The organism is Desulfatitalea tepidiphila, from assembly GCF_001293685.1.
GTDB classification, from domain to species: Bacteria; Desulfobacterota; Desulfobacteria; order Desulfobacterales; family Desulfosarcinaceae; genus Desulfatitalea; species Desulfatitalea tepidiphila.
In genome coordinates this window covers 57014-113891 of sequence record NZ_BCAG01000006.1, presented here as the reverse complement: position 1 = coordinate 113891, position 56878 = coordinate 57014, and the positions used below count along the sequence as shown (strand labels likewise).

The window sequence follows — 56878 nt, the reverse complement described above, 5'->3', positions numbered from 1 at the left end:
GCCGGTGAAGGGATCGAACTGACCCGTCTGCGGCGCGAAAAGGCGCGGTTGGAGACACAAGTGACCCGACGTTTGGCCGAACTGGGCAATAAGGTTTTTGAAAGCATCTCCGCGAGCCAGAATGACGAACTGGCCAAGCAACTGGGCGTCAAGGAGATGGTCTTTGACATCGCCCAGGACGAGGCTCGAATGGTGGATGTGGACATGCGCCTCAAAAAAGAGATGAAGGATCGGGAATAGAACAAAGGCTGACCTTAAAAAAGCGGAACCGGAGCTGAGGTGGTGCGGGGAACCGATCACTGGGTGTGACCAGCCGGACATCTGAGTGTCCTTCGCGTTGCTCCGGTTTAAACTATGATAAGCACAGTCCTGCCAAAATCAAGGCGTCGAAGGCATTACGACTGCGGCGATCCTGCGACATCGCGGCCTGAGGATGCCGTCGTATACCTCATACATCCTCATGGGACCACGGGTAAAGCGGATCAAGATGGATGCCCCGGATGCAGGAAAACCCGGCCACCTATCCGACCGTCCGTACCCCATCCCTTGACGCCACCGTAAAACGTCCGATATCTGCGTTGTGCTCATCCCGTCGTTATTGCGGCGTACGACAAGGACGCCTCAGGACACGGAATTTCGCACGCCTTGATCTTGAACTTCTTACGGCGCCGTCCGACAGCGACTTTTTACATAACCATCATCCCTTGGCTCAACAAAAAAACGATAGGCATTTGATTGCCGGTTTCATCTCGGTTATAAACAACTGATCCATGAACCCGGCGTTAGCAAAGCTCCAGGACTCACATGCCTACGGAATCCGTATGATCAACCTTTCAGAGTTTGTCCGGGCAAATAAAAAAGTGGCCATTTGGGCGGCTTTTTTCGCTCTCCTGTTTTTAGTGCGCGAGGTTTTCGGACTCGTCTTCCTGACCTTTATCCTGGCCTATATTTTCAACAATGCCGTGGTCAAGCTGGAGAGACATTTTCGCCTGAAACGATACTATTGGACCGTGGCGGTCTATCTTTTGTTCGTATCTGTGGTGACCAGTCTGATGATCATGGTGATGCCGAGGATCATTACCGAGGCAAAGGATTTTTTCAACAAATTACCGGAATTGATGAGCGCGATACGGCTTTATCTGGACGAGTTGGCTCACAAACAGCCTCAAATGACGCCTTTTTTGGTAAGCGTCAAGGAGGCCATTACCCTGAAAAATTTGTTGGGACTGAGCAATGAGGGCCTTGTGGGTCTGGTGATTGGCTTTTTCAACCGCATCTCTCATTTTCTCACCTATTTCCTGCTTGCCACGCTGTTCAGTTTTCTGATCGTTCTTGACTTGCCCAACCTTAAATCGCGCGTTCTGGCATTGCGGCAAAGCCGGTTCAAGGAGGTTTACGATGAAACCGCCGACAGTGTCGCTCAGTTCGCCATGGTGGTCGGTTATACGTTCCAAGCCCAGATACTCATCGCCATCATAAACACCATTTTCACCGCTTTAGGCCTCTGGCTCTTGGGGATACAACCCATTGCCCTTCTTTCGAGCATCGTTTTCTTTGCAGGTTTGATTCCCGTCTGGGGCACCTTCATTTCATCCGTTCCAATCCTGCTGCTGGCCTTCAATGACGGAGGCATGGTGCTTGCGGGCCAAACCGTCATCATGATCGCCTTCATACATGCGGTCGAGGCCTATATCCTGAACCCCAATATCGTTTCTGCCGTGCTGAAGATCAATCCCCTTTTGACCCTGATCATTTTGTATTTAGGTCATACCTTGTTCGGACTCTGGGGGGTCTTGTTGGGCGTCCCAGTGGCAGTTTATGTCTATCGCTACATCATCATGAAACCGGCGGACGATACGCCCGGGATGACCGCACAGGTCGAAAAAGGCAAGGAGACGGACAGACCCCAACAGCAATGACCATGGCTACCCGATTGTTGACGGGTGTGGATCGTGATCGGACAGCAACCACTTCTCCCCTCCCAAAGGGACCGATTCGATTCGCGAATCGTCCGACGGCCGGGATCACTTTCATAGAGAGCAGTGTTTTGAGGTGACTGATGACGCTAATCAAAATTGATGAAACCAGATGCAAAAAAGACGGGTTTTGCGTGCAGGCGTGTCCAGCCAACATTATCAAGCAGACAGATGAGGACCGTATTCCCTTCATGATCGAGCAGGGCCGCCAGATATGCCTTCGGTGCGGTCATTGCGTGGCGGTCTGCCCCCACGATGCCCTCGACCACCAAGAGGTGCCCATCGAAAACAGCCCCAAAATTCAAAAGAACCTGGCGATCGACGGGGAGCAGGCATTGCAGTTTCTCAGAACCCGGAGATCCATCCGGCGGTTCAAGAATAAGCCGGTGGCCAAGGAGACGATTCAAGCGCTTATCGATGCGGCCCGGTACGCTCCCACCGGCGGCAATTCACAGTTGGTGACCTGGACGGTTCACGCGGATCCGGCCCATTTGACACATATAGCCGACTTGACCATCGGATGGATGAAAGCCGCGCTGGCATCGGATGCAGGCAAACATCTGCCACCCTATTTTCCGAGGTTCGTCGATGCCTACGAGGCTGGAATCAACTCCATCACCCACCATGCACCGTGCCTGGTCATCGCTTCTGCGCCGGGATATTACGACAATGGCATGGTGGATCTGTCCATCGCCCTGTCCTACTTCGAACTCACGGCCGTTGCCAGCGGACTTGGCACCTGTTGGATGGGATTGATCGCCCGGGCCCTCAGACAGGATTCGCAACCGCTTCGACAGTCGGTCGGCCTGCCCGACGGCCATACCTATTTTTATCCAATGGTGCTGGGGTATCCGAAATTCAAATACCGCCGGCTTCCGGAGCGGAAACCGGCAACGATAATCTGGAAGTGAAGTAAAACAAGTTATACTGTATCACAGCGCATGTACCTGCTTTATCGGATATCTTGACCGCTTGGCGTGTGGCATCGGCACCTGTTCCACCCGGACCGAATTTGCTGGCTGGTATTCAGTTCGAACCCTGATTTGACCCATTCACAGAAAAGGAGAGCTCAATGGGCGGTTTTAAGGAATATGGCCAATATGATGCGATGGGCTTGGCGGAACTGGTGAAAAGGGGCGATGTCACCGCGAGTGAACTTTGTGAGGCGGCGATTGAACGTATCGAGGAGGTGAATCCGAAACTGAACGCCGTGGTGACACCTATGTTCGATGCCGGGCGCAGCGCGGCAGCCCGGCCCTTACCCGACGGGCCTTTCGTTGGCGTTCCATTTTTGTTGAAGGACCTGCTGGCCGCCTATGCAGGCGTCCCGATGACCGGCGGCTCCAAGGCCTACAGAAATTTCGTGCCCGATTACGACGCTGAAATGGTGAAGCGGTTTAAAAAAGCGGGTCTGGTCATCCTGGGCAAGACCAACACGCCTGAATTGGGCCTGATGGGTGTCACGGAGCCGGAGGTATTCGGAGCCTGCCGCAATCCCTGGCACACCGATTACACGCCCGGCGGTTCGAGCGGGGGATCCGCAGCGGCCGTGGCGGCAGGCATGGTGCCCATGGCGGCCGGCGGCGATGGCGGCGGCAGCATTCGGATACCGGCTTCCTACTGCGGCCTTTTCGGCCTGAAACCCTCACGCGGCCGGAACCCCAGCGGCCCACGCAACGGGTGGTCGTGGCAGGGAGCTGTACAAGAACACGTCATCACCCGGTCCGTGCGCGACAGCGCCGCCGCCCTGGACGCCACCCAAGGTCCGGATACGGGCGCTCCCTACGAAATCAGTCCGCCTTCGGGATCCTATCTCGAAGCGATTGGAACCCCTCCGGGGAAGCTGACCATCGGCTTCAGCGTGACCTCACCCATCGGGGCATACGTTCATCCCGAATGCGTCAAGGCCGTTGTCGAAACGGCCAAATTGCTCGAAGAATTGGGGCATCGCGTCGAAGAAAAACAGACGGGCGTGGACGGCAAAGCGGTTGCCAAAGGCTACCTGACCATGAATTTCGGTGAAGTGGCCGCCGACCTGGAAGAGATGCGGGCAGTGCTGGGAAGAAAAGTCACGGTCTCGGACGTCGAGCCGACGACTTACACGCTGGGGCTTCTGGGGCGGGCCGTTTCGGCAGGAGAATTCGTTGCGGCCATGCGGGCGTGGGACCGCTCTGCAAGACAGATGGGAGCGTTCTTCCAGGCTTATGACTTGTACATGACACCCACCACAGCGAATCTTCCGGCCAAGATCGGTGCATTACAACCGTCGCCGGTCGAAAAAGCTTTGATGAAAGTGGTCAATACGTTGGAGATTGGACGGCTGCTTAAAGCCACGGGAATCGTCGACCAGTTGGCCGGCAAGAGCCTCGAACGCACGCCTTTCACCCAGGTGGCCAACCTTTGCGGCCTGCCGGCCATGACCGTCCCCCTGCACTGGACCCCGGACGGCCTTCCCTGCGGCACGCACTTCATCGCCCCGTTCGGCCGTGAAGAGAGACTGTTCCAACTGGCGGCGCAACTGGAAGCGGCGCGGCCATGGGCCGGCAGAAAACCGCGAATATGGGCGGATTAAAAAATCAGAAGATGCAGATCAGAATATGACCTTATCTTTTTTCAACTTGTCGATTTCATCCGATGACATCCCCAGATAGTCCCTGAAGATTTCTTCGGTGTGCTCCCCTATCCTGGGACCGCACGAACGGATGGCCGCCGGCGTCTCGGAGAATTGCCAAGGCGGTGCAATGACCCAGTTTTTACCGATGACGGGATGATCGACCTGCCGAAAGACCTTTCTCTCTTTCAGGTGAGGATCGTTGAAAAGCGCCTCGCTGGACATGGACGGCGTGGCGGCGACACCGGCATGTTGCAGCATGCCCATCACGTCATAGGGATCCTTGTCCCCGGTCCAGGCGGACATGATGGCGTCCAGTTCGGCCTCGTTCGTCTTGCGACGGGCATTGTCGGCAAACCGGGGATCGTCGATGAGGTCGCTTCGGCCCATCGCGCGGCACAGGTTTTCCCACTCCGCCTGGGTGGCCACCGCAATGCTGATCCATTTATCTTCGCCCTTACAGCGGTAGCAGTTATGCGGCGCCATGACGGCGTTTTGGTTCCCCTGGCGCATGGGAACCCGCCCGTTCATCACATAGTCCAGGAAGATATCGCCGGCATAGGTGGCGATGGCCTCCTGGGAGGCCAGATCGATATACTGTCCCTCTCCGGTCTGCTGATGATAATAGAGCGCGGCCAGGATGGCGAAGGCCGATGTGCACGCGCTTCTCAAATCGATGGAGCCGAGAAAGTTGCTCGGCGGCCAATCAGGATAGCCGGTCACATGGGGTAATCCGGCCAGGGCGGCAAAGGTCGGTGCATAGCCGATATACTCCCTGTCCGGTCCTGTCTGGCCGCACGCCGAAGAAGAGATGTAGATAATGTCCGGCTTGATCGCTCGGGCCTCCTCATACCCCAGGCCGAGACGCGGCACCACACCCGGCCGCATATTTTCCATGACCACATCGCTGACCTGGATGAGGTTTCTGGCGATCTCCACCGCTTCGGGCATTTTCAGGTTCAGGCAGACGCTGCGCTTGTTCAGATTCAAATTGTTGAAGACTTCCGATTCATCGAGGGTTTGAAATGCCTTGCCCGTCGTAAAAGAGATGATCCTGGAATGGTCCGGTCGCTGCCGGCTTTCCACCTTGATCACTTCGGCGCCCAGAAAGCCGAGCAGACAGGTGGCGTAAGGACCGGCCCAGGCCGATGTGAATTCAACGACCCGGATACCCGTCAAGGGGCCGCTATTGTCCATGAGTTCCCCTTTTTGTCTTGTTGTCATAGGATTCCCGCATCTTTAAAAATTTTCAGATCTTCGGTGGTGTAGCCGAGTTTTTCCTGAAAGATCATCTCGTTATGCTCTCCCAGGCGTGGGGCCGGTCTTGCGACCGCCCATGGCGTTTTGGAGAACCGGTAGGGAGAAGATGGGAATTTCTCCAGTTTTCCCATCACCGGATGGTCGATTTCCACGAAAAACCCCCTGGCATTGAAATGGGGCGAGCACACCACGTCTTCGGCCGTGTTGACCTGTGCCACCGGCACGCTGAACGCCTGGCCTTTTCTGAAGATCTCCTCCTTGGGTTTGTCCTTCATCCACTCCAGGATATAGGCGTTGATTTTCTCCGCATGGTTGCCGCGCTCAAATCGGTTTTGACACCAGGGCTCCTTGGACCATGGGGGATCGCCGATCAGTTTCATGAAGTTTTGCCACTGGTGCTCTTCGGGCGTCACGATGGAGACGAATCCATCCTTGCACGGAAATATTCCGTTGCCGCTCATTCGCAGAGATTCCCCCTTGCGACTCATATTGATGCCGCTGTTGGGAAACGTCACGCTTTCCACACGCTGCATGGCGATCAGGGCTTCCATTTTCGACATGCCGATGTATTGCCCTTTGCCGGACGCTCCCCGCCAGAACAGGGCGGCCATGACCGCAAGGGAAGCCGTCAGCCCGGCATCGAAGTTGCCGCTGTTGCCCCCGATTTGCACCGGCGGACGATCCAGGTCCGGCGCCACCAGCGGCAGCAGATAACCTTGCCCGCTCATGTGCGAGATGTTCAGCTGGTAGGCTTTATAGTCCTTGCAGGGGCCTGTTTGCCCAAATGGCGTAATGGCCATCATGATGAGACCGGGATTGGTTTTTTTCAATGTTTCATACCCAAGCCCCATCGCTTCCATCTCGCCGGGTCGGTGATCTTCGATCAGGATGTCCGCCTGGCGGACCAGCCGCTCAAAGATCTCTTTACCTTTGGGCTTCGACGGATCGAGGGTGATGCCGAACTTGTTGGTGTTGATATACAAAAAGAGCCCTGATTTTTCGGGGTCCGGGTCATCGTTCTGGAAAGGCGGCCTTCTTCTCGCTTCGTCTCCGGTCACCGGCGGCTCTATCTTGATCACTTCCGCCCCGAGGTCGGCCATCAATTTGCTGCAATAGGCACCGCTGATAGTGGTGCAGAATTCGATGATCTTAACGCCGTTCAGCGCGCTGGGTGCCATAGCTGTTTTTCTCCGATAGAATGTGGTGATAACGTGGGAATGTTCAAATTGAGAATCCGCCCAGCTTGGTCTCCAGATACTCCTCGATGCCCTCGATGCCGCCCTCGCGGCCCAGCCCGCTCTCTTTCATGCCGCCGAAAGGCGCCGCGGCGGAGGTCGGATTGATGTCGTTGATGCCGACGATGCCGAAATGCAGGCCTTCGAACAGGGTAAAAGCGGTTTTCAAATCACGGGTGTAGACATACGAAGCCAGCCCGTAGCGGGTGTCGTTGGCCATGGCCAGCAGGTCGTCCTCGTCGTTGTAGGAAATGATGGGGGCCACCGGACCGAAGGTCTCCTCCCGATAGATGGTCATATCGGGGGTCACGCCGCTGAGAATGGTCGGCGCATAAAAGAATCCCCGCTCCAGACCGTTTTCCGTCAACCGTCGGCCGCCGGCGATCAGTCCGGCGCCCCTGGCGATCGCATCCTGGACTTGTCGATCGACCTTCTCCAGGGCCGCATCGTTGACCAGCGGACCGATGCGCACGCTCTTATCAAAGCCCGAGCCGGCTTTCATGGCAGAGACGCGCTGGGTCAACTCACCGATAAAGGGATCGATGATATCGGCATGCACGTAAATGCGATTGGGGCTGATGCACGCCTGACCGGTGTTGAGATACTTGACCAGCGCCAGTCCCTTGGCCGCATGCACCGGGTCCGCATCGCGGCACACGATAAAGGGAGCGTGGCCGCCGAGCTCCAGAGAGACCCGTTTCATCTGGGCCGCCGCTTCCCGGGCCAGCATTTTGCCCACCTCGGTCGATCCGGTAAAGGTCAGCTTGCGGATTCTGGGATCTTTCAGGAACGTGTCGCCGATGGGACTCGGCGCCTGTGCCGTCACCAGGTTGACGACGCCGGAGGGCATGCCGGCGGCCTCGAAAATCTCGAAGACCGCCTTGGCGCACAAGGGCGTGGCTTCGGCGGGTTTGAGAACGATGGTGCACCCTGCCGCCAGCGCCGGTGCGACCTTGCGGGTGATCATGGAAATGGGATAATTCCACGGGGTGATGGCGCCGACTACCCCGACCGGCTGACGCAGCACCATGAAACGCTGGTCCGCCCTGGACGAGGGAATCGTCTGGCCGTAGATCCGCTTGGCCTCCTCCGCATACCACAGCAGAAAGTCGGCCCCATATTTGACCTCGTTACGCGCGGCCTGGAGCGGCTTTCCCTGCTCCTCGGTCATCACTGCCGCCAGATGGTCCAACTTCTCCATCATCAGGGCATGGGCCCGGTACAGGAACTGAGAGCGTTGGTAAGCGGTCTGAGCCGCCCAGTGGGGAAAGGCGTCGGCCGCAGCTTCGATAGCCTTGGCCGCGTCATTGGCGTCCCCCGCCGGCACCTGTGCGATGATGTCGCCAGATGCGGGGTTGACCGATGGAAACGTACGACCACTTTCTGCGTTGACCCATTTTCCATTGACGAACATCGTAAGTCCTCCATTGTTGATGCATTCGTTCGATGTCTGCCACTCTGGACGTGCCGGGCTCGCACCCTCATGCAGATCAGTTCGAAGATCGCACTGCCAAGCCCGCCGGCATCCATTGCGAAGAAGGTAGCTTAGCATAAGGCGGCGCATTGTCAAAGTTCGATCAGGTCCGGCACGGCCCCCGGGAGTGAGTCGTCGTGAGCCATCTGCCGGTAGGCCTCCTCCCTGGCCATGAACCGGTTATCGTTACAATCGTCGCAACGGTTTTTCATGGAGAAAAGATGTCCAGAGTCCGGGGCCACCCAGGCGGGTCTGTTCGGCCGGATGGATCTACCCGCGCATGGCAGCCGCCAGGTGGGTGGCGTTCCCCAGAAAAAGTTCGGCTGCTTCCGATTCGGTTTCCGACAGCGTGGGATGTGGATGGAGGGTCAGGGCAAGGTCTTCCGCCAGCGTGCCCATCTCGATGGCCAGCACGGCTTCGGCGATCAGGCTTTCGGCGTGGCGGCCGTCATAATCCAGAATGGACAGGAAGGTCACTTTCTCGGGTGGTGTGATCTCCGTTCGCGGCAGGAGCGGCTCCTTTGTCTCGGGCATGACGTTACAATAGTGTTGACCACAGACGATGGCAAGTTGCAGGGATCGGGATCAACGACTCTATCTGAATGCCATTCATTATACCCGGGCCAGGCCTAACGAATGGCGTAATGAATTGGGGGTGCTTTTCTGCAGCGGTATCACACGTTGACGATCTTCCCCGGATTGAGGATGTTGTTCGGGTCGATCGCCTTTTTTATGGCCCGCATCATGTTGATCTGCGTCGGACTCATCACCAGGTCGAGAAAATCCCTTCGTTTGTGTCCGATGCCATGTTCCCCGCTGATTGTTCCCCCGAGACGTGCCACAGCCCGGTAGATGTCAGCGAGAAGATGCGGCAGCATCGAATCCCAATGGGAATCGGATTGCTGCGGGCTCTTTACCGGCGTGGCGTGCAGATTGCCATCCGCCGCATGGCCATAGACCGGTATATGGACATGATACCTTTCTCCAATATGTTCCAGTTCGGTTAAGATATCGGGGAGCGCCGCTATGGGAAGTGAGATATCTTCTACGCTCTCTCGTGGAAAGCGGCGCCTTAGTGCCCATATGACGCGTTTGCGGATCTTCCAGAACGATTCCAGTTGAGATTCGCTGTCGGCCGGATACAAACCCACGACATGCTTTCCCCTGCACAGGGTTTCGATAATTTCCGCCTCACGCGCTACTTCGTTCGGGTGTCTGCCGTCCACCTCGAACAGCAACGCAGCCCGCGTGCGTTCATATGGAAAGTCGTGCTTCAACTCACGGGCGGCGAGCGAAAAGCAAACGCCATCCATGAACTCGACGGCGGAAGGTATCAGGCGCCCTTTGAGCATCACCTGGGAAATCATTTCAACGGCGCTTTTCACATTGTCGATCAGCACCAGTAATCCTTTTCGGTGGGTGGGTCTAGGCAGCAGTCGAATGAAAATTTTGGTAAATATGCCTAATGTGCCTTCGGAACCGACCATCAGTTGGATCAGATCGTAGCCGGTGACGTCCTTGACCCGTTTGCCGCCTGCCTGGAAGATTTCCCCGATCGGCGTGACAATTTCCAAGCCGTGAATGTAGCGTCCAGTCACGCCATATTTCACGGCGCGGCCTCCCCCGGCGTTTTCGGAAACGTTCCCGGCGATGAAACAGATCTCCTCGCTCATCGGATAACCAGGGAAAAAGAGGCCGGCCTCTTTCAGAGCAGCATCCAGGTGATTGGTGACCACACCGGGTTCAACGACAGCCATGAGATTGGCGCCGTCAATCTCAAGAATTCGGTTCATGCGATCAACGCATAGAACAATACCGCCGAAGATCGGGATGGCACCGCCTGACAAACCGCTGCCGCCCGCCCGCGGGGTCACCGGTATGCGCATTTCATTGGCAAGTCGCATAATGGCGGCCACCTGCTCTGTTGTGGATGGTGAAACCACCACCTCGGGGGGATGAGCGAATTGTCTTTCAGCCACCGCATCGTGGGAAAACCTCTCAAGTTGCCTGGCATCTCCAAATAGGACAGCCCCCTGGCCGCATATCTTCATGAGTGCAGTGACGATATCTGGTGTAACCGGGTTGTAATGCAAGTTGTTCGTTTTCATCATCACCCTCCTTGAGTTGGGGTGTTTTTCGCCTAAGATCCGAACGGCTGATTGAACCCCTCGACCGACCGGCATCCATTCCGCCTGAATAAGCATATATTATCAGCTTACAACTTAATTTTTGCACCCAGCATTTTCTTGCCGGTCGGCTCTGGACTGCCGCCAAAAGGCTCGACTGTGACCCCCAGGCCATCGAAATCTGTTAACGGACGATCGGCTGCAACCACTATTCCGGCCATACCCTCGTCAGAGACGGAAAATACGCCCCCGCTGACTCGGCGGCCATTTTTTATCAACCAAAGTTGATACTGGTACTGCGGCTGAAGCGGCTTCAAGGCGTCAACCATCAGCAGAGCCCGGGATTTGTCCGGGCTAAAAACAAGGATCCCGCTCGCGCCGGTCGCCTCTGCGGTGGCCTGCAGCCAAACCTGCCTGACATCTTCCAACCTGACATCGTCCAAATCGATAATTGCGCTACGATCGATCCGCTGCCACAAGAGCAAGGTGGACAGGCCCAGAACAATGACAAAAATGAGACCTGACAGGGCGCTGGCCGTCATCGCTCGAGGCCAGGCGGCGACCCTTCTTTGCAGCCAGCTGACCGATCTTGGAGTGGAGCGCTCCACACCCAAGTGTGCCAACAACCGGCGCCTTATGCTTTCCGGCGGGCGGACCGGCGGGGATCCGAACGCCAACTGGTCGGCGGTATTTTGAAAGAGGATCAACTTTTCCCGGCAGTCCGTACAAGCCCTCAGGTGGTGAAGGACTATTTCGCGTTCCCTGTCTTCCAGAGATCCCAGAGCATATGCCGGCAGTAAATCAACCGGATGGTGGTTGCTCATTCCTAATTCCTTTTGTCGTGTTGACGCTTCTCATAATTGTACGCAGCGGGTGCGGTTTTGGATGTCAAATTTTTCGATTCAAGACTGCGCGCAAGTGCTGCATTGCACTGCGGATTTGCGTTTTCACCGTCCCCAGCGGCCGGTTGAGCATGTCAGAGATCATGCGGTGTGAATACCCTTTAAAATACGCCAAAGACAAAGCTTCCTGTTGATCGGTCGGCAAGGATGCAATTGCCGCCCGCACCTGGAGCTGCATCTCTTCGAGTTCGAGGTGGGCCGCCACATGATCTGGATCTTCTGAATCGGCCGACTGAAGGTCCGCCCATTCTGGAACTTTCGGGACGGATCGGATGCGTTGACGACGCAGTTCGTCAATGGCGCGGTTACGTGCGACGCGTGTCATCCAGGTTTTGACCGATGCCCTACCGGCGTCAAAAGCGCCGGCGTGCCGCCAGATTTGCGAGAAGACATCGATCAGCACATCTTCAGCCACCGAGTGGTCGTCGACGATATGCAGCGCAAGACCGAAGATAATGTCCTTATAACAGTCATATAGGTCCTCGAAGGCCTGCTCATCACCTTGGGCGATCAAGGTCATCAATTCGGCCTCGGAACGGTTTTGGCGTGTCATCAAAAGGCCTCCTGATTCAGCTGTTTTTGAAAAAATAGGAGGTGGGAATACATCCAAAAGGGGCTGTCCTGCGTATATATTCCTAAAAAGCCCAAGCGTCATCAAAAACCGAGGCTCGTGACCGATTCGCCGCCACCTCGGACCGAAAGGAGAAACCTATGAAAAAAATAATCCTCATCCTGTTGGGCATCATCCTGCTGTCAGCTTCGGCCGGTCCAGCCGCAGCCGACCATCATGCCGTAAAAATAGCTGCCAGGGACGGCATTGGCCAATATCTGACGGATGCCAAGGGAATGACCCTGTACTGGTTCAAAATGGACGGTAAAAACCAAAGCGCCTGCACAGGCGACTGCCTTGAAAAATGGCCGGTCTATTTTCGTGAGGGTATCGCCGCCCCTCCGGGCGTCGATACCAGTGACTTTGGGACGATCACCCGCGCCGACGGCAGAAAACAAACAACGTTTCGGTCTTTTCCGCTGTATTACTTCTTTAAGGACAAAGATCCTGGAGACACTTTCGGGCAGGGGGTCAAAAATGTCTGGTATGTGATCGATCCGGCCTCGTTTCCCCCCAAGTAACAGAGAAAGCTTCGCGTATCGATGCCTGCAAACTCATGACGCAAGCCAGTCTTCAGCAATCGCCCGATAAAATGCCACGGAGTGAAGAATCTTTTCGAGATCGCAGTATTCATTGGTCTGATGGGCCTGAAACGGTTCGCCCGGACCAAAAATCAGAGTGGGCGGGTTTTTCAGTGCGGACGTCAGGACAGAAGCATCTGTGAAATAATTGACATAGCCCGGATCCGGCCTATGGCCTTGAAGCTTCTCCAAAATTTCAAAAATACGGGCGATCCAGGGATCGGCCGCCGATGTTAATATTCCCGGCAGGTCGATCAGGCGCTCCACCTCAATATCCGAGCCAATGTGTCGCTTGATGTCCTCAAGAAGACGCGGGTGTTCTATGCCCGGGACGCTGCGGAGATCGACTCGAAACCTGGCCGAATCGGGCACCATGTTAATCTTGGAGCCGCCGACGAAGGTTCCCACATTCAATGTGGGCTTGCCCAGTTGAGGGTGGGCCGGCGCCGAGGAAAAGAAATGCTCGAGGCTGGCCGCGGCCCGTGCAGCCTTGTAGATGGCATTTTCGCCAAGATCCGGCATGGAGCCATGCGCTGATTTGCCCCTTGCCCTACATTCCAGCCACAGGGCGCCTTTATGGCCTAGAAAAGGTCGGTTGCCGGTGGGTTCCGCCACCACAAGTGCACCAGCCTCGCTTGGCAGAGCACCGCTTTTCTCCATCTGCAAGGCGCCCTCGCAGCCGGTTTCCTCCCCTGCGGTGAATACGAAAACTGCGCCGCCCCGTCCTCTGGGTGCTTCAGATAGATGAAGGGCCGTGACGGCCATGGCCGCGACGCCGCTTTTCATGTCGCTGGCGCCCCTTCCCCAAATGCGTCCGTTCTTGATCTCGGCATCGTGAGGCGGGCTGTCCCATGGCATATCGCCTATGGGTACGGTATCCAAATGACCTGTGAAAACCAGGGGCAATTTCGAGGTGCTTCCGGGAACGACGGCAATGAGACCCGTCCTGTTTTCACCCAAACGGGGATATGAGACCTGGAGTCCCGCTTCTTCCAGAAGCCGGCCGAGAAGGCGTGCTGCAGGCTCTTCGTTTCCGGGTGGATTGATGGTATCCATGCGGACAAGGATCTGGGTCAGCTCGACCGGATCGGGTATAGGTGTCATATTTTCTTCCCTCAGCGGATGGTTTCACTGTTCATGACTTGATCTTATCGGAATACGGTTGATGCTGCGGCCAACCGGCGGCCGTGTCTGGTTGCAAGTATGTTATCCGAAATAGGCCTGCTGAACCTCTATATTGTCGCGAAGGGTTTTGGCATCGCCTTGGGCCACGACCCTGCCTTTGGAGAGCACGTACCCGTAGTCTGAAATGGCCAATGTCTGCCGCACGTTCTGTTCCACCAGAAAAACCGTGATATTCTGCTTTCTAATGTCCTCAATGATACGGAAGTTCTCCTTCACCAGCAAGGGCGAAAGCCCAAGGGAGGGCTCGTCGATGATCAGCAGTTTCGGCGCACCCATCAGACCGCGACCGATGGATACCATGGCCTGTTCTCCCCCCGACATGGTGCCGGCGAGCTGGGTCGCGCGTTGCTCAAGACGGGGAAAAAGCTCATAAACTTTTCGCAGACGCGTCAGCAGCACCTCCTTATCGTCTTCCTGATATCCCCCCAAGCGCAGATTCTCTTCCACGGTCAACCCGGGAAAGACCTTGCGGCCTTCGGGAATAGAGGCCAGCCCCTGACGCACGATTTTGTGGGTGGGCAGGTGCGTGATATCGGTGCCGTGGAAGAAAATATGCCCGGCCCGGGGAGGTGTCAGTCCCAGGATGGACCGGATGACGGTGGTCTTTCCCGACCCGTTGTTTCCCAGAAGGCAGGTAATCGAACCCTCGGGAACCTCGAGGGAAAGGTTTTCAATGACATCGGCCCGGTCATATGCGGTATAAATCCCCCGAACGCTCAATGCGGATAGGCTTTTTCCCATCAATCCACCCCCAGGTAGGCCTGCTGGACCTCGGGATCGGAGGCAACCTGCTGGTAGGTTCCCTCGCAAATTTTCTGACCGAAATTGAGCACCGCGCAGCGATCGGTAATGCGTTCCATGACGGACATCTCGTGTTCGATGATGATGATGGTCAGATCCTCGATTTTCTCTTTGATATGAAGGATATCGTCGATCAGCCGGTGGGTTTCTTCATGGGTCATTCCGGCCGAGGGTTCATCCAGTAGCAGTAGTTTCGGATTGGAGATCAGGGCACGACAGATTTCGATGCGGCGGCGCGATATCATGGGCAGATTGACCACGGGCTCGAAGATGCGATCCGCCAGATCGGGATCGAAAATGGTAATCAGCTCCTTGGATTTGTCCAGGAGCTGTCGGCACTGGGCCGCCAGGGCCCGCCTTCTGAAAAGGTTGAAAAAGAGGCCGTTTTCAAGTTGGCTGTGATCTCCTAGTATGATGTTGTCCAGAATGCTCAAGGGTAAAAGCAGGCGTGAGCGCTGAAATGTACGCGCTACTCCGGTCCGGTAGACTTTCTGAGGAGAAAAGTTGGTGATCTCTTTATTTTCGAACACCACCTTCCCGGACGTCGCCTGATAGATGCCGGTGACCACATTGAAAAAAGTGGTCTTGCCTGAGCCGTTGGGTCCGATCAGGCCAAGGATCCGGTTCCGTTGTACGGAAAGGTTTAGATCCACCAGGGCGGTCACGCCGCCGAAGGTTTTTCCGAGATTCGAGATGCTCAGCAACGGGTTATGCAATGTAAATCCTTCGTTTCAACTTTTGCCGAGAAGCGATTTCAGTGTTCTGTAGCTGCGCAGGGGGCGCGGCAGAAGGCCCTGGGGCCGAAACAGCAGGATGGCGATTACCAGGGCGGAAAACAATAGAAAGCGATACTCTTGCAGGACCTGGAACTTTTCTGGGATGATGATGACGATGCCTGTCGCGACCACCGTTCCCCACATGGAACCCAGTCCGCCCAGGATCACGATGGACAGAAGGATCAGCGAGTCTCCGAACGTGAAGTTGGTGGGCGCGATGTACCCGAGCATCATGGCGTAGAAAGCACCCGCCACCCCACAGTAGAAGTTGCCGATGGTAAAGGCTGTAATCTTCCACCGGGGTATGGACTGGCCGAAACAGGCGCTCACCGTCTCGTCCAGGCGCACGGCATCCATGTTGAGCCCGACCCAGGAGTCCTCCATGCGCCGCGCCATGATGAACCCCAAAACGACCAGCAGCAGAATCACGGCGATGTAGCCCAGGTAGAATGATCCTTCGAAAGAACCGATAGCGATATCCTGACCGACGTCCCACCCGAACAGGTTCAGCCCGGCGGCCTTCAACCCCTGAGGCCCACCGAGGGTGTCGTTGACTTCCAGAAATGTTTTGAACAGCAGCGCAAAGGCAATCGTCACCAGCGCCGCGTAATGGCCCCTGGTCTTGAGAACCGGTATCAAGATGACAAAGCCCAGGAGAGCCGCCATCAAGCCTCCCATCAAAATAACCAGCAGGTGGGGCACCGCCGTATGTCCGGTCAGAACTGCGGCGGTATAACATCCGACCCCGAAGAAAGAGGCCCCCGCAAAGTTCATGACGCCCACGAACCCGAATTGAATGTTCAGGCCCAGACAGGTGAGCACATTTACCAGGACCGTACCCAGGAGAAAAAGCACAAACGGGTCATCGTAGAAGTAGAGGGATACCGCAACGACTGCGACCACCACAGCTATGGAAAAAGCGCCCTGGTGGTCCCTGGCGCTCTGTCCGATGGCATCCAGGATTCGCCAATACTTGAACGCCGCTAATCCGAGAACCGCCCCCACAAGGAGTCCGAAGACCATCATCTGAGACTCGCCCGAAAGAAAGAACACCATGTAAACAGCGCCGCACAGGACGGCTGCGGCAGAGGGGATAAAAGAAGAAGGTTTTTTCGACGGCTCGGGCATCTGTTTATACTCTTTCCGTTTCTTTTTCGCCCAGAATGCCGGTCGGTTTGATGGCAATCAGGACGATGACCATGCCAAAGGCGAACACATCCTTGTAGGCACTGGCAAAAGGCAGCGCTGCAGCCCCAATGGATTGAAGCATGGCGAAGAGAAATCCCCCGACAATGGCGCCGTAGATATTGCCGAACCCCCCCACTGCGGCAGCGCTGAAACCGATGGCTCCCAACAGCAGCCCCATATTGAAGCTCAATTCGTTGTAGTACAAGACATAGATGACGCCGGCAAAAGCCGCCAGGGCGGAGCCGATGGCAAAGGTGACATACACCACCATATTGAAGTTGATTCCCATGACCCTCGCGGTTTCCTCGTCCTGACTGACCGCACGAATGGCCATCCCCAGTTTGGTGCGCTTGATGATCATCTGTACCAGCACGATCATCAAAATGCCGGTGATCAGCATGAGCACATTGTCGAACCGCAATGTGAAATGCCCCCAGGAATGGCTCCAGTCGGGCAAAAGCGCCGGGAAGTGCTTGGGATTGGCCCCGTCCGGATAGAACAGGCGGATCGACTCTCGAAGAACGGTTCCCAACATCAGGGTGATCAGGAGGGTGTTCAGCGGCGGCGCACCTTTGAGGGGAAGGATCAACGCCTTGGCGATGACGGCGCCCAGGAATCCGATGGCCGCCATGGCCACCAGGGCGACGGACACCAACATGAAAGCAGGAGAGGTCAGGCCGATCATCGTAAGACCGAGGTAAACCGAAAAGGCCGTGAAAACGCCCCAGGTGAGCATATCGCCGTGGGAAAACTTGATGACATCCAGCACACCGAAAAAAAGGGTGAACCCTACGGCGACCAGGGAATAAATCAACCCCAGCATCAATCCGTTTACAGTATGCTGAGCGATCAGGGCAATGTCCATTGGGGCATATCCATGTGTCAGTCGGAATCTCTCGAAAGGATCGCGCTGGGGAGTCATTGATCAGAGCCCTGCATCGGGCAGAACAGACGACCCGCCGGGGTCAGCACGCGCTCGGTTTTGCGGACAGGGGACAAAACGGGTGAAGCGGACCAGAAAGCCGCTTCACCCGCGTTGATCAGCGTCTTTTCAGCTGGCGTTTTCCGGAAGCATATTCGGAATTCTGCCACGGCACCCACTTGCCGTCCTGGACGATGTACTTGGTAATGGCCGGAGAGATGTTCTGGCCATGGTCGTCGAAGGTGACTGAGCCGACGATGGATTTATATTCCTTGATATTTTCCATGCGTTTCACCACCGCCTTGCGGTTCGGTCCGACCTCTTCGATGGTATCCAGAATCAGGTGCATGGCGGCGAAGGCAAAGGGACCGAAGGCATCAGGTGCTTCATCGTAGCCCGCTTTGGTGTATTCTTCCATGAACCATTGGCCGCCGGGGAGATTCTCGACAGGCTCGCCTTCCCTGAAGGCGATGGTCCCTTCGGCAAGGTCGCCCGTTCCGGTGACATAGGCATCGGAAATGATGCCTGAGCAACTCTGAAACTGGCTGGTGATGCCCAGTTTTTCCATTTGCAGTCGGATCCTGACACCCAGCGGCGTCAGGCCGCCGAACCAGATAACGTCCGGGTCGAGTTTTTTGGCCTGGGTCAATTCGGCCGTAAAATCCTGTTGATCGGCCGTGACGCCGAAACTGCCGAGGATTTCTCCGCCGTTTTCGGTCAGGTATTTGGAGAAGTACTCATTCATGCCCTTGCCGTAATCGGTGGTATCATAAAGATTCACCCAGGTCTTGTATCCGAGCTCCCTGACGAATTTGGCGGCCACCTCATTCTGATTGATCATCGTGCCGTTGATCCGGTGAATCTCTTTGTAGGTGTTTCCGTAGGTGATGTCGGGATGAACCGCACCCCAGACCACTATGGGTAAACCGAATTTGTGGTAAACGTCCACGCCGGCCAATGCTACTACAGAACAATAGTGCGCCGCAGCCGCGATGATCTTTTTGTCTGCGGACGCCTTGGTGGCCACCTGCACGCCCGAGTTGGGTTTGCACTCATCATCCAGGACCACCAGCTCATACTCATATTTGGATTTCGGGTCCGCGTTTCTCAGCCGGACCGCGAGATCGGCCGAGTTCCTGCCCCCCACGCCGATAGCGGAAACCCCACCGGTCAGGGGACCGATGAAGGCCACCTGCACTTTGTCCTTTGCCCAAACCGGTCCGGCCACGACAATCAGAAGCAACCACAGGGTGAGACTTGTCCACGTTTTCATTTTCATGCAGGTTTCCTCCCGTTGATCGATACACACTGTTTTCCCATTACCGATTCTATAGCGATTTACAGGTCGGTAGGTGTTTTTCAAAACCGCTGCCTTTTACCAACAAGGTCGGGTCGATACCATGAGCCCATTTTTAGGTGAAAGCTTGGGCACCTGTTTTCGATTGAGCCTACATGTCAAAAAGGTGCTCGCGTGTCAATAACCAGCTCGATGGCAGGAGGCGCTCCCGAGGTGCAACACATTGAGCCCTGCGATGGCACACAGAAACCAGACAGGTTGCGATAGACGAACCGATTAGGTTCGCCCAGTTGAAGAGGACAGATCGATTAACAAAGCCCTCCCCCTGCACCGGGAGAGGGCTCTTGATTACGCCAAATCAAACAAATACCGTTTAGCGACGGCGCCACTTCCCGATGTCGGATTGGGCGGCCGCTTTTTTCGTCTCTTTTGCATCGAAAGCTACGATGTAGCCATTGGCAAGGTTATAATTCACCTGCTGGACCACCTGAGAGACATAGCTGCCATGATTCGGATACAGGCTTTTTAAAGTGGCCTCATCGAACGGCTCGTAGGAGCCGAAAAGCCGGCAGAAGCCAGGCCCGCCGTTGACCCCGGTGTTGGTGGCCGTCGGCACTGCATGTTGCGACAGTTGGATGCCGCCAAGGCCGTTTCCGTATACGTCTCTGAGCACCTCGACCGGCGAAGTAGAAATAACCTCCATCAGCGGAGCCGTAGGCGGCTCCATACCCTCACCAATCCAGAGCGCCAGGTGATCGAAGGCTGCATTGACGACATGTTTCGTAGGAATATGGCTCAGGGCGGGGCGGGTACATGCTGTGGTGTCCGCTATCGGCAAGCCGTCGCGAACGAGGAGTTCACCTCGCAAATTGGGGTCGGAAAAACCGACATGAGATGCTCCAGCGACCTCGTAGGTGCGCAGGTGATCCGAGTCCGGCTGTCGTGCAAAATACTCTCCGAGAAAAAGGATGTCATTCTCAGTGTTGACCTTGATCACTTTGGTGTCGAGGTCGGTGCGAAGTAGCCTTCCCACGCCGAGATACAGCAAGAAACCGTCGTACAGGTTCACCGATGGGTGGACCGAGTTGTGATACCAGACGAGAAAGTACTGGGACTGTGATGCGCCGGTTGCGAGCACCATGTCCGGCACCAGTTTGCCCAGCGGGTTCACGTCCTGGGGCTCCCAGATCGCCTTTGCCGCCTGGGACCAGATGTCGAACGACAGCGAGTCATCGGTAATCGTCCCACCGTCGGTCACATCAAGATCACCGTACCTCACCGGACTCCAGACCCGAAGGCCGGCCGTTGCCCCATGAATGCCCACCTGCTGAACCGACACGCCGACCCAGGCATAGCCTTCGCGCATTATGTGAGCATAGGAAGTCAGCCACAGGGCGTCCAGGTTGTATCCGCTGGTCACGTTCAGCCATTCGACCAGGACGATGCCGTTGAAGTCTTTTTGCTTGACCGGACGGCGCACAATCATGCGGGTTTTATAAGGATGGGATGAAAGAATCGCAGCCGCAGAGGTCGATGGCGGCATGGCGGGCCCGATCCGCGGCACGTCGTACCTGTCCGCGGTGCCTTCCATATAGAACTCTTCTTCCACATAGCCGTAGCTTGCAAGGTCGAGCTGCGTGGCCATTTGGGGGTAATCGTGTGACGGGTCCCCCAAAGGTACGGTCACTGGAATCGGGCCTGTCAGGATGGGGTTGGCGACTTCTGCCATCGCAGGCGCAACGACAATGGCAAGAATGAACATTGCAACAAAAGGTGCATGATGAAACTTGATTCTCATGTCGTCCTCCGATTGCCGTAAAGATCCGGCAGTTGTGGTTTAATGGAACTATCAATGTCTCGAATTAACTCATCACCTCCTCAATCAAAAAAGTATGTTTTCAAAAAAGGAGACAAGCGAGAACCCGGCGGAAAATGGATTTCCGGACCGGAGAATATTCCGGCCTGCCGCCCGTCGATATATATGAGGTTTTGGAGACAGAAGGTGCAAAGAAATAGGGGTGCGATGGCTGTCGTACAGTCCTGGTATGGGATTAAAAAATATCAGAGCCTTTGTCAAGACGAAACGTCGTTTGACAATGTCGAATATTCAAAATACGAGAATAAGTGTTGGTGCAAATTTTTTCGGTTTGGCAAAGGGGGGCCGCAATTCTTATGCAAACTTGGGGTATTCGGTGAGTCCCCATTAAACATCAGCCATGACGCGGAGGGAGCAAGAGGGGCCCGAGCGTTGTCCTGGAAGGATGCCTTTTACTACATCACCGCTCTGGTGATTTGGATGCTGGCGGGGCTCTGCCTTTTTCATTTGAAAAGTTCCATTCGCTGATATCAGCTTCAATCAGGTTAAGCGTCAAACTCTCATGCACATCAGTTCGAAGATCGCACCGCCAGGTCCGCCGGCATCCACATAAGCAAAGCGGCCTGGGTCGTGAATGAGCAGGTTGGCGCCGGCTTTGACCAGTTCAGCCACTTCAGCATCCACATCATCCACGTAAAAACCGATGTGATGGACGCCTTCGCCCCACTTGTCGAGGAACTTCGACTGAAATATTCTTCCTTCGATGCACTGGACCAGTTCAATTTCGGTGGGGCCCACGTTGGCAAACGCCATCCGGATTTTCCAAGGACGGGCTTTGACGTCCTTACCGCCGCTTTCGGCAAACCGCCAGGGGCCAAGCCCGTAAAGCCGCGACCAGGCCTCGGTCACCTTGTCAATGTCTGTCACGGCATAGCTGATATGGTCGATGGATTGAATCTTCATAGGGCCCTCCAGTGGGGGTGTGATGCTATTTCTTTTCCAGCCACGACGGTTCCCCGTGAACGCGTCCGCCGTCGATGACAATGGTTTCGCCTGTTATGTAGCTGCCGGCCTGGGAGGCCAGAAATACGACCACACCCCCCAATTCATCCGGCTCACCCAGGCGGAGCATGGGAATTTGGGAGACCGCCTTGGCATTGACCTGCGGGTCTTTCCACAGGGCCTCACTCAGCCGGGTCTTGATGATACCCGGCGCAAGCGCGTTGACCCGGATATTGTACTGGCCCCACTCCTTGGCCATCACCTGGGTCATCATGATGACGGCTGCTTTGCTGACGCAGTAAACGCCAAGATCGCCGGCCCTGATGCCACCGATGGAGGAGGTGTTGATGATGGAACCGCCTCCCTGCGTCTTCATGATCCTTGCAGCCATCTGGCTCAGAAAAAATAGGCTCTTGAGGTTCACGTTCATCGTGATGTCATAGGTCTTTTCATCCTGATCCATAATTTTGCCGAAGTATGGATTGGTGCCCGCATTGTTGACCAGAACGTCGATCCGGCCGAACTCCTTCATGACTTGGTCCATCAACGCACGGGAGTCTTCCATTTTGCCGACATGGGCTGCAATGGCCCTTCCTTTTACGCCCTTGGCCGCTATCTCCGCGGCGACAGGTTCAAGACCTTCGATTTTTCGACTGCTCACAACGACATGCGCCCCGGCATCGGCCATGGCCAAGGCGGCAGAACGCCCAATGCCTCGACTTCCTCCGGTAACGACGGCGACTTTACCATCAAGGGAGAACTGAGAGAGATCCATGATTCTTTCCTTTCGAGTGTGTATAAACGCGCTTATCCTGCCATCTTCATAGACCGTCGCGAGGCACAAACAGGCTCCATTGTGGTCAATTATTTCAATGCCTATTTTACCGTGACGACCGGGCAATGGGCGTTTAAAATCAGGTACTGGGCTGTGGAACCGAAAAACAACTTGCTCACCTTGGATCGCTTTCGAATTCCGATGATGATTTCATCGACCCCCTTTTCCCTAGCATAGAAGACCAAGTCCTCACCCGGCGTCATTCCGCGCACCAGTAGTTGCGTTTCGCATCCGATGCCTTCACTGGTCAATTTATCTTTTCCGCTTTTCAACCCGGTCTCGAGATTCTGAATATCTTTTTGCTCGTCTTCGGTCCTTTTCTCTAAGGAAGCCACTAAATATATCTTCGCTTTAAATGCATGGGCATACTTGATTGCTACATCCAACGCTGCTCTCGATCCATCGGAGCCATCGTAACAAACCATAATTTCCATAATCGCATCTCCTTAGAGTTTTATGAGGCCTGGCCGACCGCTTGAAATCTACAAGGAAATTTAACAAGTAAACAGCAACGGGTCGAGCCCCGTGGGCTGTTTGCATGCCTCAGGGCGTATAGGCGCTATTTTTTTTGCAATTGGTACGGTTTTAATGCAGATCAGATAGGTTAAATCCTATCCTTGAGGTTAAGCTGCTGTCAATCACAAAACGAACGATCGTTTTTATTTTTTAGGATGGTGCTGCATACGGATTATTATACACACCCTAATAGAGCAGTTTTGAAAATACGGCCATTGAACTGTTTAGAAAATAATACCCTTATGGATCTTCAATTATGATATGGCTTAAATCAAGCACCTTTGATATTCAGACCCTCAGGAAGTGAGTTCATAAAAACAACTACACGGAGGCGGGCTATATCTGAACATAACGGCCGCATCTGGTAGGAAGATATGTCTGCTTCAACACATAAAAGTAGTATTGCATTTTCAGTGGGAAAATATAATAGGCATTGATGACCTATTGAGTGCCACCATCACAAACCGCTCTCGCCTAAACCCTCCGCGCCAACATCATGCAGATTACCGTTGCTAAAATCAAAATTGGCCCACCTATCTGTCTCGCTGAGGTGAATGGCACTGAAGTTTAATGCTCGACCGGCTCGAAGCTGGTTATCGGTGGATGGGCTTCAGGGTCTATTAGGATATCAATAACCACCAAGCCTTTTTCTTGCATGGCATTCCTCAGCGCTGGCGAGATTTGGTCCGGCGTGTGTAACCAATTTATCCTATCATTTAGGAATGACCATAGATCAGAGCTGTCAGCTGATTGTCTGTACCTCTCCAAAAAATACGCACAGAGCACTTCATGCGACACAGTCAGCCAGCCTGCCTATTTATATTCTTTTAGATGTGACTCGATCCATCCCGGAATTGATGCACTCTCCTATATGGGCACAACATCAAATCCCCTTCTCGATGCCTTCGATATCCTGAGGGACCCGTCATCTCCATCCTAATCCATACATAGTAGGCAAGGTCGCATTTTCAATCCCAAAAATATTACTTTTTTATGTAAGTTTTTATATAAGTTTTTGTTACTTTCAATCATTAATTTCCCATAATATTACAAATGATAGTAACTTTATATAATATTTAAGTAATATTGCGTAGGCATTTTAAGTTCTATATCATGTCAATCAAGCTGAAAGTTTCTGAACAAGATTCATAATTTTAATCCGTAACAGGAGGGCAAAACAAATGAAAAAGCGGTTTGTCTCGTCGGTGCTCGCGCTGATAGCAGTTCTTTGTCTAGGAGTGACAGTCCACGCGGCAGAAAAGAAGCCGATCGTGATTGGTCATATTCATTCGATGAGCGGCGCGTTGTCGATGTATGGAATAAGTTCCGAGGCAGGCGGAAGTATCGCCATTGAGGAGATCAATGCGGCTGGAGGTATCCTGGGCCGCCCCCTGAAGATGATCACCCGGGACGACAAGGCAAATCCCGAGGTAGGGTTGCGGGAAGCCAAGGATCTCGTCATAAGCGAGAATGCTGATTTTTTGACAGGTACGGTCAGCAGTGCGGTGGGGATGGCTGTGTCGAGTTTTGCAAAGAAGGAAAAAATCATTTTCATGCCGAGCAATGCACAGTCCTCCCGCATGACAGAGGATGAGTTCCATCCCTACATTTTCCGTATTGCGACCAACTCGGTGGTTTACTGGGGATATGCCCCGGCGATCGCATTGGCCAACACCAAAAAGGTTAAAAAGATAATCAGCCTCGGTTGGGAGTATGAAACCGGCAAAACCGCACTCAAGCAGTTCAAGGAAAAGTATTTGGAAATGGTGCCGGACGCGCAGATCATTGACGAACTCTGGGCGCCTCTCGGCACCACCGACTATACCGCCTATATCAACAAGATCAAGAATTCCGGGGCCGACGCTTTCTACTTGGCCGCTGTTTATGGCGGTGGAGAATTGGCGTTTACCAAACAGGCTGACTCGTTCGGTCTTTACGATCAAATGCTTGCCATTCAGCCGTGCGCCGGAGATATCGAGTCCTGGTATACCGTGACTAAAGGCGGACCCTTCCCTAAAGCGGCATTGGCCACTACCAGATATCCTTTCTGGGCGATTGACAACCCTCGCAGCAAGGTTTTTGTCGAAAAGTACAAAAACAAGGTCGGACAATATCCCTCCTACGGGGCGATGAACCATTACAACACCATTTATGCTCTTAAAGCGGGTATCGAAAAAGCCGGTGCAGTCGATACAGAAAAAATCATCAAAGCGTTAGAGGGATTGACACTGGACACGCTGATCGGGAAGGTTCAAATCCGAGCCTATGATCATCAAGCGATGATGCCCACGTGGTACGGCACCATGGACTACGCAGAAGGGCTCCCATTCCCCCATGTGGTCAAAGTCACGCCCATCGGTGAAGAAGGATACCACACGATCGAACAGATCAAAAAATTGCGAGAGAGCAAATAATCGTCGGATGCAACACGGTTGCCTGTGGATCCCGGAAATGTCGGATGTTTTCCGGGATCCGGGCAGCATGGGGGTGATTCTGTGACGTTTGTATCGTTTTTCAGTCAATTCATCAGTGGTATCAGTGTGGGGTTGGTCCTTTTCCTCATCGCCGCAGGATTGTCATTGATCTTCGGGACAATGAGGGTTTTGAATCTGGCTCACGGGACTTTTTTTATGGTGGGCAGCTTCCTGTGTTTTGCCTTTTCTTCCCTGTTTGCCAACAGCTCGGGCAGCTTCTGGTGGGCGCTTCTATTCGCTCCCATCGGGGTGGCATTGATAGGTGGAATCCTCGAAGTGCTGCTGCTACGACGCATTTACAACCAAGACATGCTCTATCAGTATATTCTGACGTTCGCGCTGATTCTCATTTTGGGCGACGGCCTGAAATATTTTTTCGGCGTATCCTTTAAGACGATTGAGGTTCCTTGGCCGTTAGGGGGTAGTGTCAGCTTCTGGGGGATGTCGTTTCCGATATACAACCTTTTCCTTATCGTTTGCGGTATCGCAATTTTCATCTTCATGCTTGCCCTGATGCGGTACACGAAGCTGGGTCGGATCGTCCGGGCGGTCACCCTGAACCGCGACATGGCCAATGCCTTGGGGATCAACGTGCCTCTGGTGTATACGGGCGTCTTCATGTTGGGCTGCTATTTGGCAGGACTCGCGGGTGCTCTGATGCCTCCCATGTCTGTCGTCGCCCTGGGGGCGGATATGCACGTCATAATCGAATGCTTCATCATCGTCGTGATCGGCGGTCTGGGAAGCCTGTCCGGTGCGTTCATTGGTGCCGTAATCCTTGGATTTTTAAATTCTTTCGGCATATTGGTGATGCCCAAGCTGGCCGTTGCGTTTCCCTTTATGCTGATGATCTTCATTTTAATCGTGCGACCGCACGGGCTGATGGGGAAACCGGAATAATGAGGGGCAAAGTGAAAAAAGATTTCCTTACGTATTTGAGCCGAGCCGATCTCTGGCTCGTTTTAGCTGGCATAGCGACGCTTCTGGTTTTGCCATCTGTTCTTTCCAAAAGCTGGGTGAGCCTGTTGATCGAGATGATGATCATGGCCTTGGCGGGCTGCTCTTTGAATCTGATTGTGGGTTATGGCGGAATGGTTTCTTTCGGACCGGCCGGCCTTTACGGTGCCGGCGCCTATACCACAGCAATTCTTTTATCGCGCTATGGGCTGCCATTTCCTTTGGCTGTGTTGGCTGCTCCGATTATGGCCGGTTTAGTCGGCGCGGTCGTCGGGTGGTTCTGCGTAAGGCGCAACGCCGTCTATTTTGCCTTGTTGACGCTTGCATTTTCTCAAATCATATGGACCGTCATTTTTCAATGGTACGATTTTACGAATGGAGACAACGGAATCATCGGTGTGCCGATTCCCGACTATGTCTCTTCCATCACCCGATCCTACTATTTCATCGTGGTCATAACATTGTTTTGTATCTTCCTGATGTGGCGGATGGTCAATTCCCCATTCGGCATCACGATCCAGTCCATCAGGGAGAACCCCTTGCGTTCGGAGTTCATCTCCGTGGCGGTCAGACGCTATCAACTTTCTCTATTTGTGGTTTCAAGTGTCTTTTTGGGCGTTTCAGGGGCGCTTTACTGCGTGTTCGCCGGCAGCGTCTTTCCGGATTACGCCCACTGGGCCAAATCCACTGACATGCTCATTGTTTGCCTTCTCGGCGGTCTCCACAGTTTTGCCGGACCGATTGTCGGCTCGATCGTCTACATTTTTTTGAGCAAGACCATCGCCAAAGGCACCACCTACTGGATGTTCTATTTAGGTATGATCATCGCTTTCCTGGTGCTTTTCATGCGAGGTGGCATTGTGGGATTTGCGAATGAAAAACTGGCTTGGATTCTGAATCGGCGCAATGGTGCCAGGAGGGGTGGTGAGCGATGATATTCGAGGCAAAATCTCTTCTGAAACGGTTTGGCGGTATCACAGCGACCAACAGGGTCAGTTTTCAGGTTCAGGAGAACGAACTGGTATCGGTCATTGGACCCAATGGGGCAGGCAAAACCACGCTGTTCAATCTGCTGACGGGACATATTGTCCCGGACTCCGGCAAGGTGTTCTTTAAAGGCAAGGACATCACCGGCGTCGCCCCCCATGCAATTTCCCGAATGGGCATTGGCCGCTCTTTTCAGCGCATCAATATATTCTCAAAATTGAGCACGTTCCAAAATATTCAAGTGGCCATACTTTCCGCTCAACACAAAAGTCATTTGTTCTTCTCCAGCTCCCGTAATATGGCCGTTCACGAAACAGAGGAAATATTGCAGAGCGTCGGTCTTCTTGAAAAGAGCTCAACCAAGGGCGGCCTGCTGTCGCATGGCGATCAGAAGCGCCTTGAAATGGGTATCGCTCTGGCCACCCGTCCATCATTGCTCCTGTTGGATGAACCGACGCAAGGCATGAGTCCCCAGGAGACGAACGAAATGACCGAACTGATCAAGAGTTTGGTCAAGGATAAGGGGCTGGCCCTTATCTTCGTCGAGCATGACATGAAAGTCGTTTTTGGCATCTCCGACAAAATCATTGTGCTGCATCAGGGCGCGGTCATTTTCAGCGGCACACCGGCAAGCGTCCGCAGCAATGAGGATGTTCAGAGGATCTATCTGGGGGAGGGGAGCAACTGATGCTGCTGGAAATTAATGAAATCAACACCTTTTACGATCTCAGTCACATCCTGTTCGACGTGTCCCTCCAGGTTGCCGAAGGGGAAACCGTCTGCCTTCTGGGGCGCAACGGGGTGGGCAAGACAACCACCTTTCGCAGCATTATGGGGCTTGCGGCCCCGCTTTCGGGGAGCATAAAGTTCACCGGCAAGGAGATAACGCAAAAGCCACCATTCAGGATCGCGCGTATGGGCGTTGGGTTTGTACCTGAGGATCGTGAAATTTTTTCGAATTTAACCGTGCGGGAAAATTTGGAGATCGCGATCAAGGCCAGCCCCAACGGCTCAAAGGCCATCCCCTGGACGCTGGAGAAGGTGCACCGCCTGTTTCCAATTCTGGAAGAGCGCAGCACCCAGTGGGCCGGATTTCTATCGGGCGGTGAACAGCAGATGCTCACCATCGCCCGTACCCTGATGGGGAACCCTCTTTTGCTGCTCCTGGACGAGCCCTCTGAGGGCCTTGCCCCCATGGTGACCAAGATGATTGAAAGACAAATCGTAGCACTCAAAAAAGAGGGTTTGACGATTCTACTTTCTGAACAGAACGCCAGTTTTGCGCTCAACGTTTCCGACCGTGCCTATATTTTAGAGAAGGGCCATGTTCTCTGGCAGGGGGCCGTTTCCGAATTGAAAAACAGGTCGGATATCATGAAAACCTACCTCGGTGTTTAAATCAATCAATTAGCGTTTAAAAGGAACCATTCATGGACTGGAATGCCTATATCAAGGAACGCTCGATCTCTGTTGATGAAGCCGCCGGATTGATAAAATCCGGAGACAGAATTATTTCCGGGACGGGCGGAGGAACTCCTGAAGCGGTCTACGATGCCATCGTCCAAAGAGCCGCTGAACTTCACAATGTCGAAATTGTGCACATGGTTTCGTACGGAAAGGGATTGTACTGCCTTCCCGAATATGAGAACTCCTTTCGTCACAATGCCATGTTCGCCGGCCCCAAACAACGGGCGGCCATTCAACAAGGCCGAGCGGATTTTACGGCCGCATTTCTCAGCGATTACCCCAAGTTAATACGTAAAGGCGTACTTCCCATTGATGTGGCCCTGATGACGGTATCCCCGCCCGATAAAGTGGGAAATGTCAGCCTCGGCATTTCCGTCGACTATTCACTTGAAGCCGCATTGAACGCTAAAAAGGTGATCGTTGAAGTGTCGCCGCTCATGCCGAAAACATACGGAAACACTTTCATCCACGTTACCCAGATTGACCACTTTATTCTCAGCAACCGTCCGATGTTGCCGCTGCCCGCCAACAACATTGGAGTGGTAGAAAAAACCATTGCCGCAAACGTCGCCGACCTGATTCAGGATGGCGATTGTCTGCAACTCGGATTCGGACAGATTCCGGATGCCATACTGCAATTCATCGAAGGCAAGCAGGACCTGGGCATCCATTCAGAAATGATCTCTGATGGCGTCATGAAATTGGTGGAAAAAGGAATCGTTACCTGCCGCAGAAAAAATTTTCATCGCGGGAAAATGATTTTTACTTTCGCTTTGGGGAGCGCTGATCTGTATGAATGGATGAACGAAAACTCGATGATCGAAATGCATCCGGTTGACTACACCAACAACCCTTGCATCATTGGGAAAAATGACAACATGCTGTCGGTAAATTCAGCCCTTGCAGTCGATCTCCTCGGGCAAATCGCCGCGGACGCCATCGGCCCAATGCAGTTCAGCGGCGTTGGCGGCCAAGTTGATTTTGTGCGCGGATGCAGAATTTCAACCGGTGGCCGGAGCATTATAGCGATGCCGGCAACTGCGGCTTCCGGCACCAAATCCAGAATTGTCGCCGCTTTTGAAAAGGGCCAGGCCATTACGACCACTCGCGCCGAAGTGGATTACATCGTTACCGAATACGGTGTTGCCAATATTTGGGGCCGCAAGCTCAGTGAGCGCGTAGCAGCGCTGACCGCTATTGCCGCACCGCAATTCAGAGAAGATCTGCGTCGTGAATTCAGCGCAATCTACCGGTAACATAGCGAGGTATTCTAAGGCCTTGCCCGTATAACTGACAAAAGGAGCGAAAAAACCATGATGACAGCGGGGCAGTACGAGCAGAGCCTCAAACGTTTAAATCTGAAAGTCTACATGTTCGGCAAGCGCGTCGATAATGTGGTGGACGATCCGATCATTCGTCCCTCCATGAATGCCGTGGCCAAGACCTACGAAATGGCCATGCGGCCCGAGTACGAAGATATCATGACCGCCACGTCGCACATCACCGGCCAGCGGATCAACCGTTTTACCCATATCCACCAGAACATCGACGACCTGGTGAAAAAGAGCAAGATGGGCCGCCTGCTGGGACGGGCCACGGGTTGCTGCTTTCAGCGCTGCGTGGGCATGGACGCGCTCAACGCCTTGTCCATCGTCACCTACGACATCGACCAGAAGCACGGGACCTCCTATTGCAAGCGCTTCATCGACTATCTGACCTATGTGCAGGAAAACGATCTGACCTGCGACGGCGCCATGACCGACCCCAAAGGCAATCGCGGCCTGCCGCCCCACAAGCAGACCGACCCCGACATGTTTCTGCACGTGGTCGAGGAGCGTGCCGACGGCATCGTGGTGCGCGGTGCCAAGGCCCATCAGACCGGCGCGGTCAACTCCCAGGAGGTCATTGTCATGCCCACCATCGCCATGCGCGCCGAAGACAAGGATTACGCCGTTTCGTTCGCCCTGCCCAGCGATGCCGAAGGCATCATCTATATTATGGGACGCCAGTCGTGCGACACGCGCAAATTGGAAGCCGGGCAGCTGGATCGGGGAAATCCCTTTTTCGGCGGTCACGAGGCCCTGGTGGTCTTCGACAATGTCTTTGTACCCTGGGAGCGCGTGTTCATGTACAAGGAGTATGAATTCGCCGGCAGCCTGGTGGAAAACTTCGCCGCCTATCACCGCCAGAGTTATGCCTGCAAGGTCGGGGTCGGCGACGTGCTCATCGGAGCGGCCCAGACCGTGGCCGAATATAACGGCGTCGAGCGCGCATCGCACGTCAAGGACAAGATCATCGAGATGAACCATCTCAACGAAACCCTCTATTGCGGCTGCATCTCCTGCGCCAGCGAAGGGCATAAGGAGCCGAGCGGCACCTATGCAGTAGACAAGCTCCTGGCCAACGTGCACAAGCAGAACGTCACCCGTTTTCCATACGAGATCGCCCGCCTGGCCCAGGATATCGCCGGCGGCCTGATGGTGACCATGCCGGCCGAGGATGATTTCAAGGCGCCGGCGACTGCCAAGTGGTTGGAAAAATACTATGCCGGCGATTGCGACGTGCCCACCATGAACCGCATGCGGATCCTGCGCTTGATCGAAAACCTCACCCTGGGAACGGCGGCGGTGGGCTATCTGACCGAGTCCATGCACGGGGCCGGATCGCCCCAGGCCCAGCGCATCATGATTTCCCGGTTGGTCAACCTGGCCGAAAAGAAGCGGGCGGCCCAAAAGCTCTCCGGCATCGAAGATTTTTTGTGAGGTTGATTGACGCTACCTGCCCTTAAATACGGGGATGCGTTTGTTTAAAAATGCGTTTAGCCCTTCCTTGGCGTCTTGGCTTTGACTGGCCAGCTTCTGGTATTCTGCCTCCATTTCCAAGTAGTCTGTCAATGACATTTCTGATGCTCTGTTCACGACATACTTGATAATAGATTGACTGTATGGTCCCTTGACGATACTTTCCGACAGGCACGCGACTTCTTTTTGCAGTTCTTCAGCCGGCACTACTTTATTGATAATCCCGCAGGCATATGCCTGGCTGGCATCGATTCGTTCCCCGGATAGCAAATAACCCAACGCTAATTTAGGCCCGGCCAGCCGGCTCAAAAAGAAACCGGCACCGCCATCGACGGATAGTCCGATTTTAACGAAGGGAAAGAGAAAATATGCAGTTTCAGATGCAATGATAAGGTCGCAGGCCAGAACGATACCTGCGCTGGCGCCGGCGCACGGCCCATTCACCGCAGCGATGACAATTTGGGGAATGCGTCTGATCGTTTCAATGATTGGATTGAGTTTTTCCTTTATTACATCGCCCAACATAGCTGGCGCGAACGTTGTCTCACATTCCTTCTGATCGATGTGGGCGCCAGAAGAAAACGCGGCTCCTTTGCCTGTCAAAACAACGCACCGGATTAAGGGATCGGCGCCTGCATTGCCCAGAGCCCGCTTGAGCGTTTCATAGCATTGAGGAGTCAAGCTGTTGTAACTTTCAGGGCGATTGAGGGTAATGGTGGCGACCTGATGATCGACGCGGTAACCGATTTCATTCGCCATACGATATCCTTGGGTTGGTGATGGTATTGATGATCGCGCGGCCATTGTGCCCTGGCGTGGTCAAGACAATCTATGGGTCGTTCCAGTTTCCGGTGAAGGTAATAAATATCATGGGGCAGAGGCAAAAAAAATATATATAGAGTATAATAATTATTTACAGTTATTTGTAATAAATTGGAATGGGTCAAATGAAAGATATCAAGGATCTATTACAATTATGTACCTAAAATTGTAATATATAGATAGTAGTGGGCGGGGAAACGAATGGAATTCGTTGCCAGTCATTGGGGGACAAAGTAGACGCTTTCGATGCTCGCACAGCGAGTGCTTTTCAGGCGAGATTTGAAAGGTGCGCTTTAAGATTGGCTTTTTTTCGCGTAAGGCCGAGTTTGTTTCTGAGCCTGTAACGGTGAATATCCACTGCACCCTTCGAAATGTTTAGGACCGAGGCGATCTCCTTGCTTGTTTTTCCTTCTTTTATTAGGTTGGCTATCATGATCTCTTTAGTGGTGAGACGCATGTATTTCGAGGACAGTTTCTCTGAAAAAGGTGAAATGATATCTTTAAGGTTGGATTCCAGAATACTCAAATATGCCTTGGTCCTTTCGTCTATTCTGCTATTTTTGATGGTTTCGATGTACGGCAGAACAAGTTCTTTCACATTGGACAGTATTTTCTGCTCCAGTTCTTCCCTGTCGTTTTCCCGCTGTTTAAGCAATACCCGCAGGGCGGCGTTCAATTCCTCAAGGTTTGTGGATTTTATCTTTAAGGACTTTTCAGCCTCCTTGAGTGCCGTTATGTCGGTGAGCGATGCGACGCTCTTTTTGGTGCCCGGTATCATGCTGCAAGTGACAAGGATGTTGCGGATGCGTCCGCGGCTATCGATCATGTCGTGCTCATAATTTCTGGGGGCCGCATTCGGGTCTATCCGCCGCAAGGTGTGATATTCACGGATCATGGGAATATGTTCGTGAACAACATATTCTGTCCACTGTTTTTTGCCTTCCCATTCCCCTTTGGCATAGCCGGTCAATTTCTCAAATTCTGAATTTATCAAAGAGATAGTCATATCCTCTTCGATAATGATGGTAGCTGTGCCGGTGGTTTCAAAAATGGTCCTGTAAAAATTTTCAGCCTCCTTCAGCCGTTTTTCAACAATTTTTCTTTCGGTGATGTCCATGGCATTGCTTAGAATCGCCTTTTTCCCTTCATATAGGATGGGGGTGACGGTTCCAATGAGCCAGCAAATTTCATTCCGTTTGTTAATAATCCGGTACTCGTAGGGGGTCGAGCGCTGTCCGCTGAGCATCGCCTTGGCGTTGCGCTTCGTTTCCTCCAAGTCCTCCGGGTGAATGATGCTGTCGGCTTTTTTACCGATCAGTTCCCTCCTGCTGTACCCAGTATAAGAGGCCGCCACAGAATTGAGGTAACAATATTTTCCGTCCTGAATAACATAGATGCCAGATAAGGCGTTTTCCATGCTCGCTACGGAAAGATTTTTGCTTTCGGTTCGCTCGGGGAGATTTTTCCCGAAGTTTCGATTTTTGATACGATTATTGCTGACAGTGTTTATTGCCATATTGCCCCCCTGACACCCCTACTGAAGCCCCACTGCTCCAATCCAAGCGGTCGCTTGATTGTAATTAGCTCCTATATGATTCACAATAAACCAATAAATATCATATAGGATTTAAATCGTCGAGGCGCTCAATGCCCGTGGCCTGAGAACGGCCACCGGTCTGGCGTACACTTATAGAAACCTGAGGAAGATAATACGCCGGAAGAGCTATATACCTCCACGCAAAAAACCGGGCGATGATAAAGCCATTGTCCATGCGCTGTTCAGCCGGTGCCAATCCGAGGGGCTGTCGTCCCGGCAAGCGATTGAGAAAGCCATCGCCGAGGGCGTTGTCCCGGCCGATGACACCATTGCTCGAAAGCGCTTTTACGATCGTTACCGCCGCTTCAGTGTCAAAGGTGCGATGATCGAGAACATCCCCGAGGATTTTCGCAACCGGATCGATTTTCTGGTTGCTCAAGGACTCGATGGCCCTCGGATCGCAGATGAGCTCAACCGGCTTGGCCTGAAACCTTGTCCGGGAAAGCATATCGGCCACATACCGTGCAGAAATACTGCCGTTTACCTGGCATATCGCTGCGACCGAAGCGTTACCTGGATGATCCAGCACTGAAAAAAGAGGTGATGGTCTATCCTAACCAAGTAGGATGCTTAACTCGGCCTTCAGGCGTTCCTTCTCTTCGATGAGGCGCTCAATCGTGACTCTCATCAAGGAGCGGTTGATTTCATTGTGCTGGGCAACGTCCAGGTCTTGCCCCACCTTATATCCCATCCCTGCAAGGATATCCTCCAAGGCTCCTGTAACCCATGGCGAGGCGCCAGCTTGCTGGCCGATCTTAACTGTAGCGATATCGGCGAGGAGGTGACCGAAGACATGGACCAGATCAGCGGGGGTCTCTGCTGAGGCCAACTGGCCCGAAATGTGGTTGTGAAGGGAGATTGATTTGAAAATTTCAATGATATCGTTGATATAGGTGCTGTCGAGTTTCATCTTATCGCGATTCTCCCGCAAGAAGGTGAACAGTTTCTGAGTAAGGCCCGCCATCAGCCGAGCTTGCGATTTCGCATGACCGAGATACCCTGTCTTAAGGCTGTATCGCAATTCTGTTTTTTGAACAATGGGCCGGAGGTCCGGGGGAACCTTCATTCGGAAACAGTAAGAGTAGCGATTGAGGATGATGTTAGACTTGGAGGGAATGGAATACGTCATTTCGGTCACCTCTGCCACCAAAAGTGTGTAACAAAAAGGTGTAACAGAGGATTTCGACCAAAAATGACGATTTCTGCTGAATAATCAGCATATTATCTTGATTTCGTTGGCTAAAAAAACAATGGTGGAGGCGGCGGGAGTCGAATCAAGCTCCCTAACAAAACCGCAAGTGAGTGATTCCTCGGGCTTTTCCTCTAATTTCAGCAAGATACAGCTATTTTGTGACTGGCTCAATAAATGCATTCAATGCATTATTTTCAACCAAAATGAAAAAAAGTGATCCCATAAGTGATCCCATACAAAGGACTTCGAATTCAATGACTGACAACGTTTTTAAGAGATTTGGACGTGCGCTTATGCGTATCAAAACGATGGCGTTAAAACTGTCACCCTTCCCAACCATCGACATACAAAAACTGGAGGAGTCCATTGCCAACACTATGGCAAACATCGAAAAGGCCAAAGCCGAGTATAACGCGATGGTAGATTTTATCGAGCTCACGCAGAGCACGATGCACGGTTCTGGTGCATTTTTCTGGTGTAAGGACCTATCGGGCCGATACAAATTTGCGAGTCGCGCCCTGGTCAGCAGGCTCCTTCTCCCCCAAACAGCAACTGAATGCGACGATACAGATGTCCCCCAACTTGTTCTGGGTAAAACCGACCAAGAGCTCGCGGCCGAATATAAATATTCCCATAATGGCTACAGCACTTTTCTTAAAACCTTGTCGATCGCCGATCAGCACACGCTGCAATGCCAGAAGCCTTCGTCATTCTACGAAGCGGGACTGGTGGATGGAACGCCGGTCTGGATGCGCTCCGGGCGCACGCCGGCATACGACCAGGATGGCAATTTAACTGGGATTAGCGGTTGGGGTATTGACAGTACCGAAATTTGGTGTCACTCGCTTCCCGATGTTCAAGATTGGGCCCGCAGTGGCAAGGCTGTCGAGCTTCATCCGTGTGTTTATCTAAAGACCGCCCTCCAAGGGACCTGACTCGTCAAATATGCCACCTCCCACTTGCCTGGAAGAAGCCAACGATATCGATCAGCCGTTTGGTCCGTCTATCTATCAAATCGGGTTTTGTCTCCTGGTGATATGGTTGCACAAGGAGCAGGTCCGCACGCGATGGCCGGCCGCGCCGTTTTTTCACCGAAGCCAAATACTGCGAGAGACCGCATGCGCGGTGGCGAGAGCTGTAAGCCTTTCCACACTCCTTATTCAAAACCCCGACCCTCGCCCTTTTCCTCATAGGTCACCCCGTCGCGGATGTGATAGATGCGTTTGAAGGTCGGGATGATTTTTTCATCGTGGGTGACGACGATGATGGCGGTCTCGAACTTCTGAGCCATGTCGTTTAATATCCGGATCACCGCAAGGGCGCGTTGACTATCCAGCGGAGCGGTCGGCTCGTCGGCCAGGATCACCGGAGGCTGATTGACCAGGCCCCGGGCAATCGCCACCCGTTGCTGCTCTCCGCCGGACAGTTGCGCGGGCATGGCCCTGGCCCGGTGATGCACATCAAGTGCCCTTAGAAGGTCGATCGCACGGCTGCGTGCATCGGGGTTGGATTTTCCGGCCAGCATCGATGGCAACGCGACGTTGTCGGTGACATCGAGGAAGGGAATGAGATAGGGCGCCTGGAATACGAATCCGATCCGGTCGCGACGCAGGGCGCGAATGTCTCGGACCTTCCAGGCGTCGTCATAGATAAGCTCGTCGCCCAGGGCCATCTGCCCGGCGGTCGGTTCGATCACCGCCCCCAAACATTTGAGCAGCGTACTTTTGCCCGACCCCGACGGCCCGATGAGTCCCACCACCTCGCCAGGGCCGACGCTCATATCCACGGTTTTCAAGGCATCCACTGCGGTGTCGCCACTGCCATAACGCTTTTTCAACCCCTTTATGAGAATACCTTTATGCGTCATGTCAGCCTCCGATGGCCTCGGCGGGATCCACCTTGAGGGCGGCATGGATGGCCACGATACTCGACAGGATGCAGATGGCGACCACCGCCGCAACACCGGCGACCGAATCTTGGGGCACAAGCAGGACATGTTTGGGAAAATAGGGCGCTCCGAATGTGGCCGAGATTTTGCCGACCACAAATCCGATCGTGCCCAGGGCGATCGCCTGCTTGAGGATCATGGCGGCGATGGTTCGATTCCTGGTCCCGATCAGCTTCAACACGGCGATCTCGCGGATTTTGCCGATGGTCAGGGTATAGATAATAAACGCCACGATTGCGGCGCTCACCACCGCCAGGATCACTAAAAACATGCCGATTTGTTTGGCCGAGGTGGCGATCAGCTTGCCGACCAGGATGGCTTCCATCTGGGCACGGGTGTACACCGTGAGGCGCTGCCACCTGCGGATGGCCTGGGCCACATCCTCGGGGGCATGGGTACGAGCGACCTGCACCAGGACCGCGTTGACATAGGGACTGCTGGTTTGGGACGCGATCACCGCCTCGAGCACGCCGGGCGTCCCCGGGTTGTTGAACACCGGGTTTTCCGACGTGCGGCGGCGCTGCTGCCAGATGGCATCGTTGTCCTTGAGAAATTGGGCCTCTTGCGCGTCTTTTAAGGGAATAAATACCATGGGGTCTCCGTTGGATGAGACCATTCGGCGGGTCAATCCGACCACGGTGTAAATGTTGCGGCGTATCTTCAATCGGTCCCCGAGTTTGAAACCGGTGGCCATATCGGCCACGGCCTCATAGTGGCCGCGTGTGATCTGGCGGCCGCCGACCAGATAGGGGGGCCAACCAGGCGTTCCAGGCCCGTCCGCGCCGATACCGGTCACCATGGCCCGCACATCGCGCTCGCCATGGCGGACCTGCATGGTCAGGTAGGTGACGTTGGCCGCGTTGGCCACGCCCGGAATGCCGCGGATGCTGCGCCACAGATCGTCGTAGACGCTCGACGATTCGGCGTACGGACCAAGGGTGTCCTTTTGAACCACCCAGAGGTCCGCCCCGCTGTTGTCGAGCAGCACCTTGGCATCGTCCACCATCCCGCGATAGACGCCGGCCATGATCAGCGTCACGCCGATGAGCAGACCCAACCCCACACCGGTGAAGACGAATTTTCCCCAGGCATGCAGAATATCTCGTCCTGCCAGACTGATCATGGCGCCACCCCCGGCAATCGTTCCACGACGTGAATCCGGCTGTGCCCGCTGATGGCGCTCTGGCTATAGGCAACGACCCTGTGACCGGGCTCGAGTCCTTTTCGAACCAATACCCGCCCGTCCAGATCCGAGGCTACCGATTCAATGGGTTTAAAAGCCGGTCCGCCATCGGTGACCTGCCACACCCCCAGTCGGCCATCGATGCGCTGGATGGCGGCATTCGGTATAACCGGCCCCGACGGTTGGGCCGGCAGCTCGACGGTCACTTCGGCCAGTTCACCAATCGGCGGCAGAGGATCGGGCAGATGCTCAAAGACCACCTTGGCCAGAATTTCCTCGGTCACCGCATCGGCCAACGGCTCCACCCGAAGCACGCGTCCTGTGCTTGAGACGCCCGCCCGGGATCGCAACACAATCTGTGCCGGCAGACCGGCTGCAAGCCCCTGCGCACGGATCTGGTCAAAGCGGACATCGATCCACAACGAGTCCGGATCGATCAGTTCCACCACGGCCTGACCGGCCACCACGGTGGTGCCCGGGTCGACATCGCGGGCGACGATGAGGCCGTCGACCGGAGCGATCAGCAGCAGGTGCCGACGCTGTGCCGCAAGGCCCTCACGTTCGGCTCGCGCGCGAGACAACGCCTCTTGTGCAGCAGCGAGGGCGGCCTGGGCGACCTGCAGTTCCTGATGCTTGGCAGCGGCCGTCTCTTCACTGGTGGCGCGGCCTTTCAGCAACAGGTGATAGCGCTGGGCCTGGGATTGGGCATAGTCCTTGCGCGCCTGGACCTCGCGTAACTGGGCAAGCACCTCTTTTATGGCGGCATCCTGGGCCGCGATGCGCTCATCGAGATCCACAGGGTCCATTTCGCCGATCACCTGCCCGGCCCGGACGCGGTCTCCCACATCAAAGGCTACTTGCTTCAGGCGGCCGGCAAAGGTTGGGCCGATCTTGTAGGTATAGCGCGCCTCGACCGTGCCGATACCGAACAGTGCCGGCGACAGGCTCATGTTTTCAACGGTGGCCAGGACCACGGGCACCGGGGCGAGCGGCCCCGAGCTGAACGCGACGTAAATAAACAGGGCAAAAAGCGGGACCAGTATGGCCATCAAGGTCAAGGTACGCTTTTGAAAAGGCAGTCGTTTCATGATGCGCTCCGGATTCCCCGCAGGTAAATGGCAAAAACTCTGTGGGCATCGCGCCGGATGCGGTCGATGTCTCCGGCCAGCAGCGACTGCATCACCAATCCCTGGATCGTGCCGATGAACAGGGTGGCTGCTGCATCGAAATCCAGACCGGCATCGAGTTCACCGCACGCCTTGCCCTGTTGGAACAACCGGTCCAGACGCTCGCCGTAACGGCGGACGAGCGTTTGCGCCATGCGCTTGGCGCCGGTTTCCGCTGCGTGCTGTAATTCACCGAACAACAGTCGGGGGATGCCCGGGTGCTCGGCAATAAAGTCCACATGAGCCATAAACATGCGTTCAAGGGCCGCGAGCGGTGATGAAGCAGCCTGCACCGCGGTTTCGATCCGCGACATCAACCGGTCGGCCACCCACTCCATGACGGCTTGAAGGATGGCATCTTTATTGGGAAAGTGCCGGAACAAGGCCCCCTGGGTCAGGCCCATGCGTTTGGCGATGGCCGCCGTGGTAATTCCGTGCGGATTCTGTTCGCCCGCCAGCTCGACGACGGCCTCTATGGTCACTACCCGGCGTTCCTCTGCCGGCAGATGCTTGATCGGTGTATCCATGTGTGCCTCCGTTAAAGATAGTAATTAATTACTATCATAAACTTCGACACGGTTTTGTCAACATGAAAAGGCAAGAGTTTAGACGAAAGTTCGTCAATATCGAAAATTCAGATGTGTCAGCCTCAACGTGCTGCATTATTTTTCTATTTAATTCTTGACCTTTAGCTCATATGGCAATACAAACCCGGCATCTCACCATTGACCATTACCGTTGGAGCACGCATGAACAAACTCGAATTGATAACGAAGTTGGCAGAGGAGCAAGGGCTTTCCAGGGCGGAATCCAAAAACGTGGTCGACCTGTTTTTCAACCACATGTCCGACGCACTCTTCAACGGCGACCGCGTGGAGATCAGGGGGCTGTGTTCTTTCAAAGTCAAAGAGTATGACAGCTACAAGGGGCGCAACCCCAAAAGCGGGGAAATGGTCACGGTCAAGCCCAAACGCCTGCCGTTTTTCAAGGTGGGAACGGAACTGAAAGAACGCGTTGATGGTGAATAGCAGTTCCGACACTATACCTGCTGTTCGGGACCCGTACCCTAAAAATTAAGTGAATTAGCTAAGATCTTCCCGGACACTTTACCGAAAAAAAATAGTTTGGAACTCGGTGTAGGGGCGCCATAGCCGGGGGGACCATAAAATCCCCCCGGCTATGGCGGCCCGGTCGCTCTCTCGGTTATAATCGTTGTTGCCCAACAACCAACCGTAACCGAAAGGAGCCGACCATGACCGCCAAATCCAAATTAGCACAGAAACGATTAACCTTGCTACAGCTTGCCGAAAAACTGGGTAATGTATCCAAAGCATGCCAGATGCACAAAGTCTCTCGAAGCCAATTTTATGAATATAAACGATCCTTTCAGCTTCACGGCATGGACGGTCTTATCGACAAGCCGCCGATCCCGGGATCACACCCAAACGAACTGACTGATGAGCTCAAGCAAAAGATCATTGATCTGTCCATAAAACATCCAGCCTATGGCCAGCAGCGCATCGCCGACCAGCTGGCCCTTGAAGGGGTCTCGGTTTGCGCCAGCTCGGTGCGCAACCTATGGATCAAACAGGACATGGAAACACGTTACAAACGCCTGCTGCGCCTTGAACAGGTGCATGCCGAACAAGGCTTCGAATTGATCGAACAGCAGATCCGGCTGATCGAAAAGGCCAACCCATGCTTCAAAGAGCGCCATGTGGAGAGCAGTTATCCTGGTCAGTTGTTGTGCCAGGATACGTTTTACGTTGGTCGCCTAAAAGGCGTTGGCCGCATTTACCTGCAAACGGTGATCGATACCTATGGCAGCTTCGGTTTTGCCAAGCTTTACACCAGCAAACGCCCTGAAACGGCCGTGGACGTGCTCTATGACCGCGTTCTGCCCTTTTACCAACAGCACAAACTGCCCGTGGAGGCGATCCTTATCGACAACGGCACCGAGTATAAGGGCCGGCCGATGATCCACATGTATGAGATCTTTTTGGAATTCAACGACATCGATCACCGCCATACAAAAGTGGGAACCCCCAGGACCAACGGTTTTGTTGAACGGTTCAACCGCACTTTGCTCGATGAGTTTTTCAGATCCTGCTTTCGTAAAAAACTATATGGGTCAGTTACGGCATTGCAATCGGATCTGGACGAATGGCTGCATCAGTACAACTATGAGCGGCCCCATCGTGGATATCGCAATTTGGGCCGCAGACCATTTGAAACTATCGAAACCGGCAAATTGGAGCGTGAAAAATTGATGGAAAAAGCAGCTTAAACTTGTCTTCCCGAGAGGGCGATCTGTCTGGGAAGTAATTGACTTTTACAAATTAAGACATGCCTGGCACACGAAAAAAGGCAGAGCCTCAATCGAGGCCCTGCCTTTTTTTATATGCCGTTTTGATTAGCGGACTATATCTGTTTGCCTATTTGATGAAGCTCTGCCTTGAACCCTACCTGGCTAGAGTTTGCACGCTGCCACGGCCACTCGACCGTTAATGCAGTGATTGATGAAGTAGCCAAGAACTATTATCGTCAGCATGATTCCGATCATAAGGCACCTTCCTTTTACTTATCCCTGAACGTCGATTCCCATGTCACAGCCCAGATGCTCGTCAGGGTTATCGCATTTAAAATTGGCTTCACGGGTGTCCACGTGTCCCTCGCTTTTGTCGTCAAAGTAGTCTTGCATTCTATTGTCGGCCATATGTCACCTCTCCGGTTGTTTTGTATTTGTTTTTGGTTCGTGTTTCATTTGTCAATAAGATGCGGCGGCGTGGGCGTTATGCAATGCGGACCGATTGGATGGACATTGGTAGGATGAAACCACCATCATGGCGATTGAGGGCTATTTGATCCGGATTAATGGCTCAAATAATTAAATTATACCACTTTACCCGGCATACAGCCACGTGCAATCCATCAAATCCCCAAGGAGAACCAAATGACCAAAAAATCAAAAACAACGCAACAGGCCCCCGAACGAGCGCCATACCGCTTCGAAGTCGTCGACTGGAGGCTCCTCAGCCGCATCGAGATCTGTCCGACCGAGAAAAAGGACCCGACTGAAGCATCGCTTCAGGAAATAAACAAGTTACTCCTGATGTGCAAATTTATGTCCCCAGAAATAAAAGGCATAGACTAGGTCCAAATAAACCTGTTTTTAGAACCAAAAATGGAGCAAAGTCCGTATAAGCCCGAGGACGAGGCATTTCTCAGGGTTGTCGGCGGAATGCTGATAGGCGACGCCAATGTGTTAGGCCTGGGATGCCAAATTCCACCGCGCATGGCCATCCTGGTGCAAGGTGCAGTGGCTGCTGACAAGGCCAATCACGTCCTGGTCTACGGCAGCCGGCTGAAGAACCGGCACGCATTGATTTACCACATTTCTCTGTCTTCCACATTGATTTCTGATACCACGTAATGACCAACAATCGCGACAGGCGTAATCGCCTCGCAACGGTTTTGGGGGGCTGTCTCCGTCGGTGGCAAAGCTGCCGGCGGGGGCAGTATTTTTTCCAGGAGAGGAATTTTTTAGCCCTCGGGAATAATTGGGTGCCAAGCGGGGGACCGTCCCGCAATCCCTTTCGCAAACATTGCTGAGAATATTTCCAAGCTTGAAGTTCTTGGGTGAGCCTAATGGTGGTGAATGTCAGGTAAGAATATATAAGAATTCCAAGTTTATATATACTCTAAACTACCATGGGGTGATCGAAACATAGGCGGAGTATATGACGAGCCTTAAAATAAAATTGACAAGGATTGTTGAACAATGTTATTCAACATTTCAAATAGGTGGCAGGTATCTTCGTTTATATCTCCACTTCCCCCACATATACACTGCTGCCTTTACTAAAGCTCCTCTGTTTCAGATCCAATCTATATACAAACAGGGACGTTCCTGATTCAGTCAAACCCTGTAGCAAGAAGTACCACTATGGCATTTGTTTGCTATACCTTTATTGATGCTTGATGGTTCTGAATCTCTAAAATTTTCAATTTGAAAAGTCAGGAGGGTATCGCTTGGCCCAATTGGTTCGCACAAGAATCTATCAAGCCATAAGAGATCAAATCATGTTTGGCGAGTTGATGCCCGGAGAGAGACTAACTGAAAAGGAGCTTTCAGACGCTCACAGAGCGAGCCGAAACACCATTAGGGAATGCCTTAGGCAGTTAGAAGGGGAAGGGTTGCTGACCTTCGAAAACCACAAAGGCTACAGGGTCTCAAAATATTCGACCAAACAAGTCGAAGAAATTTACAATCTCAGATGGCTCCTGGAAAGTTATGCTACCCGACTGACAGCTGATAAAATCTCTACCCCCCAGATAGAAATTTTAGCAAAATTTCAAGAGGGTTGCATTAAAGCTGCATCTAAATCAGATCTTAAATCATGGTTAAATCATAATACTGCCTTTCACCGTTTTTTTTATGATAATTGCGGTAATGATAATCTTAAACTTCTGTTGGACACACTGAAGCGCCGAATCTATCGCTACCAATACATCATTCTCACGATTCCCGGTCACTTCGGAAATTATTTGAAATCACATGAAAAAATTATAGATGCATGTCGCCTTAATGATGGAAATGCTGCTGAGAAACATATGAAAACGCATCTTAATGGGGTGAAAAAGATTCTTTTGCAGCATCTTAATAATTTTCCTGCGGTGCACCCCGTATAGCAAAAGATTCTTTTTTTACTTAATTTTGCGCCTCAACACGAGGTACAGGAGTCAGTAAATGACATTATCAGGAAAAGTGGCTGTTGTGACCGGTGGTGGGAGGGGTATTGGAAAGGCCATCTGTTTGATATTCGCAAAAAAAGGTGCCGATGTAGCGGTTGCTGATATCGATTCGGCAGCAGCTGGGAAAACAGCTGAGGAAGTCACCGTATTGGGTAGGCATTCGCTTTCACTGGAGATGGATGTCACGCGAGAAGAAGCGATACACAGTGCCGTAGAAAAAGTCATCAAGGAATTTGGACGCATCGATATATGGGTCAACAATGCGGGTATTGGTAGTCGGGCCATGTTGCATGAAATGAACCCAGCCAATTGGGATCGTGTACTGAATGTCAATCTTAGAGGGGCTTTTCTCGGGACGCAAGCCGCTGCAAGAGTGATGATGAGACAAAAACATGGCCGCATTATTAACATGTCATCGAGGGCCGCCAAAGGAGGCAGTTACGGTCATTGCAGTTACGCCTCATCTAAGGCCGGGATGATTGCACTGACCAAGAGTGCGGCGCGTGAACTCGGAGCCTACAATATCACAGTCAATGCGATCATGCCCGGATTCATCGCCACCGATTTAACTAAGAATTTGTCTGACAACATCACTCAGCCCGAGCAGCGCGTTCTCCAGCGTCCGGGAAGACCAGAGGACGTTGCCTATGCAGCTGCCTTTTTAGCATCTGACGAGGCGGAGTGGATCACCGGCACCAGTATCGAGGTGACCGGCGGAACTGGAATGTTTTCAGGCTGAAAGGAGCCCGTGAAAAATGAGATTTAATGGTAAATCAATAGTAATTACAGGTGGTGCTGGGGGTTTGGGCCGCGCATTTGCTTTGGGATTCGCCCAAGAAGGCGGCAACATTTTGATAGCGGACATCAATGAAGAGAGGCTGGCCCAAAACGCTTCAGAAATCAATGCGGTGGGTGGGGGCCGTTGCGAAACCGCAATATGCGATGTGACTCAGCCGCAGGAAGTCGAGGCGACGATATCGCGATCCATTGCGTGTTTCGGATCAATCGACATCCTTATTAACAATGCGGGGGGCAGCCTCGGCGTGCCTAAAGTGCCAATCGACCAGGTGGACGAACAGGATTGGGACCGTGTTGTAAATTTGAATCTTAAAGGCACCTTCTTGTGCACCCGTGCCGCTGCTGGCCACATGAAAAAAGCTGGAAGAGGAAAAATCGTCAACTTGAGCTCCATCACCGCACGCGTCGGTGGGCAGCTCACCCCTGTACATTATGTCAGTGCCAAAGGAGCAATAATCGCTTTTACCCGCCATGTGGCCCAAGAGTTAGGACCACATGGCATTAACGTTAATGCCGTGGCACCGGGTATCGTTCTAAGCGGCGAGCGCCTTGAAAAAATGTGGTACGAACGCAAAACAGAACAGGAGCGCAGTGACTATTTAAAGCAGGTTCCCCTGCGTCGACTTGGAAGCCCAGAGGAAATCGCTCAGGCGGTGCTCTATTTATCATCCCCAGCTGCCGATTTGATTACTGGCGTAACCCTTGACATCAATGGTGGACTGTTTTCGGCATAGTCAATCGGCATTCTACCAATGGACAGAACACCTTCTCTTTAGATTATAGGAATCGAAAAACAAATGTTGCACATCCACATAAACCGGAGATAGCTCCGGGTGATTTCAGCACCCTAAACTTGAGGAGGAGACCATGCAAATTTGTAAAAAGGTTTTGATCTGCGCGATAGTGGCAAGCATATTCCTGGCGCCACCGGTTCAGGCAGAGGCTGAGGACGTAATCAAATTGGGAACTATCTTCTCTCGTACGGGCGCGCTGGCAAATTTGGGATTGGACAGTTGGCGTGGAGCAGAGATGGCGCGTATCATGCAAAATAAAAAAGGTGGCCTGCTCGGAAAGCAGATCGTGTTCATCAATGGTGATGCACCTGATCCCAAAGCAGCAGTTAATGAAACTGAACGACTATGTACGGTTGAGAAAGTTCCAATCATCTTGGGCAGCTTTTCAAGCTCAATCAGTCTGGCAGCAAGTGCTAAAGCGGACCAGCACAAAGTTTTGTACTGGGAGCTCGGAGCGGTTGGAGATAAAATTACCGAGCGCGGTCTTAAGTATGTCTTTCGGACATGTCCGACCGGTTCCGACCTGGGGCGTGATCAGCTGCGTTTTGCTATTGGACAGCTTGCTGAAAAAGCCGGCAAGGATTCAAAATCGATCCGCGTCGCCAGTATCTATGAAGATTCTGCCTACGGAACTGCTTGTGCCGCTGGCATTCGAGATGAGGCCCAAAAACTCGGTATCATACTAGTCGCTGACGAAGCCTACAACCACAAAGCTACGGACTTATCTTCACTTGTCATGCGAGTGAAGGCCGCCAAGCCAGACGTGATTCTCGAATCTTCCTATGAAAATGATGGCATCATGTTTTTCCGACAGGCCCAGGAAGCTGGCCTGAAGGTTCTGCAACTCGTCGGTTCAGGCGGTGGCATGAACCTGCCCGGGTACCGCAATGCGCTGGGAGATGCTGCAGATGGATATGTTTGCAACGTGGGATATCCCGGCTATAATTTGAATCCGGCATACGCCAAGGGCATTGATGAATTAGAAAAACTATATATCGAGACCTTTGGCCAAAAGCCAAACAGCGTTTTCTCTGTAATCAACTACATGGGCACCCTGGCCCTTTGGGATGTCATAGAGCGGGCAGGCAGCCTCGATCCGGAGGATCTGGTTAAAGCTGCTAGTGAAACCAATATTTCTGCAGATCAAACATTACTGCGCTTTGGGATAAAATTCGCAGGGCCCGGCGAACCCAACATGGGTCAAAACACCCTTGCTCGTTATTTCATATCGCAGTGGCAAAACGGGGCGTTGTGGATCGTTAGTCCTCAGGAAGCAGCTTCACCCGGACATAATCTCCAGCTAAAATAAAGATATACCAATGGATGCAATAAAAAGCCGCACGCTTTATGAATAAGACGGCCTAATGAAAATAGGTGCACTGGTGCTGGAGAAGACAACTGGTAAGCAGTTGCTTTCTCCAGCCCGCCGCGTAAGCAAGAGTTAGGTTGGACCCTTTCTCAAGGGAGCTACCAAATGGTTTTATTGCAGGTGCTAATCAACGGTTTGTTTTTAGGTGGCGTGTATGCCCTGATAAGCTTGGGTCTTACTCTCATTTTTGGCGTGATCCGGATTATAAATTTCGCCCATGGTGAAATTCTGATGATTTCAATGTACGTCTCTTATTTCTGCTTCACGATTCTGGACCTCAACCCTTATGTGTCAATGATTATCGTTCTGCCGGTCATGTTTATTATTGGAGTGTTTATAGACCAAGTGATCATCCGCCCCATCCGCAATGCCCCCTCCTATATGCAGATCTTCGCCACCGTTGGGCTCTCTGTCGTGCTTATCAATCTTGCCCTGTCATTGTTCACAGGGGATTACCGAAGCATCAATATGGCCTTTTCAAAGGAGGTCCTGCAGGTCGGTTCGATCAGTCTATCCTACGCACGCATGATAGTCTTCGCCGCGGCCATAGGGGTTGCGTGGATTCTGTTTCTTTTTCTGGGTAAAACCGACTTGGGTAAACAAATCCGTGCTATTGCCCAAGACCGTGACGCTGTTCGGCTAATGGGCATCGACCCCAACAAAATCTATCTGGTCACATTTGGCCTCGGTACCGCGCTGGTGGGGCTGGCAGGCAGTCTTATTTTACCTCTATATTATGTATTTCCATCGGTTGGTGCTTATTTCGTTCTATCGGCATTTGTGGTGGTTGTTCTTGGGGGATTGGGCAACATGATGGGCGCCCTGATAGGCGGTATGATCATCGGCATCATCGATTCACTTAGCGGTTACTATATTGACCCAGCGCTGAAGGAGATGGTCTACTTCATTGTTTTTCTGATGGTGTTGATATTTAGACCTTCCGGCCTGATGGGCATGGTCGGTGCCGAAGAGATGGGACTCAAATAATGGTGGCTTCCTGCTTTAAACGCCTGGGCAAGCCCGAAGTCTACTTGCCTTCATTGATTTTTATGACGGTTTTGGCGCTGGTTATTTTTACCCACAACGCATTTTATCTCGACCTGCTCTTCATGATTTTCGTGTTTGCCGGGCTATCAGGGGCGTGGAATATTATTGGTGGATACGCCGGCCAGATATCTTTAGGTCATGCCGCCTTTTATGGTGTGGGCGCATATACAACCGCGGTTCTTTTTGCCAAATTTGGGTTACCACCCATTTTGGGCATTTGGATCAGCATGGCGGCTGCTGCCGTTCTCGCGGTCGTTATCGGTTATCCCTGTTTGCGCCTCAAGGGTCCGTTTTTCACATTAGCCACATTGGCCGTCGCGGAAGTACTTCAATTGTTGGCTGTATACATGCGAGGCCTCACCGAAGGCTCAGAAGGACTGTCCATCCCCTATCAACCCTCCTGGATGAACCTGATATTCGAATCCAAAAATAGTTATGGGATCATGGCGTTTGGATACATGCTATTGGTCTTGGCAATTAGCCTAAGATTGGAACGAACAAAATTGGGATTCCATCTGACCGCTTTAAGAGAAGAAGACCAAGCCGCTGAATCATTGGGCGTCGATACCAGCAAAGCCAAGATCCACGCACTGTTATTGAGTGCTGTATTGACTGCCATGGGAGCGGTGATGGTCTCCCAATATGTCCTTTTTCTTGAACCCCATTCAGATTTTTCCGTCAATCTATCGGTGCAGTTTGCCCTGCTCCCAATGGTGGGCGGATTAGGTAGCGCGGTGGGGCCATTAATCGGGGCTGCTATTCTTATACCACTAGGCAATTTTCTAAGAAGCTGGATCGGAGGAGGCATTCAAGGACTGCATTATATCATCTATGGTTGCATTTTAATTCTGGTGGTCATGTTTATGCCACACGGCATTAAACATCTTCTCCAGAGCAGATATCAGACCCTCCTCTCGTTTCTCCCTCGTTTTGGATCTGGTAGTCCCAACGCAAAAGATATGGTATCTACACACAAGGTTTTTCGTTCAACCGCGGCAACAGCTCAGAACACCACTTCGCATCAAGCCCCGTTGCTGGAAGTTAGAGATCTTGGGAAAAGTTTCGGGGGACTTAAGGTACTCTCAGACATCAGTTTTCTGGTTCATCCAGGTGAAATTGTAGGCATCATTGGACCCAACGGCGCTGGTAAAACTACGCTGTTCAACATACTTTGCGGTATCCATGCCCCTTCATCGGGAATCGTGCATTTCTGCAACACTAATATTGCACGGATTGGTAAGGTACACCAAATATGTAAGCACGGCATGGGCAGAACCTACCAGATCGTGAAGCCCTTCGGCAGCATGAGCGTATTGGATAATGTAATCGTAGGCGCTTTCTGTCACGAAAGCACTTATGCCAATGCTCGCGCAGTGGCCTTGCAAGCCTTGGATCTGGGTGGATTGATAGAGAAAATGGATCAGCCGGCAAGTTCGCTGACATTGCCCAACATGAAACGTTTGGAAGTGGCGCGTGCTCTGGCCACCCGACCGCGGTTGTTGCTGCTTGATGAAGTCATGGCTGGCCTCAATTCGACTGAAATTGAAGAGGCGATCCAGCTCGTCAGGCAAATACGAGACGCCGGGATTACCGTCATGGTAGTCGAGCACGTAATGCGTGCAATCATGTCCGTATCGGAGCGCATCCTGGTGATTGCCCAGGGAGAAAAAATTATGGAAGGGCGACCGGACGAGGTGATTGCTGATTCAAGGGTCGTCAAGGCGTATCTGGGGGAAGGCTTTGAGCTTACTTGAAATCAATCAGCTGTCAGTCAAATACGGAGATGTCGCCGCTCTCACCGATATCTCCTTGACCATTGAACACGGCGCAATCATTTCCCTGGTGGGTTCCAACGGGTCTGGCAAATCCACGCTGATCAACGCTCTTTCCGGTTTGGTTCCCACCCATGCAGGCAATGTTAACTTTAAAGGGAGCCCCATCGCACACATTCCGGCCCACAAGCGGGTCGTAATGGGATTGGTCCAGGTGCCCGAAAACCGACGCTTGTTTCCCCATATGACCGTTCTTGAAAATCTCGAAATGGGTGCTATGCATCCTCGCGTCAAAACCAAACGCAAGGAAAACATCGATAAAGTACTCCATCTATTTCCTGCTCTTGCAGAGCGCACAATGCAAACGGCAGGCACCCTCAGCGGTGGTGAACAACGCATGGTGGCCATTGGCAGGGGGCTCATGTCCGATCCAGAACTGCTCATGTTGGATGAGCCTTCCATCGGTCTGGCACCAATCATTGTGAAAGATATTTTTAATACTATCGTCCGTATCAATGAGCTGGGCACCACCATTCTCTTGGTGGAGCAGGATATCCACGTCTCTTTGAAGATTTCCTCCTATAGCTATGTCTTGGAAAATGGTGCCATGGTCCTTTCAGGGCCAAGTGCTGAAATATTGGCTAGCGAGCAGGTAAAAAAAGCCTATCTGGGGATGTAAAAAGGAGCGACGCATGGTTATTGATTTTCACGCCCATCTTTTTAATCGTGATTGGTTGCCGGAAAAATTCTGGAGTGATCTTACAGCGCGTGCGGTAGCGGTTCGACGGCGCAGCGGTCAGCCCGCCGACCGTGAGGAAATTGCCGGAAACCTATCTAAGGTATTCTCGGACCCACATGGAGATGTTCTGACTGCCGAAATGCAAAACGCAGGTATTGATTACACGATTATCATGCCTCTTGATTTGGGGCTTGAGCTTGGCGAATGCCCAGTGGACATCGAAGAAAAAAATCGCCTGATCGCGGAGATTACCCGGCACCACGCGGGTGTCATCGGAGCATTTTTCGGTATCGACCCCCGTCGAAAGGACGGTGTGGAATTATTTGAAAAGGCCGTACGTCAATGGGGGATGAAAGGTCTTAAATTGGACCCTGCGGCAGGCTACTATCCCAATGACCGCATCGTATACCCCTTTTATGAGAAAGCATGTGAATTGGGGGTACCGGTACTGTGTCACACGGGTGCAGCCATTCCACCGTTTCGTAATAAATACTGTGACCCCATTTATTTGGATGATGTAACACTAGACTTTCCTGATTTGAATGTGGTGGCAGCTCACATGGGTTTCGGTTGGTGGCAACAGACAGCTTTCCTAATCAGTAAGAAAACCAATCTGTGGTCCGATATATCCGGTTGGCAGACGGTCGCCTCAAGGGATTACGGCCTGTTTTGTCGTTACCTCAGGGATTTTCTAACCATCGCCGGTTCGGACAACGTGCTGTTTGCCACCGATGGCCCGGCTTTCCGTCTCTATGGGTTGAACAATCGGCAATGGGTAGATCTTATTCAGAATCTTCCGGAAAAAGCCCCGCCGGGAATCACCTTCACCACCGCAGAGATCGATGCGATTTTGTCGAAAAATGCTATGCGCCTGATTGGCAAGGTATAAGGAGGCAACCCATGAAGCAACGAATGATACGTGAGCCATTGGAATTTTCAGGGACAGTAGCCGATGTTCTGGCCAAGGGCCTCTTGCGTCACGGTGTGTCGGTAGTATTCGGCCAGAGCTTGCCGACAGCACTTCACCTGGCTGCTAGACACTATGGCATCAGACAGGCATGGTACCGCACCGAAAACGCCGGCGGTGCAATGGCTGATGGATTTGCTCGCATTTCTCACCGGGTGGGGGTAGTTACCGCACAGAATGGACCTGCAGCCACTTTGCTGGTACCGCCCTTGGGTGAAGCCCTGAAATCATCAATACCCGTCGTAGCCCTAATTCAGGACGTGGCCTTGACTCAAACCGATCGCAACGCTTTTCAGGAGTTTGACCATTTGAATATGTTCAGTGCCTGCTCCAAGTGGGTTCGACGGTTGGACCAAGCTTCACGAGCAGACGATTATCTGGACATGGCGTTTCGTGCAGCGGCGAGCGGTCGACCAGGCCCTGCAGTGCTACTACTGCCGGCCGATTTGCTGATCACTCAAAGTCAGACAGGGCTTGTACAGCGACGCTTGAACCTCGGTCATTATCCTTTGACGCGAAGCATGCCGAAACGATCGGAAATTGAGAAAGCTGCCGATCTGATTATCGAAGCCGATCATCCCTTTGTTATCGCCGGCGGTGGAGTTCACACATCCGATGCGTGTAAAGAGTTGGCCCTTCTCCAAGAGGCAGCAGCACTGCCCATTGCAACCACTGTCATGGGTAAAGGCTGCGTTGATGATGCTCATCCATTAAGTGTGGGGGTTGTTGGCTATTTTATGGGAACTGGTAGTGCTACCAAGTTCCAGCGAGATCTGTTGACCCAGGCTGATCTTGTGGTTTTGGTGGGTAACCGCACGAGCCAGAACGACACTGATAGTTGGTCCCTTTATCCTACTCAATCCCGTTACATCCACATCGACGTCGATCCCATGGAAATTGGGCGTAATTACGAAGCACTGCCACTCCTGGGCGATGCCAAACTGATCCTGCAAGAACTATTTGAAATTTTAAAAAACAGAGATTTGTCCAAACGTCAAAACACTCGAGCCGATTTCGAACGCCGTATCGAGCAGGGAAAGGCGGCACACCAAAAGGAACTAGAACAGCTTGCCTTTTCTTCTAAAACCCCCATACGACCTGAGTACGTCATGGCCGAAATTGACCTCCAGCTCAACCCTGGAACAATAGTGGTTGCCGATGCCAGTTACGCCTCCATCTGGGTTGCAAACTACCTGAGAAGCCGTCGACCCGGCATGCGCTTTTTGACACCTCGAGGCCTTGCAGGCATCGGCTGGGGGCTTCCAATGGCAATCGGCGCCAAAGTCGCTGAACCAGATACGCCTGTAATTTGTATTGCCGGTGATGGAGGCTTTGGCCATAGTTGGGCGGAGATGGAAGCGGCCAGACGCATGAATCTCGATTTAACCTTGGTTATTCTTAACAACAGTATTCTCGGATATCAAAAACATGCTGAGGATGTAAAATTTGGTAATCATACGGATGCCGTCGACATGGGGGCGGTCGATCATGCTAAAATCTCTGAAGCATGCGGATGTAAAGGCATCCGGGTACACACGCCGGACCAAATCTCGCCAGTGCTGAGGAATGCCATGCAAGAAAAAGGCTTGGTGCTTATTGATATCCTAATAGACCCTGAAGCCCATCCACCGATAACCAGCTTCGAACCGGTCGGGGATTAAACTTCAGTACCATTCACCTCAGCCGGGCCTCCATGTGGGCCAATTTCCATTTTGCCAATGATCATCTGCAGGATGGTGGTGCGGAGAGCCCAGCAGGCGAGAGCGGTTTGCAGTGGCGACACTCAATAGGTCATCAATGCATTTTATATTTCCCGCTGATAACGAAATACCCCTTTTATGGGTTGAAGCCGATATACCTTCCTTTGATACGTAGCCGATATAATCAGACACAGCCCGCCGGCGAGGAGTTATCCTGTTTTATGACCGCCTGAGAAGCTGAATATTGAACGATCTTGATTCGGGCCATATAACGGTATTGCTTTTTGGCCCTTGTTTTTGAAAATTGTGCATCATCTTTTTCAATAGAAATGAACGGTCGATGAAGAGGGCAGGGTAGCCCACCTCATCGACCATCATCGCCACCAGATCACGCGTGTTCTTGAACCTGCGGGACAAGCCCATCAAGGTGTTGAAGCAGTAGCTCAGCACTCTTGACTGGAATATAATAGAGGTTCTCTTGCATCACCCTCTTGCGCGGAAGGGTGCTGTGACCGTTATAATCTCTTTTCACCGGAGTGATGATGGCCAGCTGGCTTTGATAGCTGTGAACGCCGTCCCGGGTTTTACTATCTTCAACTGAAATCCTAAATTTGGCCAGCTTTTCCATCTCCTCGTTGATTTTGGTGACCATGGCCCATCTTTTTTCTCCATAGGATTTAACCTGCCTGTCCCGAAGCAGTTGCATGGCCGTCACGCTGGTCTTAAGCGAAAGCGTGTTCTATAAGGATCTGCCGGTGAGGATAAAACTACCTGGCAGTAGATCGGTGTTCAAAATGGCCTTAAAAGCCGGGTACATCGAAAAGGATCCCATGTCGCTGATCAGCAATTTAAAGACCCAGAAGCCGGAGATCATGCCCCTGTCGATGGAAGAGGTGAGGCTCTTTTTGGACACGGTGACGCCCCGGTATCGGGACTTTTTCACGATCGCGTTTTTCACGGGAATGCGTTTCGGTGAGATGGCCGCTTTGAAATGGCGCAACGTGGATTTTAAGCTGGGTGTGGTTAGGGTACGGGAAACATTGGTAGACGGCGAAGAGGGCCGGCCCAAGACACCGAGTTCGGTCAGGGACATCAAGATGCTGCCGCCGGTCATCGAAGCCTTTCGTAACCAACGCAAGGTGACGATGGGTAAAACCGATTATGTATTTTTGAACTATTACGGCCGCACCTTGTTCCACCACTCGGTGAACATCCACACCTGGAAGCCCGCGCTTAAGAAATGTGGTCTTGCCGAGCGTCCCTTGTACCAGACGCGGCACACTTTCGCCACGCTGATGCTCGATGCGGGGGAACAGCCGGGCTGGGTGGCCAGGATGATGGGTCACTCCAATCTGAAGATGATCCATGAGCGTTATTATAGTTACATCAAAAACTACCAGCGTGACGATGGGGCGGCTTTCATGGCAAATGTGTACGCATCAGGAGACGCTCCTGAGACGCAAAAAATTGAACCCTTCGATGGGGTCCAGAAGGTGGTCGGCGTTCAAAACTGATCCCAAAGTGATCCCATTGGGGTAGGTCAATTTGAACCAGCTATATAACTATCTGTAATTTAAGGTTTCTTGGACGCAAAAATGGTGGAGGGAACGCCGACCTACCGCAAAACAGTCTCAAAGCCCGCGCTCCTCGTAACGCCTTGATAATATGCGCCGAAGTCATCTCACACAACCATTTTCCGCCAACCAGACCAGAGAAACGATTTTCTACCCTGATTTCCCGGCACCGGACGAGGGTGACGGGTTTGCAGTAAAAACGGATACCTGGCGTCGAGCCGCAACAACTTCGAATCCGGTTTTCGGACGCCGGTTCGGTTCCCATAACCGAATCGAATTGACCTACCTGCCCGGCAGTTCCGTGCCGCGACTCATGATCTCGATATAGCCCGCATAGCTGAACAGGCGGTTGCGTTTCTGGGCGGTCAACTCCTTGACGATGCCGAGCTGCTCCAGATGACCGAGCGCCTTGTTGACGGTCGTTGGGGTGATGCCGGTTTTCTCCACCAGCGAGCCTGAGGTGGCGATGGGATGCTCCATCAGCGCCCGGTGAATCTGCAGCGTGGATGCAGCCGCCCGGCCGAGACCGCTGATCTTGTCGCGGTCCTGGTTCGAAAGGTCGAGAAGTTGCTGCGCCGTTTCCACCGCCTGGGTGGCGGTGACGATCACCGCCTCGGAGAAGAAGTCGAGCCAGGCTTCCCAGTCACCTGTCATACGCACGTTGTTGAGCAGCTCGTAGTAGTACTGGCGATGTGTTTTGAAATAGAGGCTGAGGTAGAGCATCGGCTCCCGCAGCACCTTCTGCTCGCACAAAAGCAGCGCAATCAGCAGACGACCGAGACGGCCGTTACCGTCCAGAAACGGGTGGATCGTCTCGAACTGCACATGGGCCAGCGCCGCCTTGAGCAGCACCGGGGTCGGCTCCGGCTGGTCATGGAGGAAGAGCTCCAGCTTGCTCATGCACTCCAGTACCTCTTCGGCCGGAGGCGGAACGAAAGCCGCATTGCCCGGCCGGGTGCCGCCGATCCAGTTCTGGCTGCGACGAAACTCCCCCGGGGTCTGATTGCTGCCACGCCCCTTGGTCAGCAGCACACCATGAATCTCGCGGAACAGCCGCAGCGACAGTGGCAGCCCCTCCTCCAGCAGGCGCAGACCATGGTCAAGGGCCGCAACATAGTTGCTGACCTCCCGCACGTCATCCAGCGGCACGCCGGGTTCCTGATCCAGCTCGAACAGCAGCAGGTCGGACAGCGACGACTGGGTTCCCTCAATCATGGAAGAAAGCACCGCTTCCTTGCGAACATACATGTAGAGGAACAGCGAGGTGTCCGGCAGCGGGGTCGAAACGCTATCCAGCCGCCCGAGCGCGAGCAACGCCTGGTCGAACTTGCTGCGCAGCTCCGGCGTCCAGTCGATGGGTGGACGTGGCGGCAGCGGCGCGGGCACGAAGGCCTGGGCCTTCTCACCCACCGTCGATATGGTCACGTATCTGCCTTGGAGTTCTCGCTTCATCCTGCCTGCCTCGAACCTAAAATAAGATTCGTCTTTATTTTATTTTAACCGAACATCCTAAAATAAAGGGCCGGTAAGGAAAAATCAAGCGGATTTCCTGAACGGCCACTTCGATTTCCTCAGACGAGCGTTCGACGTCGCAACGCATTTGCTAAAGGGCAATTTCGTTCCGTTCGGCATAGACGACAGCCTTGGCCTGGTCGC

Annotated in this window: 56 protein-coding genes (2 of these 56 cut by a window edge); 27 read left to right on the top strand and 29 right to left on the bottom strand. The window is 53.1% G+C overall.

Going from position 1 to position 56878, the window contains the following annotated elements; translation table 11 throughout:
• From DFT_RS20400 to DFT_RS20385, 4 genes are all read left to right on the top strand, one after another.
• Positions 1–240: the 3' portion of a hypothetical protein gene (locus tag DFT_RS20400; protein ID WP_152972100.1), read on the top strand. 84 nt of this gene lie to the left of the window's left edge; the window shows 240 of its 324 coding nt (coding positions 85–324); its start codon lies beyond the left edge, outside the window; its stop codon occupies positions 238–240.
• Positions 241–821: 581 nt separating this feature from the next.
• Positions 822–1919 (top strand): AI-2E family transporter, encoded by a 1098-nt coding sequence (locus DFT_RS20395; protein ID WP_054033088.1) that lies wholly within the window; start codon positions 822–824, stop codon positions 1917–1919.
• A 140-nt stretch (positions 1920–2059) separates the two neighbouring features.
• A complete protein-coding gene (locus DFT_RS20390; RefSeq protein ID WP_054033087.1) occupies positions 2060–2887 on the top strand; it encodes a nitroreductase family protein in 828 nt (275 codons plus the stop codon).
• A gap of 161 nt (positions 2888–3048) precedes the next feature.
• Positions 3049–4548: an amidase gene (locus tag DFT_RS20385; protein ID WP_054033086.1), complete on the top strand. Its 1500-nt coding sequence runs from the start codon at positions 3049–3051 to the stop codon at positions 4546–4548.
• Positions 4549–4566: 18 nt separating this feature from the next.
• On the opposite strand, the gene DFT_RS20380 is transcribed toward DFT_RS20385, so the two are convergent.
• The 7 genes from DFT_RS20380 to DFT_RS20350 form a co-directional block, all read right to left on the bottom strand.
• Entirely contained in the window at positions 4567–5784 is a 1218-nt protein-coding gene (locus DFT_RS20380) for a CaiB/BaiF CoA transferase family protein (protein WP_054033085.1), read from the bottom strand.
• A gap of 23 nt (positions 5785–5807) precedes the next feature.
• Positions 5808–7025 carry a CaiB/BaiF CoA transferase family protein gene (locus tag DFT_RS20375; protein WP_054033084.1) on the bottom strand — a complete coding sequence of 406 codons (1218 nt, stop codon included), beginning with the start codon at positions 7023–7025 and terminating at the stop codon, positions 5808–5810.
• Positions 7026–7068: 43 nt separating this feature from the next.
• Complete coding sequence (locus tag DFT_RS20370) at positions 7069–8496, bottom strand: NAD-dependent succinate-semialdehyde dehydrogenase (RefSeq protein ID WP_054033083.1); 1428 nt, start codon at positions 8494–8496, stop codon at positions 7069–7071.
• Between the two features lie 330 nt (positions 8497–8826).
• Entirely contained in the window at positions 8827–9090 is a 264-nt protein-coding gene (locus DFT_RS20365; protein ID WP_054033082.1) for an oxidoreductase dimerization domain-containing protein, read from the bottom strand.
• A 140-nt stretch (positions 9091–9230) separates the two neighbouring features.
• Entirely contained in the window at positions 9231–10664 is a 1434-nt protein-coding gene (locus DFT_RS20360) for an FAD-binding oxidoreductase (RefSeq protein WP_054033081.1), read from the bottom strand.
• A 107-nt stretch (positions 10665–10771) separates the two neighbouring features.
• The gene (locus DFT_RS20355; protein WP_054033080.1) at positions 10772–11506 is read right to left on the bottom strand and encodes an anti-sigma factor; all 735 of its coding nucleotides are present in this window, start codon (positions 11504–11506) and stop codon (positions 10772–10774) included.
• 64 nt (positions 11507–11570) lie between these two features.
• A complete protein-coding gene (locus tag DFT_RS20350; RefSeq protein ID WP_054033079.1) occupies positions 11571–12137 on the bottom strand; it encodes an RNA polymerase sigma factor in 567 nt (188 codons plus the stop codon).
• Positions 12138–12295: 158 nt separating this feature from the next.
• On the opposite strand from DFT_RS20350, the gene DFT_RS20345 reads away from it, so the two are divergent.
• Positions 12296–12715 (top strand): COG4315 family predicted lipoprotein, encoded by a 420-nt coding sequence (locus DFT_RS20345; RefSeq protein WP_054033078.1) that lies wholly within the window; start codon positions 12296–12298, stop codon positions 12713–12715.
• 33 nt (positions 12716–12748) lie between these two features.
• Here the strand turns inward: DFT_RS20345 and DFT_RS20340 are convergent, their stop codons facing one another.
• The 10 genes from DFT_RS20340 to DFT_RS20290 all read right to left on the bottom strand — a co-directional run bounded on the left by DFT_RS20340 (position 12749) and on the right by DFT_RS20290 (position 23031).
• A complete protein-coding gene (locus DFT_RS20340) occupies positions 12749–13879 on the bottom strand; it encodes a M20 family metallopeptidase (protein ID WP_054033077.1) in 1131 nt (376 codons plus the stop codon).
• 102 nt (positions 13880–13981) lie between these two features.
• Entirely contained in the window at positions 13982–14701 is a 720-nt protein-coding gene (locus DFT_RS20335; RefSeq protein ID WP_054033076.1) for an ABC transporter ATP-binding protein, read from the bottom strand.
• Positions 14701–15477 carry an ABC transporter ATP-binding protein gene (locus DFT_RS20330; RefSeq protein ID WP_054033075.1) on the bottom strand — a complete coding sequence of 259 codons (777 nt, stop codon included), beginning with the start codon at positions 15475–15477 and terminating at the stop codon, positions 14701–14703. Before DFT_RS20330 ends, DFT_RS20335 begins: the two co-directional genes overlap by 1 nt.
• A gap of 15 nt (positions 15478–15492) precedes the next feature.
• Positions 15493–16665 (bottom strand): branched-chain amino acid ABC transporter permease, encoded by a 1173-nt coding sequence (locus DFT_RS20325; RefSeq protein WP_083453675.1) that lies wholly within the window; start codon positions 16663–16665, stop codon positions 15493–15495.
• Positions 16666–16669: 4 nt separating this feature from the next.
• On the bottom strand, positions 16670–17590 hold the full coding sequence (locus DFT_RS20320) for a branched-chain amino acid ABC transporter permease (RefSeq protein WP_200907118.1): 921 nt from the start codon (positions 17588–17590) through the stop codon (positions 16670–16672).
• A gap of 175 nt (positions 17591–17765) precedes the next feature.
• On the bottom strand, positions 17766–18926 hold the full coding sequence (locus tag DFT_RS20315) for a branched-chain amino acid ABC transporter substrate-binding protein (protein WP_054033074.1): 1161 nt from the start codon (positions 18924–18926) through the stop codon (positions 17766–17768).
• 391 nt (positions 18927–19317) lie between these two features.
• On the bottom strand, positions 19318–20742 hold the full coding sequence (locus DFT_RS20310) for an alpha/beta hydrolase domain-containing protein (protein ID WP_152972099.1): 1425 nt from the start codon (positions 20740–20742) through the stop codon (positions 19318–19320).
• A 570-nt stretch (positions 20743–21312) separates the two neighbouring features.
• The gene (locus DFT_RS20300) at positions 21313–21723 is read right to left on the bottom strand and encodes a VOC family protein (RefSeq protein WP_054033071.1); all 411 of its coding nucleotides are present in this window, start codon (positions 21721–21723) and stop codon (positions 21313–21315) included.
• A gap of 25 nt (positions 21724–21748) precedes the next feature.
• A complete protein-coding gene (locus tag DFT_RS20295) occupies positions 21749–22537 on the bottom strand; it encodes a glucose 1-dehydrogenase (RefSeq protein ID WP_076750816.1) in 789 nt (262 codons plus the stop codon).
• A 101-nt stretch (positions 22538–22638) separates the two neighbouring features.
• Positions 22639–23031 carry a universal stress protein gene (locus DFT_RS20290; protein ID WP_054033070.1) on the bottom strand — a complete coding sequence of 131 codons (393 nt, stop codon included), beginning with the start codon at positions 23029–23031 and terminating at the stop codon, positions 22639–22641.
• Positions 23032–24294: 1263 nt separating this feature from the next.
• On the opposite strand from DFT_RS20290, the gene DFT_RS20285 reads away from it, so the two are divergent.
• The 7 genes from DFT_RS20285 (at position 24295) to DFT_RS20255 (ending at position 31760) form a co-directional block, all read left to right on the top strand.
• Positions 24295–25527, top strand: a complete 1233-nt coding sequence (locus DFT_RS20285; RefSeq protein WP_076750815.1) for an ABC transporter substrate-binding protein — start codon at positions 24295–24297, stop codon at positions 25525–25527.
• A gap of 81 nt (positions 25528–25608) precedes the next feature.
• Entirely contained in the window at positions 25609–26487 is an 879-nt protein-coding gene (locus DFT_RS26860; protein WP_054033068.1) for a branched-chain amino acid ABC transporter permease, read from the top strand.
• Positions 26487–27479: a branched-chain amino acid ABC transporter permease gene (locus tag DFT_RS20275; RefSeq protein ID WP_054033067.1), complete on the top strand. Its 993-nt coding sequence runs from the start codon at positions 26487–26489 to the stop codon at positions 27477–27479. Before DFT_RS26860 ends, DFT_RS20275 begins: the two co-directional genes overlap by 1 nt.
• Positions 27476–28219 carry an ABC transporter ATP-binding protein gene (locus DFT_RS20270; RefSeq protein ID WP_076750814.1) on the top strand — a complete coding sequence of 248 codons (744 nt, stop codon included), beginning with the start codon at positions 27476–27478 and terminating at the stop codon, positions 28217–28219. The genes DFT_RS20275 and DFT_RS20270 overlap by 4 nt, the downstream gene beginning before the upstream one ends.
• The gene (locus tag DFT_RS20265; protein WP_152972098.1) at positions 28219–28929 is read left to right on the top strand and encodes an ABC transporter ATP-binding protein; all 711 of its coding nucleotides are present in this window, start codon (positions 28219–28221) and stop codon (positions 28927–28929) included. The genes DFT_RS20270 and DFT_RS20265 overlap by 1 nt, the downstream gene beginning before the upstream one ends.
• A gap of 32 nt (positions 28930–28961) precedes the next feature.
• Positions 28962–30254, top strand: a complete 1293-nt coding sequence (locus DFT_RS20260; RefSeq protein ID WP_054033066.1) for an acetyl-CoA hydrolase/transferase family protein — start codon at positions 28962–28964, stop codon at positions 30252–30254.
• Positions 30255–30311: 57 nt separating this feature from the next.
• A complete protein-coding gene (locus tag DFT_RS20255) occupies positions 30312–31760 on the top strand; it encodes a 4-hydroxyphenylacetate 3-hydroxylase family protein (RefSeq protein WP_054033065.1) in 1449 nt (482 codons plus the stop codon).
• 12 nt (positions 31761–31772) lie between these two features.
• Here DFT_RS20255 and DFT_RS20250 read toward each other — a convergent pair whose 3' ends face one another.
• The 4 genes from DFT_RS20250 to DFT_RS20235 all read right to left on the bottom strand — a co-directional run bounded on the left by DFT_RS20250 (position 31773) and on the right by DFT_RS20235 (position 35347).
• Positions 31773–32558: an enoyl-CoA hydratase/isomerase family protein gene (locus tag DFT_RS20250; protein ID WP_054033064.1), complete on the bottom strand. Its 786-nt coding sequence runs from the start codon at positions 32556–32558 to the stop codon at positions 31773–31775.
• A gap of 331 nt (positions 32559–32889) precedes the next feature.
• Complete coding sequence (locus DFT_RS20245) at positions 32890–34137, bottom strand: PAS domain S-box protein (RefSeq protein WP_054033063.1); 1248 nt, start codon at positions 34135–34137, stop codon at positions 32890–32892.
• 100 nt (positions 34138–34237) lie between these two features.
• A complete protein-coding gene (locus tag DFT_RS20240; protein ID WP_054033062.1) occupies positions 34238–34666 on the bottom strand; it encodes a hypothetical protein in 429 nt (142 codons plus the stop codon).
• A 105-nt stretch (positions 34667–34771) separates the two neighbouring features.
• Positions 34772–35347 (bottom strand): DUF6538 domain-containing protein, encoded by a 576-nt coding sequence (locus tag DFT_RS20235; protein ID WP_054033061.1) that lies wholly within the window; start codon positions 35345–35347, stop codon positions 34772–34774.
• A gap of 356 nt (positions 35348–35703) precedes the next feature.
• On the opposite strand from DFT_RS20235, the gene DFT_RS20230 reads away from it, so the two are divergent.
• On the top strand, positions 35704–36345 hold the full coding sequence (locus tag DFT_RS20230; protein ID WP_152972097.1) for a hypothetical protein: 642 nt from the start codon (positions 35704–35706) through the stop codon (positions 36343–36345).
• A gap of 221 nt (positions 36346–36566) precedes the next feature.
• Here DFT_RS20230 and DFT_RS20225 read toward each other — a convergent pair whose 3' ends face one another.
• From DFT_RS20225 to DFT_RS20210, 4 genes are read right to left on the bottom strand one after another with little or no spacing between them, the layout of a single operon-like run.
• Positions 36567–37277, bottom strand: coding sequence for an ABC transporter ATP-binding protein (locus tag DFT_RS20225; protein ID WP_054033059.1), 711 nt, complete (start codon positions 37275–37277; stop codon positions 36567–36569).
• Between the two features lies 1 nt (position 37278).
• The gene (locus tag DFT_RS20220) at positions 37279–38481 is read right to left on the bottom strand and encodes an ABC transporter permease (protein ID WP_054033058.1); all 1203 of its coding nucleotides are present in this window, start codon (positions 38479–38481) and stop codon (positions 37279–37281) included.
• The gene (locus DFT_RS20215; RefSeq protein ID WP_054033057.1) at positions 38478–39629 is read right to left on the bottom strand and encodes an efflux RND transporter periplasmic adaptor subunit; all 1152 of its coding nucleotides are present in this window, start codon (positions 39627–39629) and stop codon (positions 38478–38480) included. Before DFT_RS20215 ends, DFT_RS20220 begins: the two co-directional genes overlap by 4 nt.
• Positions 39626–40234: a TetR/AcrR family transcriptional regulator gene (locus DFT_RS20210; RefSeq protein ID WP_054033056.1), complete on the bottom strand. Its 609-nt coding sequence runs from the start codon at positions 40232–40234 to the stop codon at positions 39626–39628. Before DFT_RS20210 ends, DFT_RS20215 begins: the two co-directional genes overlap by 4 nt.
• A gap of 222 nt (positions 40235–40456) precedes the next feature.
• Here DFT_RS20210 and DFT_RS20205 point away from each other — a divergent pair, with 222 nt between their 5' ends.
• Complete coding sequence (locus tag DFT_RS20205; RefSeq protein WP_054033055.1) at positions 40457–40735, top strand: HU family DNA-binding protein; 279 nt, start codon at positions 40457–40459, stop codon at positions 40733–40735.
• Between the two features lie 224 nt (positions 40736–40959).
• Complete coding sequence (locus DFT_RS20200) at positions 40960–41994, top strand: IS481 family transposase (RefSeq protein WP_054033054.1); 1035 nt, start codon at positions 40960–40962, stop codon at positions 41992–41994.
• A 294-nt stretch (positions 41995–42288) separates the two neighbouring features.
• Here DFT_RS20200 and DFT_RS27055 read toward each other — a convergent pair whose 3' ends face one another.
• Positions 42289–42423: a hypothetical protein gene (locus DFT_RS27055; protein WP_268750703.1), complete on the bottom strand. Its 135-nt coding sequence runs from the start codon at positions 42421–42423 to the stop codon at positions 42289–42291.
• A 237-nt stretch (positions 42424–42660) separates the two neighbouring features.
• Here DFT_RS27055 and DFT_RS20195 point away from each other — a divergent pair, with 237 nt between their 5' ends.
• The 11 genes from DFT_RS20195 to DFT_RS20145 all read left to right on the top strand — a co-directional run bounded on the left by DFT_RS20195 (position 42661) and on the right by DFT_RS20145 (position 53609).
• The gene (locus tag DFT_RS20195) at positions 42661–42861 is read left to right on the top strand and encodes a hypothetical protein (RefSeq protein WP_054033053.1); all 201 of its coding nucleotides are present in this window, start codon (positions 42661–42663) and stop codon (positions 42859–42861) included.
• 30 nt (positions 42862–42891) lie between these two features.
• A complete protein-coding gene (locus DFT_RS20190; RefSeq protein ID WP_054033052.1) occupies positions 42892–43140 on the top strand; it encodes a hypothetical protein in 249 nt (82 codons plus the stop codon).
• A gap of 599 nt (positions 43141–43739) precedes the next feature.
• A complete protein-coding gene (locus DFT_RS20185; RefSeq protein WP_054033051.1) occupies positions 43740–44399 on the top strand; it encodes a GntR family transcriptional regulator in 660 nt (219 codons plus the stop codon).
• Between the two features lie 58 nt (positions 44400–44457).
• Positions 44458–45201: an SDR family NAD(P)-dependent oxidoreductase gene (locus DFT_RS20180; protein WP_054033050.1), complete on the top strand. Its 744-nt coding sequence runs from the start codon at positions 44458–44460 to the stop codon at positions 45199–45201.
• A 16-nt stretch (positions 45202–45217) separates the two neighbouring features.
• On the top strand, positions 45218–45994 hold the full coding sequence (locus DFT_RS20175) for an SDR family NAD(P)-dependent oxidoreductase (protein WP_054033049.1): 777 nt from the start codon (positions 45218–45220) through the stop codon (positions 45992–45994).
• A 133-nt stretch (positions 45995–46127) separates the two neighbouring features.
• The gene (locus DFT_RS20170) at positions 46128–47363 is read left to right on the top strand and encodes an ABC transporter substrate-binding protein (protein ID WP_054033048.1); all 1236 of its coding nucleotides are present in this window, start codon (positions 46128–46130) and stop codon (positions 47361–47363) included.
• Between the two features lie 165 nt (positions 47364–47528).
• Entirely contained in the window at positions 47529–48410 is an 882-nt protein-coding gene (locus DFT_RS20165; RefSeq protein WP_054033047.1) for a branched-chain amino acid ABC transporter permease, read from the top strand.
• Positions 48410–50224 (top strand): branched-chain amino acid ABC transporter ATP-binding protein/permease, encoded by a 1815-nt coding sequence (locus tag DFT_RS20160; protein ID WP_054033046.1) that lies wholly within the window; start codon positions 48410–48412, stop codon positions 50222–50224. Before DFT_RS20165 ends, DFT_RS20160 begins: the two co-directional genes overlap by 1 nt.
• Positions 50211–50921 (top strand): ABC transporter ATP-binding protein, encoded by a 711-nt coding sequence (locus DFT_RS20155; protein ID WP_054033045.1) that lies wholly within the window; start codon positions 50211–50213, stop codon positions 50919–50921. The genes DFT_RS20160 and DFT_RS20155 overlap by 14 nt, the downstream gene beginning before the upstream one ends.
• A gap of 13 nt (positions 50922–50934) precedes the next feature.
• Complete coding sequence (locus tag DFT_RS20150) at positions 50935–51870, top strand: amidohydrolase family protein (RefSeq protein ID WP_054033044.1); 936 nt, start codon at positions 50935–50937, stop codon at positions 51868–51870.
• Positions 51871–51881: 11 nt separating this feature from the next.
• Entirely contained in the window at positions 51882–53609 is a 1728-nt protein-coding gene (locus DFT_RS20145; RefSeq protein ID WP_083453672.1) for an acetolactate synthase catalytic subunit, read from the top strand.
• A 427-nt stretch (positions 53610–54036) separates the two neighbouring features.
• On the opposite strand, the gene DFT_RS20140 is transcribed toward DFT_RS20145, so the two are convergent.
• On the bottom strand, positions 54037–54300 hold the full coding sequence (locus tag DFT_RS20140; RefSeq protein ID WP_152972096.1) for a hypothetical protein: 264 nt from the start codon (positions 54298–54300) through the stop codon (positions 54037–54039).
• 142 nt (positions 54301–54442) lie between these two features.
• Here DFT_RS20140 and DFT_RS20135 point away from each other — a divergent pair, with 142 nt between their 5' ends.
• The gene (locus DFT_RS20135; RefSeq protein WP_161807215.1) at positions 54443–55162 is read left to right on the top strand and encodes a tyrosine-type recombinase/integrase; all 720 of its coding nucleotides are present in this window, start codon (positions 54443–54445) and stop codon (positions 55160–55162) included.
• 342 nt (positions 55163–55504) lie between these two features.
• On the opposite strand, the gene DFT_RS20130 is transcribed toward DFT_RS20135, so the two are convergent.
• Together DFT_RS20130 and DFT_RS26855 are read right to left on the bottom strand one after the other, a co-directional pair.
• Entirely contained in the window at positions 55505–56674 is a 1170-nt protein-coding gene (locus DFT_RS20130; RefSeq protein WP_011367014.1) for a Fic family protein, read from the bottom strand.
• Between the two features lie 84 nt (positions 56675–56758).
• On the bottom strand, positions 56759–56878 hold the 3' portion of the coding sequence (locus DFT_RS26855) for a DUF2188 domain-containing protein (protein WP_081428179.1). The gene runs 468 nt beyond the window's last position; only the last 120 of its 588 coding nucleotides appear in the window; the start codon falls outside the window, past its right edge; it ends in the stop codon at positions 56759–56761.

Excerpts from the sequence above, each read along its gene's own strand:
- DFT_RS20395 (WP_054033088.1), top strand. The coding sequence starts at position 822 with ATGATCAACCTTTCAGAGTTTGTCCGGGCAAATAAAAAAGTGGCCATT.
- DFT_RS20390 (WP_054033087.1), top strand. The coding sequence starts at position 2,060 with ATGACGCTAATCAAAATTGATGAAACCAGATGCAAAAAAGACGGGTTT.
- DFT_RS20385 (WP_054033086.1), top strand. The coding sequence starts at position 3,049 with ATGGGCGGTTTTAAGGAATATGGCCAATATGATGCGATGGGCTTGGCG.
- DFT_RS20380 (WP_054033085.1), bottom strand. The coding sequence starts at position 5,784 with ATGGACAATAGCGGCCCCTTGACGGGTATCCGGGTCGTTGAATTCACA.
- DFT_RS20375 (WP_054033084.1), bottom strand. The coding sequence starts at position 7,025 with ATGGCACCCAGCGCGCTGAACGGCGTTAAGATCATCGAATTCTGCACC.
- DFT_RS20370 (WP_054033083.1), bottom strand. The coding sequence starts at position 8,496 with ATGTTCGTCAATGGAAAATGGGTCAACGCAGAAAGTGGTCGTACGTTT.
- DFT_RS20365 (WP_054033082.1), bottom strand. The coding sequence starts at position 9,090 with ATGCCCGAGACAAAGGAGCCGCTCCTGCCGCGAACGGAGATCACACCA.
- DFT_RS20360 (WP_054033081.1), bottom strand. The coding sequence starts at position 10,664 with ATGAAAACGAACAACTTGCATTACAACCCGGTTACACCAGATATCGTC.
- DFT_RS20355 (WP_054033080.1), bottom strand. The coding sequence starts at position 11,506 with ATGAGCAACCACCATCCGGTTGATTTACTGCCGGCATATGCTCTGGGA.
- DFT_RS20350 (WP_054033079.1), bottom strand. The coding sequence starts at position 12,137 with ATGACACGCCAAAACCGTTCCGAGGCCGAATTGATGACCTTGATCGCC.
- DFT_RS20345 (WP_054033078.1), top strand. The coding sequence starts at position 12,296 with ATGAAAAAAATAATCCTCATCCTGTTGGGCATCATCCTGCTGTCAGCT.
- DFT_RS20340 (WP_054033077.1), bottom strand. The coding sequence starts at position 13,879 with ATGACACCTATACCCGATCCGGTCGAGCTGACCCAGATCCTTGTCCGC.
- DFT_RS20335 (WP_054033076.1), bottom strand. The coding sequence starts at position 14,701 with ATGGGAAAAAGCCTATCCGCATTGAGCGTTCGGGGGATTTATACCGCA.
- DFT_RS20325 (WP_083453675.1), bottom strand. The coding sequence starts at position 16,665 with ATGCCCGAGCCGTCGAAAAAACCTTCTTCTTTTATCCCCTCTGCCGCA.
- DFT_RS20320 (WP_200907118.1), bottom strand. The coding sequence starts at position 17,590 with ATGGACATTGCCCTGATCGCTCAGCATACTGTAAACGGATTGATGCTG.
- DFT_RS20315 (WP_054033074.1), bottom strand. The coding sequence starts at position 18,926 with ATGAAAATGAAAACGTGGACAAGTCTCACCCTGTGGTTGCTTCTGATT.
- DFT_RS20310 (WP_152972099.1), bottom strand. The coding sequence starts at position 20,742 with ATGAGAATCAAGTTTCATCATGCACCTTTTGTTGCAATGTTCATTCTT.
- DFT_RS20300 (WP_054033071.1), bottom strand. The coding sequence starts at position 21,723 with ATGAAGATTCAATCCATCGACCATATCAGCTATGCCGTGACAGACATT.
- DFT_RS20295 (WP_076750816.1), bottom strand. The coding sequence starts at position 22,537 with ATGGATCTCTCTCAGTTCTCCCTTGATGGTAAAGTCGCCGTCGTTACC.
- DFT_RS20290 (WP_054033070.1), bottom strand. The coding sequence starts at position 23,031 with ATGGAAATTATGGTTTGTTACGATGGCTCCGATGGATCGAGAGCAGCG.
- DFT_RS20285 (WP_076750815.1), top strand. The coding sequence starts at position 24,295 with ATGAAAAAGCGGTTTGTCTCGTCGGTGCTCGCGCTGATAGCAGTTCTT.
- DFT_RS20275 (WP_054033067.1), top strand. The coding sequence starts at position 26,487 with ATGAGGGGCAAAGTGAAAAAAGATTTCCTTACGTATTTGAGCCGAGCC.
- DFT_RS20270 (WP_076750814.1), top strand. The coding sequence starts at position 27,476 with ATGATATTCGAGGCAAAATCTCTTCTGAAACGGTTTGGCGGTATCACA.
- DFT_RS20265 (WP_152972098.1), top strand. The coding sequence starts at position 28,219 with ATGCTGCTGGAAATTAATGAAATCAACACCTTTTACGATCTCAGTCAC.
- DFT_RS20260 (WP_054033066.1), top strand. The coding sequence starts at position 28,962 with ATGGACTGGAATGCCTATATCAAGGAACGCTCGATCTCTGTTGATGAA.
- DFT_RS20255 (WP_054033065.1), top strand. The coding sequence starts at position 30,312 with ATGATGACAGCGGGGCAGTACGAGCAGAGCCTCAAACGTTTAAATCTG.
- DFT_RS20250 (WP_054033064.1), bottom strand. The coding sequence starts at position 32,558 with ATGGCGAATGAAATCGGTTACCGCGTCGATCATCAGGTCGCCACCATT.
- DFT_RS20245 (WP_054033063.1), bottom strand. The coding sequence starts at position 34,137 with ATGGCAATAAACACTGTCAGCAATAATCGTATCAAAAATCGAAACTTC.
- DFT_RS20240 (WP_054033062.1), bottom strand. The coding sequence starts at position 34,666 with ATGCTTTCCCGGACAAGGTTTCAGGCCAAGCCGGTTGAGCTCATCTGC.
- DFT_RS20235 (WP_054033061.1), bottom strand. The coding sequence starts at position 35,347 with ATGACGTATTCCATTCCCTCCAAGTCTAACATCATCCTCAATCGCTAC.
- DFT_RS20230 (WP_152972097.1), top strand. The coding sequence starts at position 35,704 with ATGCGTATCAAAACGATGGCGTTAAAACTGTCACCCTTCCCAACCATC.
- DFT_RS20225 (WP_054033059.1), bottom strand. The coding sequence starts at position 37,277 with ATGACGCATAAAGGTATTCTCATAAAGGGGTTGAAAAAGCGTTATGGC.
- DFT_RS20220 (WP_054033058.1), bottom strand. The coding sequence starts at position 38,481 with ATGATCAGTCTGGCAGGACGAGATATTCTGCATGCCTGGGGAAAATTC.
- DFT_RS20215 (WP_054033057.1), bottom strand. The coding sequence starts at position 39,629 with ATGAAACGACTGCCTTTTCAAAAGCGTACCTTGACCTTGATGGCCATA.
- DFT_RS20210 (WP_054033056.1), bottom strand. The coding sequence starts at position 40,234 with ATGGATACACCGATCAAGCATCTGCCGGCAGAGGAACGCCGGGTAGTG.
- DFT_RS20205 (WP_054033055.1), top strand. The coding sequence starts at position 40,457 with ATGAACAAACTCGAATTGATAACGAAGTTGGCAGAGGAGCAAGGGCTT.
- DFT_RS20200 (WP_054033054.1), top strand. The coding sequence starts at position 40,960 with ATGACCGCCAAATCCAAATTAGCACAGAAACGATTAACCTTGCTACAG.
- DFT_RS27055 (WP_268750703.1), bottom strand. The coding sequence starts at position 42,423 with ATGGCCGACAATAGAATGCAAGACTACTTTGACGACAAAAGCGAGGGA.
- DFT_RS20195 (WP_054033053.1), top strand. The coding sequence starts at position 42,661 with ATGACCAAAAAATCAAAAACAACGCAACAGGCCCCCGAACGAGCGCCA.
- DFT_RS20190 (WP_054033052.1), top strand. The coding sequence starts at position 42,892 with ATGGAGCAAAGTCCGTATAAGCCCGAGGACGAGGCATTTCTCAGGGTT.
- DFT_RS20180 (WP_054033050.1), top strand. The coding sequence starts at position 44,458 with ATGACATTATCAGGAAAAGTGGCTGTTGTGACCGGTGGTGGGAGGGGT.
- DFT_RS20175 (WP_054033049.1), top strand. The coding sequence starts at position 45,218 with ATGAGATTTAATGGTAAATCAATAGTAATTACAGGTGGTGCTGGGGGT.
- DFT_RS20170 (WP_054033048.1), top strand. The coding sequence starts at position 46,128 with ATGCAAATTTGTAAAAAGGTTTTGATCTGCGCGATAGTGGCAAGCATA.
- DFT_RS20165 (WP_054033047.1), top strand. The coding sequence starts at position 47,529 with ATGGTTTTATTGCAGGTGCTAATCAACGGTTTGTTTTTAGGTGGCGTG.
- DFT_RS20160 (WP_054033046.1), top strand. The coding sequence starts at position 48,410 with ATGGTGGCTTCCTGCTTTAAACGCCTGGGCAAGCCCGAAGTCTACTTG.
- DFT_RS20150 (WP_054033044.1), top strand. The coding sequence starts at position 50,935 with ATGGTTATTGATTTTCACGCCCATCTTTTTAATCGTGATTGGTTGCCG.
- DFT_RS20145 (WP_083453672.1), top strand. The coding sequence starts at position 51,882 with ATGAAGCAACGAATGATACGTGAGCCATTGGAATTTTCAGGGACAGTA.
- DFT_RS20140 (WP_152972096.1), bottom strand. The coding sequence starts at position 54,300 with ATGGTCACCAAAATCAACGAGGAGATGGAAAAGCTGGCCAAATTTAGG.
- DFT_RS20135 (WP_161807215.1), top strand. The coding sequence starts at position 54,443 with ATGGCCTTAAAAGCCGGGTACATCGAAAAGGATCCCATGTCGCTGATC.
- DFT_RS20130 (WP_011367014.1), bottom strand. The coding sequence starts at position 56,674 with ATGAAGCGAGAACTCCAAGGCAGATACGTGACCATATCGACGGTGGGT.